The organism is Corynebacterium sp. KPL2830, from assembly GCF_040225635.1.
GTDB lineage: Bacteria > Actinomycetota > Actinomycetes > Mycobacteriales > Mycobacteriaceae > Corynebacterium.
Genome location: NZ_JBEHFR010000001.1, coordinates 57,672 through 115,064, shown reverse-complemented (window position 1 = coordinate 115,064; position 57,393 = coordinate 57,672). Strand labels below are relative to the sequence as shown.

The window sequence follows — 57,393 nt, the reverse complement described above, 5'->3', positions numbered from 1 at the left end:
TTGCTCCATTCCTCGGGGTTGGTTGAGGTGGGCATGTATTCCGATTCCGCCTGCTCGGCGGCGATGGCGGCACGCAGGTGCTGCTTGCCGATGCCCCCTTTAACGCCCCCATCGCCTTCCTCCGCGGCGCGCTGCGCACCGTGGTCCGATAAAGCCTCCTTGATGGCTAGCTTCTTAGCCCGGGCCAAGATATTGGCAATCATCGCGCCAGAGACGAAATCGCGGTAGTGCAGGACCTGGCGCTGCCCATTGCTAAAGTGCAGCTGGGCAAAAGGCCTATCGCTATAGAGCTCATCTACGGCATCGCCGATGAGCTCGTCAATATCGCCCACGTGTGGAATGGAGGGATCGAAGTGGCGGGCGAAGATCTCGCGCGCGCCGCGCTTGGTGGGGCGATTGATGCGCACCTTCATATCCAGCCTGCCCGGGCGCATGATGGCGGGGTCAATGAGCTCTTCCCTGTTGGTGGCGCCGATGATGACCACATTGCTGAGGCCCTCCACGCCATCGAGCTCCGTCAGCAGCTGGGGAACGACGGTGGTTTCCATATCAGACGAAACCCCGGATCCGCGGGTGCGGAAAATGGATTCCATCTCGTCAAAGAAGATGACCACGGGGCGATCCGCGCTGGCCTGGGCGAGCTCGCGGGCGCGCTCAAAGATAAGCCGAATGCGGCGTTCGGTTTCGCCGACGTACTTATTCAGCAGCTCTGGGCCCTTGACATTAAGGAAGTAGCTGGAGCCATTTCCCCCCATCTGGGTAGACAGGGAGTTCGCCACGGCCTTAGCAATGAGCGTCTTTCCGCAGCCGGGTGGGCCATAAAGCAATACGCCCTTGGGCGGTTGCAACCCATATTGCCGGTAGAGCTCGGGGTGGATAAAGGGCAGCTCGACGGAATCGCGGATCTGCGAAATCTGCTCATTCAAGCCACCGATGTCCTCATAGCGCACATCGGGTACTTCTTCCAGCGAAAGCTGGGAAACCTCTGCCTGGTCCACCTTTTCCACGGCCACGGAAGCCTTGGTATCCAGCAGCACGACCTCGCCCGCGCGCACGCTTTCTTGCAGCGCCTGTGCGAGCAGGACGACGCGGTTATCCCCCGCGGAATTAGCCACGACGGCGCGGCGCTGGTCCAAGCGCTCGACCACGGTGGCAAGTTCGCCGGTGCTCGTTGGGGCGCAGCCTTCGACGACCACGAAGCCATCGCCCAGCCGAACCTGTTGGCCCACCTGCAGGCTGCCCGGCTCCACGTTGGGGGAGACCTTGAGCTGCATGACGCGGCCGTTAGTATAGACCTCCGCGGTGGTGCCTACCTCGCTTTGGTGCGGCGAGTAGGCCAAAAAGACGCCGTAAGTAGAGGCTGGCTCTGCAAGCGCATTGACCTCAGCAAATAACTGCTCGAGCTCGGCGCGCGATTTCTGTAGTAGCTCCACCAGCTTTTGGTTGCGCGCAGCAAGCTGGCTGAGTTGCCGCTTATTATCCGTGGCTTCATCCATGCACACCACTTTAACGCGCGACAAGGTATGAGCGAGGCCACTTTAGTATTTAATTACACCCGTGTACTTAAAACTGTGCACCTTATTTGCGGGCGCGGCGCTGGGGGCGCGGTGGGGTGACGCCATCGGCAAGCCGCCTAGTCCAAATTAGGAATGCGGTGTGCGCGTTCATGCGGTGCTCCGGGCGGGTGGCTAAGCCTTCTACCTTCCATTCGCGCACGAGGGATTCCCACGCCTTCGGTTCGGTAAAGCATTGTAGCTCACGGATGCCCTCCATGACCTTCATCAGCTGCGGGACCGTTGCCACATAGGTCATGAACACGCCGCCAGGGATCAGCAGATCGCGCACGGTCTCCAGGTTCTCCCAAGGCTCCAGCATGTCCAAGATGATGCGGTCGACGGGGCCACCGAGGTCCTCAGCGGTGACATCACCGAGATCGCCTAGGCGCGGCGACCACCACTCGGGGCGAGCGCCAAAGTATTCCTCGACGTTATCGACCGCGTACTCCAGGTGATCATCGCGGATTTCATAGGAATAGACGTGGCCTTCGGGGCCCACGGCGCGCAGGAGGGACATCGACAAGGCGCCGGAGCCCGCACCGGCCTCAAGCACGCGGGCGCCCATGAAGATATCGCCCTCGACCAAGATTTGTGCGGCGTCCTTGGGATAAATGACGGCGGCACCGCGCGGCATCGATAAGACGTGATCCACCATGAGGTGGCGGAAGAGCAGGAAGGACGAGCCCAGGGTGGACTCGATGACGGAACCTTCATCCATCCCCATGATGTCATCGTGGTTGATTATGCCTTTATGGGAATGGAACTGGCCTCCTTCTTTCAAAATGACCGTGTAGTGGCGCCGCTTGGCGTCCGTCAGCTGCACGCGGTCGCCATAGGAAAAGGGGCCAGAATAAGCCATGCCGCAAAACTCCTCGAGGTTGTGGGTACTAACCCTTCAAGTATGCCTCAAGAGCCCGCGAGAGCCATATTTGGTCCTGCTCGCCCACCATCTCGCGCGCGGAGTGCATCGACAGCATCGGCACGCCCACATCGACGGTGTCGATACCCAGCCGCGTTGCGGTAATCGGGCCGATGGTCGAGCCGCACGGCACATCGTTATTGCCCACGAAACGCTGCACCGGAACCCCACCCTTGGCACACGCGGTCTCCCACAGAGCAATCGTCTGTGCATCTGAGGCGTAGCGCTGGTTGCCGTTGATCTTGGTCACTGGGCCCTGCCCAATGATCGGCTGGTGGGTGGGGTCGTGCTTATCCGCGTAATTGGGGTGCACCGAGTGCGCGGCATCGGCAGACACGCAGCTGGAGCGAGCGAACATCTGGAATCGCTCTTCCTCATTAGCCCCCAGCGCGCGGGCGGTGCGGGTTAGCACGTCCTGCAGGATCGGTCCGGCGGCACCATAGCGGGAACTCGAGCCCACTTCCTCGTGGTCAAAGGCCATCATGACCAAAATATCGGAGCCGTCATAGTCCTGCGCAGCGCTTTGCATGGCCTCCAGCGAGGCGTGCACCGAAGATAGGTTATCCATGCGGCCAGCCGCGATAAACTTTTCGCCCGCGCCAAAGACGGCACCCCGGGCGGCATCGGCGGTAATCAGGTTGAAGGAAGCAATATCCTGCTTGGCGATGCCCGCCTGCTCCCCCACCACCTGCAGGATCGACGCCTCTTCATCGCCGACCGTCAGCACCGGCTGCATGTGCTTTTGGCGGTCCGGCTTGAACTCATCCTTGCGGTACAAGTGAATGGCCAGCGAAGGAAGGCGCAGGACTGGACCCGTATTCACGAGGTGCTGGCGCCCATCCGTGGTCACCACCTGGCCGGCGACGGTAAGTTCACGATCAAACCACGTGTGCAGCAAGGCACCGCCGTAGATTTCCACCGCGACCTGTTGCCAACCTACAGCCGAAAAATCGGGCGTGGGCTTGAGCGCCAGCCCCGGCGAATCAGTATGCGAGCCAACGATGCGGAAACCGGAGTTCTTATCGGCGCCTTCCGGCACGTACCACGCGGCAACCGCACCGCCGCGGACCATGACGTGCCCGCCTGGTGCGGCCGACCAGTCCTCGCGCTCATCCTGAACCTGGAAGCCAGATTCTTGCAGCTGGCGCGCTACCTCATGCGCGGCGTGGTACGACGACGGCGAGGCCGCCAAGAAATCAAGGAACTTATCGGTATAACTCATGCCTTCTAGCTTGCCACGAAACGATCAGCGATAGGCTAGATACACCATGGCTACTACATCAACTCCCCGCCCCCGTCCCCTTGCCCTGTCGCCCTCGCGCGCCTCCGACTACCAGCAGTGCCCGCTGCTCTACCGTTTCCGGGCCATCGACAAGATTCCCGAGCCCAAGACCATCGCCCAAGTTAAGGGAACCCTGGTCCACGCGGTCCTAGAAGAAACGCATAAGCTCCCGCGTGAAGAGCGCACCTACCCAGCAGCGGTAAAGATGATCAAACCGAGCTGGGCCGCGATGACAGAAGAGGACGCTGAACTGCTCGAGCTCGTGCCCGAAGAAGAGACGTATGACTTCTTCGTCGCCGCCCGCGAGCTGCTCAAGGGCTATTTTCAGATGGAAAACCCGCAGGGCTTCGACTGCCAAGAAACCGAGATGTATGTCAATACGGTCCTGCCCAATGGCGTACCCGTGCGCGGGTTTATTGACCGCGTGGACCGCGCCCCCACCGGCGAGGTGCGCGTCGTGGATTATAAGACGGGAAAGAAACCAGCACCCCGGTTTTCCCAGAGCGCCCAATTCCAGATGCGCTTTTACGCCCTGGTGTACTGGCGCCTGCTGGGCATCATCCCTCACCAACTGCGGCTGATGTATCTCAAGGTGCTGGACTCGATGTTTTTAGCTCCTACCCAGGAAGAACTCGAATACTTCGAGCGCGATCTAGGCCAACTGTGGGCCAAGATTGAGGCCGATGGGCGCGCCGGGGATTTTCGCCCGAAGCGCTCCAAGCTCTGTAATTGGTGCGCGCATCAGGCGATCTGCCCCGAATTTGGCGGCACGCCGCCGGAGTACCCGGGGTGGCCGGGCTCCGCGGCGGATTAGCTCCTTTTAGAACAGTCCGGATACCGTGCCATCGGCGGCGACGTCGATATTATTGGCCGCCGGCTTCTTAGGCAGGCCCGGCATGGTCATCACGTTGCCGGTCAGCACCACAATGAACCCGGAACCGGTGCGCGGCAGCAGCTCGCGCACGTGCAGCGTGTGTCCTTCCGGGGCACCCAATGCCGTTGCTTCATCGGAGAAGGAATACTGCGTCTTGGAAATGACTACGGGCAGTTTATCCCAGCCATTGTCCTTGATGTACTGCAAGTCCTTCACGGCCTTGGAGCCGTATTCCACGCGGTCCGCGCGGTAGATCTCGCGGGCGATGGTCTCGATGGAGGCCTCGATGCCTTCTTCTGGATCGTAGAGCTGCTGCGCGCCGCCCTCGAGGTTCTCCAACAGGGTGTCGGCCAGCTTCGTCGCTCCCGCGCCGCCTTCGGCCCAGACGTTGGCCTCTTCTAGCGCCACGCCGAAGTCCTTAGCCCAATCGCGCATGAACTGGCGCTCCGCCTCGGTATCGGACCAGAAGAGGTTCAGCGCGACGACGGGCTTGATCCCAAACTTGCGCAGGTTTTCTACGTGGCGCTCAAGGTTGACGATGCCCTTCTGCAGCGCCTCGAGGTTTTCCTCGGTGAGCTTGTCCTTGGCAACGCCCCCGTTGTACTTCTGCGAGCGAATCGTCGCCACAACCACCGCGCCGGCCACGTCCAGGTCACCAAACCGGGACTTGATATCCATAAACTTCTCGCCGCCAAGATCTGCGCCGAAGCCGGCTTCAGACAGCACGATATCGCCGAACTGCAGCGCGGTCTGCGTCGCCAGCAAGGAGTTGCAGCCGTGCGCGATATTGGCGAAAGGACCACCGTGCACGAGTGCGGGAACCCCGCCGAGGGTTTGCACGAGGTTTGGGTTCAAAGCATCGCGCATCAGCGCGGTCAGCGCGCCTTCCGCATCGAGCTCGCGCGCGGTCACTGGGCGTTGGTCATAGGTAAAGCCGACGGTGATATCGCCTAGGCGCTGCTTGAGGTCTTCGAGGCTCGTCGCCAAGCACAAAATGGCCATGATTTCGGAGGCGGCCGTAATGGTAAAGCCAGTTTCTGCCGGTACGCCGTGCGCAGAGCCGCCGAGCCCAGTGACCACATTGCGCAGTGCGCGGTCGTTCACGTCGACGCAGCGCTGCCAAGTGACGCGGCGCGGGTCGATGCCCAGCTGATTGCCCTGGTGGATGTGATTGTCGATGATGGCCGCCAGCGTATTCGTTGCCGCGGCAATGGCGTGGAAGTCACCGGTGAAGTGCAGGTTGATATCCTCCATCGGCACAATCTGGGCGTAACCGCCACCCGCGGCGCCGCCCTTGATGCCCATGACCGGGCCCTGGGATGGCTCGCGCAGGGCCACGATAGCCTTCTTCCCGATCTGATCCAGCGCATCGGTCAAGCCGATAAGCACCGTGGATTTACCTTCGCCAGCAGGTGTTGGGGAGACTCCTGTCACCAGCACGAGCTTGCCGCGCTTGTCTTTGGCGTAGTCCACCTTGGTGATATCCACCTTGGCTTTCGTGGAACCAAAGGGAATTACTGCATCTTCGGGGATGCCTGCTTTGGCTGCGATCTCCCCAATCGGCTGCAGGTTATGGGCTTGTGCGATTTCAACATCGGATGGCTGCGTAGTCATGGCACCTACCCTACCGATTTCTGGCATAAGCCAAGTCGCATGGGGGTATGAAGTGTGAGACGGAACATTTCTTATGGTGGAGCTTCCACATAAAAGTGGCGCCCTCTCCGCGGAGAAGACGCCACTGGGAGTGCAAGCTAGAGGACTCGCTAAATGATTACCGCGCCGAGTGCGTAGCCAAGGAGCACGGAACCGGCGATGCTGACCACGCCAGGGATGAGGAATGGGTGGTTGAATACGGCCTTGCCGATCTTGGTCGTGCCCGTATCATCCATTTCGACTGCTGCCAGCAACGTGGGGTACGTAGGCAGGATGAACAGAGCAGAAACTGCCGGGAATGCGGCCACAGCGGTAACCGGGCTTACTCCCAACGCCAACGCGGCGGGCATGAGCGCCTTGGTGGTAGCAGCCTGCGAGTACAGCAGGGCTGCGGCGAAGAAGAGCACCACTGCCAGCAACCATGGCGAAGCTTCAATGACGTCACCAGCCAAGGCTTGAATATCGTCCAAGTAGTGGTTGATAAGGGTGGTTCCCAACCACGCGACACCCAGCACACAGATGCAGGCGGACATGCCCGATTTAAATACCGGGGTATTGAGGACGTCAGCGGCCGGGATCTTGGTCTTGAGCACGATGATCGTCGCGGCCGAAAGCATGACCGTCATAATCGCCTCATTGCGCGGCAGCGTTGGATCCGTGATGAGCCCAACTTGTTCGGAAGAAATGGTAGCCCATGCCATGACGATAACGATGGCGATAAGGAAGATAACGACGGAAGACTTAGCGCCTTCCTTGGGCTCATATTTGCTAGCACCAATCGGCTCTTTGACCAGGCCCTGCGCCTTGCGCTCTTGGTACACAGGGTCATCTTCCAGCTCCTTACCAAACTTATTGGCCAGCCAAGCTGCGGGGAAGATGGACAAAAAGGTAGCTGGAATCAACACGCCGAGCACTTGGAGGTACCCCACCCCCATAGGTTCAAGCAGACCAGCCAGGATGACAACTGCAGCAGAAATCGGCGAGGCACAAATACCCATCTGCGCGGCGACGACCGCGATAGATAGCGGGCGCGACGGGCGAACCTTTCCTTCCTTGGCCACCTCAACGATGACCGGCAGCGTGGAAAAGGAGGTGTGCCCGGTACCAGCTAAGACCGTCATCAACCAGGTCACGATGGGTGCGTAAAACGTAATCTTCTTGGGGTTTTTGCGCAGGAACTTCTCGGCCACGTGAACCAAATAGTCCATGCCGCCGGCCTTTTGCATCGCGGCGATGGCCGCGATCACCGTCATAATGATGGCGATGACGTCGAACGGAATGTCTTCCCTAGTTACGGGAACTCCCGCAACGCCCAAAAGGAGAACGCCTAGGCCACCGGCCATGCCGATGCCTATGGACCCAATTCTCGCACCTAAGATAATGGCCGCGAGAACGATGACAATATGAATAATAACCATGGATACACTCCACACGTTCTCAACTACACGTGGTGGACACACATCAGCATGCCGGTCGTGGACCACCCTTACATTTCTATTTTGCCTTGAATATGTTGTTTTATTTACGCATTCTGCCCGTTTGTGTTGCTTCCCACATGTGTTCTACCTCGCGTTATAAACCGTTCGGTATATTTCCATGCCGCTGCACTATGGAAACGGGAGACGTTAGCTCAGGCATTCACGAAAGAGACCGCACACACCATGGAGTACTTTTCCGCTTTCCACGGAAAAACAGCACGGTGTGTGCGGAATGGTGGGCACCACCATGAGGATGGGCATCGCCCACCTCATGCAGCACTCCGGCTCGCGAACTTTACTTAGTTGTCATCGAGGAAAAGCTGACCGCGAAACTCTGGGTGCATCAGGTTTTCTACCGACAGAACCTTGTTCAGCGTTGCCTCATCCAGAAGGCCCTTCTCCAGGACGAGTTCCTTGACACCCTTGCCGGTCTTGAGGGATTCCTTGGCAATCTCGTCACCGTTGTGGTGGCCAATGAATGGGTTCAAGTAGGTGACGATACCAATGGAGTTCTCCACGTACTGGCGGCACACGTCGGCGTTAGCGGTAATCCCGGTGACGCACTTTTCGCGCAGGGCATCAACCGCGTTGCCCATGATGCGGATGGACTGGAACAGCGCCTCACCGATGACCGGCTCCATCACGTTGAGCTGCAACTGGCCTGCCTCTGCAGCCATGGTCACGACGTGGTCGTTGCCGAAGATCTTGAAGCAGGTCTGGTTGACAACCTCTGGGATGACTGGGTTGACCTTACCCGGCATGATGGAGGAACCTGCCTGGCGGGCTGGCAGGTTGATCTCGCCAAGGCCAGCGCGCGGACCAGAGGACAGCAGGCGCAGGTCGTTACAGATCTTGGACAGCTTCATGGCAGCGCGCTTGATGGCGGAGTGCAAGAATACATAGGCACCGCAGTCAGAGGTAGCCTCGATAAGGTCGCTCGCAGTCTTCATCTCCAGGCCAGTGACCTCCGACAATGCGGCGGTTACCTGGTGGCGGTAGCCGGCTGGAGTGTTAACACCGGTACCGATGGCGGTTGCGCCGAGGTTGATCTGCAGCAAGCGGCTCTGTGCATCGCGCAGAACGGCCTGTTCCTCGTTCAGATTATTAGCAAAGCCCTTGAATTCGTCGCCCAAGGTCATGGGGACGGCATCCTGCAGCTGGGTACGGCCCATCTTCAGGATGTCTTGGAACTCATTACCCTTGTCCTGGAATGCGGAACGCAGGCTGTCGATGCGCACGATGAGGTCATCGATGGCAGCGTACAGGCCCAACCGGAAGCCGGTTGGGTAAGCATCGTTGGTGGACTGGGACATGTTGACATCGTCGTTGGGGTTGATGATGTCGTAGGAGCCCTTCTCCTCCCCCAAGTGCTCAAGGGCCAAGTTGGCAACGACCTCATTGGTGTTCATGTTCAACGAGGTGCCGGCACCACCCTGGAATACATCGAGCGGGAACTGGTCCATGCAGCGACCCTCATCCAAGATCTGGTCACAGGCCCACATGATGGCCTCTGCCTTCTTCTTTGGCAGCACGTGCAAGCGACGGTTGGCCATCGCGGCAGCCTTTTTGACCTTCACCATGCCGCGGATGAAGTGCGGAATGGTGTTAATGGTCACGTAGGAAATCTGGAAGTTATCCATCGCGCGGACGGTGTGGACACCAAAGTAAGCATCAGCGGGAATTTCCAAGTCACCGATCAGATCGGTTTCCGTACGAGTGTTTTTGCTCGACGTCTTTGGCTGCTTCTGCTCAGCTACCTTTTTCTGTGCAGAATGAGTGGTCTTATCCTCCTGCTTATTCTCCGCTTGCTTTGCGGCAGACTTAGTGTCTTTTTCTTCTTTCTTAGACGACTTTGCCATGATGGCGCGGCTCCTTTGCCTGTCGAGAATGATGTCCGAGTGAATAATCTCAAGCGCCAATGGTAGCCACGTTTCGCCCCAGTTGGGACGACCAAGAATTTAATACTCCCCCTAAAAGCGGGCAATGCGGAGATCGGAAGCCAAAATTGCCTCCGCACCGAGTTGGGAAAGTCGATCCATAATCTGGTTGGCTTCTTTTTGCGGAACCATCGCACGCACCGCCACCCAGTCTTGACGCGCCAACGGTGAAACCGTTGGGCCAGTCAGGCCCGGAGTAACACCAGCTGCTTTATCTAGATTTTCTTCTGCAATGTTGTAATCGATCATGAGGTAGGTGCGGGCGTGCAGAATACCTTGGATGCGGCCCAATACAACCTGCTCTTCTGGCGTCACCTCTGCATCGTGGCGTTTAATGACAACAGCTTCCGAGCTCACAATGGGCTCACCAAAGGGCGCCAAACCCTGCTGCCGCAGCGTAGTACCAGTTGACACGACATCAGCAATAACATCGGCTACGCCTAAGTGGATGGATATTTCCACCGCGCCGTCGAGGCGGATCACATCGGCGGAAATCCCCTTCTCCGCCAAGTCTTGTCGGACCAAATTCGGGTACGACGTTGCCACACGCTTGCCCTCCAGGTGAGAGATATCCCACCCCTCTCCTTGGGGTGCGGCGTAGCGGAATGTTGAGTCACCGAAGCCAAGTGAGAGGACCTCTTTAAATTGGGCGTTGGAATCGAGCGCTAAATCGCGCCCCGTAATCCCCAGATCAAGCACACCGCGGGCGACATAGATCGCGATATCCTTCGGGCGGAGGAAGAAAAACTCCACCCCATTGTCCAAATCCACCACGTTCAGCGTTTTGGAGTGGCCGCGCCCCTTATAACCGGCCTCACCAAGGATTTCTAAAGCCGCTTCTGATAGGGAACCTTTATTTGGTACTGCAATTTTGATCATGCTGTTCTCCAGGAAGTCTGCTCCACCGCAGGTGGGCAACAAGTTATAGGTATTTATAAATATCTTCAGGCCGCAGGCCGCGCTTGATCATCATGACCTGCGTCCAATAGATAAGCTGCGACATTTCTTCCGCCAGTTCCTCATCGGACAGGTATTCGGCGGCAATCCATACTTCGCCCGCCTCTTCGATGATCTTTTTGCCAATATGATGGGCGCCTTCTTCCAGCGCCTGGACGGTCCCAGAACCCTCTGGCTTCTGGTCTGCTTTGTGTAGTAGCTCAGCAAAAAGTGTCTCAAAATCCTTCACAACTACCTATTGTTCCACAGGTAAGCAGTCAATGCGAAGGGTTTTATTTCATTTCCTGGATAGCTCGGAACCACTCGTAGACATCTACATGGCGCGCGCCTGCGAGGTGGCGAGAATCGCGCAGCCGGGAAATCTCCACTACCCCCTCCGGCACTTCCACGCCTTCATCCTCGGGCAAACCGATAACGGTGCATCCCGCGGCCACGGCAGCGCGCATACCTGCCGGGGAATCCTCAAACACAAGGCACTGAGCTGGATCAAGCTGCAGGCGCCGGGCTGCTTCCAAGTACATATCCGGGGCGGGCTTGCCAGTGGGAACTTCATCGCCGCAAATAGTGTCCACGAAATGTTCGCGGCCTATTACCGCGATGGCAGCGTCCGCGACGTCGCGATCCGTGTTCGTCGTGACCATCATCGGCATGCCGTCTTGGCGAAGCGAGGTTAAAAGCTCAGGGATCCCGGGAAAGATTTCTAGGCGGCCAGCAAAAAGTGTCTTCACATAATCAAACATCTTGTGCCGATAGGCTTCGACGTCGCCTTCGCCCAAGGAAACTCCCGCATTATCAGCGCAAATGCGCAGCGTCGTAGGAAAGGTAGCCCCCACCGTATCCATGCGTTGTCTGGCTGTCAGGCGCTTGCCCAGCACTTCCGAAAGATAGTACGTCGCCTCACCCCACAAGGGCTCCGAGTTGGTCAAGGTGCCATCCATATCCCAGAAAATCGCCGCGGGACGGGACAAAGACTGGGAATCACTCACTGTGGTCATACACACTCCACCGGCTATTCCGGCATAGAACTACGGCTCAACGAGGGGGATATTCGCGCTGCGCGGTGATCAATCAACTTCACCTTAGGAATCTATCCACGGCGGGCTGGCGCCGTAAAGGGGCCTAGAAGTCCAACTCTGGGATCTGTGACAGCGCCTCATCATCGGCGCCGGTAGCCGCGGAGGCGTTGTACATCAGCTCGGCGATTTCTTCCTTTTCCTCCGGCTCCACCACCGCATCGTGTTGCTTGCGATTGAAGGTGGCGAGTTTTTGCACGGTCTTATTCAGCACCGCGGCGAGCTGGCCGCCATCAGGATCGTCCGGCAGCCCGTCCAACCCATCCAACATCTGCTCGAGGTGGCCTTTGAGTTCTGGTAGGACCGCCGCGTTAAACGGTGCCTCCCAGAATTCTTTTTCCTCGTCCTTGAGGTAATCGCCGGTGGCGAAGGACTTAAGATCAGCAATGAACTCATCAACGGTGGGTTGGAAATCTGCGCGAATGCTCATGCTGTCGATATTGCCCTAAGTTGGCTAGGCCTGCACGCCGAGCAGCGAATTAAGTGCTGTACGCACTAACTCCGCAGCACCTTCCTCGTCTTCACCCCGGTTACTGCCTGCCCAATCGTCGATGACGCGCAGCGCGGTGGGGGTATCGAGGTCATCGGCAAGCGCTTGGCGAAGCCCCGCTACCGCACCTTCCGCAGCCGACAGGGACCCAGGGCTTTCCAGGGCAGAGCGCCACATGGCCAGGCGGGTCTTGGCTTGGTCGAGCACCTCATCGGACCAGTCCCGCTCAGCGCGGTAGTGGCCGGAGAATACGCCAAGGCGGATGGCGGAGGGATCTTCGCCTTGCTCCACGAGCTTGTGGACGAAGACCAGGTTGCCCAGGGACTTGGACATTTTCACGCCGTCGAGGCCGATCATTCCCGTGTGGACGTAGAACTGCGCCATGCGGTCTACGCCCAAGGCGGCCTCTGCATGCGCGGCGGAGAATTCATGGTGCGGGAACTTCAGATCGCTGCCGCCGCCTTGGATATCAAAGGTGCTGCCCAAGTAATTGGTGGCGATAGCAGAGCACTCGATGTGCCAGCCGGGGCGTCCGGGACCGAAGGGAGACTCCCACGCCGGTTCGCCTTCGCGGTGGGCGCGCCAAATCAGGGCATCCATGGGGTGCTTCTTGCCCGGGCGGTCGGGGTCGCCGCCGCGCTCGGCAAAAAATTCCTGCATCTGTTCCATCGAGTAATTGGATTCGTAGCCAAATTCCTCGGTGGCATCGATGGAGGCATACACATCGGGGTACTCCGGGTCATCGACCACGTAAGCGGCGCCGTTATCCAATAGTTTTTGCACCATGTCCACGATCTCATCGACTGCTTCCATGGCGCCGATGAAGTGCTGCGGCGGAATGACCGATAAAAGTTCCATATCGGAGCGGAAAAGGTCGATCTGGGAGGTGCCGAGTTCGCGCCAATCAACGCCGTCGCGCTCCGCGCGCTCAAAGAGTGGGTCATCGACGTCGGTGATATTTTGCGCGTAATTGACCTTCTTGCCAGCGTCCAGGAACTGCCGGTAGATCAGGTCGAAGGTGAGGTAGGTGGCTGCGTGGCCCAAGTGGGTCGAATCATACGGGGTAATGCCGCACACGTACATGGTGGCGGTATCCCCCTTTACCTGCACGGGGGCCTTGGTTTGATTCGCGGAGTCGTAGAGATAGAGCTGCGCCGCATCGCCTGGGACGCGACTATAAGTAGGTGTTGGCCAAGAATGCATGGCACCTATCCTAACGCGAACTTATGGGGCGATTTAAATGGGCTGTAGGACCCCCAAGGCCAGCAGAATCATCACGAGGATGCCCACTGGGATGCGGTAGGCCGCGAACCATGCAAAGGAGTGGTTGCCCACGAAGTTCAACAACCACGCAATCGAGGCGTAGCCCAAGCCAAAAGCGATACCGGTGCCCACGAGCAGCTGCATGCCGGACGCGGCTTGGCCGGCTTCGGGCGCGAAGGCATCAGGAAGCGAAAAAAGCCCCGACGCCAGCACCGCCGGAATGGCCAGGAGGAAGCTAAAGCGCGTGGCCACCTCGCGGTCGAGGCCCAAGAAAAGACCACCGGAAATGGTGCCGCCCGAACGCGAAACGCCAGGGATCAGCGCCAGGCACTGGCACAGGCCCATGATGATGGCATCTTTCATCGTCAGCTCCTCAAAACCGCGCTTTTTGGAGCCCACGCGCTCGGCGGCGATGAAGACGAAGGAGAAAAGGATCAGCATCGCAGCGGTGATCCACAGGTTGCGCAGCGCCCCGCGGATGGCATCTTCAAAAACCAACCCAATAACGCCGATGGGAATGGAACCGGCGATGACCATCCAGCCCATGCGCCAGTCCTGCCCGCGCGAGGCGGGGTTGGTCCACCCGCGGAGCCATCCGGAGAGGATTTGCCAAATCATTGGGGCGAAATAGACCAGCACGGCAAGCTCGGTGCCGAGCTGGATGACGGCCGTAAAGGAAGCACCGGCATCGTTGCCCCAAAAGAGCTCGGAAACAATGCGCAGGTGCCCAGAGGAGCTTACCGGGAGAAACTCCGTAAGCCCCTGCACAATGGATAAAACGATAACTTGTGCCCAAGAAACTGCTTCGGTCGCGGTATCAGAAATCACCCGCCATACACTACCGCCGCGCACGGCTTCGGGAAATCGCAACGCGCGCTGTTAGGATAAGTATCCGTGAAATCACGATCCCGCTCCACACTCGTACTATCCAGCTTGCTAGCACTCTCCACTGCTGCGCTGGCCGCCTGCGATTCCACCGTGGGCGTAGGCGGTGATCCCGAAACCGCAGTAACGGGCAATGCCACCCCGGCTGCTTCTCCGAGCGACACCGATCCAGCCGGCACGGTCATCGACTTCGATGAAGACATCACGGATCTGGACGCGGTGAAGGATACGATTGCTGTTCGCACCGCGGACCAGGTGCGCATTGGCAGCCAGGATGACTTTGCTGCTAAGAAGGCCAAGAGCATCGATATCGATTCCACCTGCGGCGATTTAAGCTCTTCTGAATCCGGATTCGTCTTGGCCTGCCCGGATAAGGTCCTGCTCATCGATCCTTCTGCGCCGGAATCACCGGAAGAAATCAACATGGATGAGGACTTCCAGGTCACCGCCGCTACCCAGATTTCGACCGGCGAGGTCTTTGTCACCGCTGACGACTCCGCTGTGGTCGGCCGGTACAAGGATGGCACGCGGGACGGCGAGATATCCGTAGAGGCCGGCTCGGACCAGATGCTCGCCGTTCCCAACGCGGACGGCGACGACGGGATTGTGCGTATTCAACGTTCGGATTCCACCATCCAAAACATCGATTGGCCCAACGATCGCGCCGGCGGGCGGTTGCGCGCTGGCCAGGGTGTCGGCCAAATCGCGGTAGGTGACAACGGCGTCGTGCTCGCCTCCGATACCGAGGGCGACCGGATCGCGGTCTATACCTCCGATGACGTCATCCGCCTGCACCAATACGGCGTGGTAGACGGCACCCCCTGGGCGGTGGCCTGGGATGATTCGCGCGAGCTCGCGTGGGTTACCACCACCGATAACAACATCGCGCACGCCTATTCCATTGACAAGGGCGTTCCCGAATCCCGCGGCGAGATTGCCACGCTTGCCGATGCCCAAAATATGACCGCCCTATCCAATGGCACCATCGTGGTTGCCTCCGCATCCGGCCAGGGGCTGCAATTCGTGGCGGATCCACACCTGACAAAGGCAAAGGAGTCTTAATCCATGGTTTCGACCTTCGATTCGCTGCGCAAAGGCGCCTATCAGCTGGCGCTGCGCGGGATGTTTCGCCTCAGCCCCGAGCGCATCCACGGCATTATCAATTCTGGGCTGCACGGCCTGCACACGGCAGGTCCCGCCAATCGCGCGCTCGGCCGCGTCCTGCCGGTCAACGATCCAGTCTTGAAACAAGACGTGTGCGGGATTACCTTCCCGCGCCCGCTCGGCCTTGCGGCCGGTTTTGATAAGAACGCCGCGGCCGCCGATGCCTGGTCTCCCCTTGGTTTCGGCTACGCCGAACTGGGCACCGTCACGGCACAGGCGCAGCCGGGAAACCCGACTCCCCGCCTCTTCCGCCTCAAAGAAGATGCCGCCATCTTAAACCGGATGGGTTTTAATAATGAGGGTGCGGCCGCCGTGGCAGAGAACCTGCGCAAGCGCCGGTACAACGACGTCATCGGGATTAATATCGGCAAAACCAAGGTCACCCCGGCCGAACGCGCCGTGGATGATTACCGCCGCTCCGCGTCCGTCTTAGGCGGTCTGGCGGACTACCTGGTGGTTAATGTCTCCTCCCCCAATACTCCGGGGTTGCGTGACCTGCAGGCGGTCGAATCGCTGCGCCCCATCCTGCGCGCCGTGCAAGAATCCACCGATGTCCCCGTCATGGTCAAAATCGCGCCGGACCTTTCGGATGCCGATGTCGATGCCGTCGCCGATCTCGCCGTGGAACTGGGCCTTGCCGGCATCGTCGCCACCAATACCACCATCTCCCGCGAGGAGCTTAACACTCCCCGCGCGGAGGTAGAAGCCCTTGGTGCCGGTGGCATTTCCGGCCCACCGGTGGCCGAGCGCTCCTTAGAGGTACTCCGCCGCCTTAACGCGCGCGTGGGCTCGCAGCTTGTCCTTATTTCCGTCGGTGGCATTACGACCCCAGAACAGGCGTGGGAGCGGATTGCCGCAGGTGCCAACCTTCTCCAGGGCTATACCGGGCTCATCTACGGTGGTCCGGACTGGATTCGGGATATTCACAGGGGCATCGCCAAGCAGATTCGCGCCCATGGCCTAAGCAATATCTCTGAGGCAGTAGGCTCCAACCTGCCGTGGAAGGCAATAAACTAGCAGCTCATTAGATAGCACAATGCCACGTGTTTCTACACGTGGCATTGCTTATTTATAGGCCCGCTTAAGAGGTCGCCATGACGCTGCGCCGCAAAATTAAGGCACAGATGGCGGACATGCCGGCATAAAAGAGCAGCCAATACTGCTGCTGAATCAAAAGATCGTGCTGCGGCAGAAAGCGGCTAGCAATAATCAAGGCCACCGCAACCGCTAGGGCGATGATCTGCGCGCGGCTTCCGGCATGTTCCTTGCTCATCGTACTGAAGGCACCCACCATCACCGCCGCGATAATGATCGCGAGGTTGCTGTAGGTCCACACAAACGGTGCGCCCCATCCATCGCTAAAGACGGAAATCAGGGCAAAGAGGACCAGCACGAAAGCGACGACCAAAAAAGCGCCGCCCACCCGCAGCGCTGCGGGTGGGGTCACTGGATTTTTAGGAGCGGAACTCGCCATTACTTGGCCTCGTACCAACCCCAGAGGATTGCCCGGCCCAGTGCGTGGAAGTGCAAGTTGAAGCCGAGGACGGTCGGGGAAGAATCCGGATCGATATCGAGGGTTTCTACGTCTACGGCGTGGACCGCGTAGAGGTAGCGGTGCGGCGCGTGGCCGGCCGGCGGGTTGGCACCAAAGTGGGTGCGGTTGCCGGAGTCATTGCGCAGGCTGATAACACCGTCGATGCCAAGGTCCTCTGCCGCACCGGCGTTGGTGGGCAGCTCGGAGACATCGGTGGGGATATTAAAAGCGGCCCAGTGCCAGAAACCGGAAGCGGTCGGTGCGTCCGGGTCAAAGCAGGTTACCGCCAAAGACTTGGTTCCCTCCGGCAGCCCGGACCATGCCAGCTGTGGGGACACGCTTTCCGGCGCGCGGTGCTTTTCTGGGATCTCATCGCCTTCTACCAAGTCGGTAGAAGACAGCCCGAAGCTGGGGAGATCGCGCAGCGGGGCGTAGGGGTCAGGTCCGGGGAATCGAGTGTCATCTGCATAAGAAGTCATGTACCCCTTTGTACCGCAGATCACACGCGCTTGTCGATGCCCCTCCCACTCACCCCACCACCGTGTGGCTGGTGTCAGACCGTGCTCCTACCTAGGCGCTGCGGCCGCCCAAGTTACAAGGATGTATTTACCCGCCTTGTGATCGCCTGGTTTATGAGCGTTTACCTGGCGATTTGTATTCCAAAGGCCGAACACGATAAAGTTTCGGGGTGCCCAACCGAGAGGTTGCAAACACCCTGCCCGGGTGGCGGAATGGCAGACGCGCTAGCTTGAGGTGCTAGTGTCCTATTAACGGACGTGGGGGTTCAAGTCCCCCTCCGGGCACACTGTGAAGTCTCGAGACATCGTTCCTACGGTGCCTCGAGATTTTTCTATAAGTACTGCTCTTTTCTAAAAGCACGGCCGCGCCGACTACGATACGAACGCATGACCACTTTCCGGGATTGGATACGCAGCTTTGGCAGCTTCTGCGCTCAACTCGCCCACTCTGCGTGGGGCTCAATTCGCGCGTGGTCACCGCGACGCTGGATACTCATCATCGCGCTCGCGCTTGCTGGAGTTGCGCTTTTTATTTGGCTCGATATTCCCGATCTCTCCCAGATGCGGGCCGCCGCTGCCCGCCTTGGTGCGTGGTTTCCGGTCGCCTTCACGCTAGGTTATGTCATATTTACGCAATTTCCCCTGCCTCGGACCATCTGGACGGTTGCGGCTGGCATCCTTTTCGGTCCCTGGCAGGGTCTTGCCATCTCACTATTCGCGCTCACAATATCGGCCGTAATATCGCTGCTGATTGTGCGCAGCCTGCTCGGAGACTGGATTAGGCCACACCTTGCCCACCCCGCGGTTTATACCATCAATGCCCACCTGGAGCGGCGCGGTTGGCTGCCCATCGCTTCCCTGCGCATGGTCGCGGGGGTGCCCTTCAGCCTCCTCAACTACGTCGCTGCGCTTACCCCCATCAGCGTTTCGCACTTTACGGTCGCTACGTTGGTGGGCTCGATTCCCACTACGGTCATCGGCGTCTTTTTCGGCGATGCGCTTACGGGCACGGCCAGCCCTGGGATCATCGCTGCCTTTATCGTCTTTGCCCTCGCCGGCATCGGCGGGCTTGTACTCGATTCCCGCCTGCCGACTCCCGTCCAGTCAAGGTTAAGCGGTAGACTGTAACGAACTGCTCGCGATAAAGGAGGATCCTCGTGCTCGCTGTCCATGCCCGCTACCGTGGGCGTTCCGTGCGCCGCGCTGAGCTCGTACAGCGCTCGGCGGCCGCGCTATCCACCCTCGAGGGCGTCGGCGAGTTTCACGTCCTTGGTGTGGAGGATATTTGCGCCGTGGTCGATTCCGCCACCGCAGTGTGTGAGGTCGTCATGGCCTTGCTTGCCGATGGCGACTGGGCCATCGGCATCGGCATCAGCCCCGGCAACCAGGCAGACGAGGACAGCGCGCGCCACGTGGCCACCGCGGCGCTGAAAAATTCCGCCCGCATGGGGCAGGTCTACACCAAACTCAATAAGCGCGGGCGTTCCGCGGAGGCAAGCGATATCGCCGCCGCCTTCGCGCTCATTGGATACGTGCTGAATAAGCGCACCATCGAGGGCCGCGAGGCGACCTCGCTCGTACGGGCGGGGCTTAATCAAAATGAGGCCGCGGAAGAATTGGGCATTTCCAAGCAGGCGATGTCCCAAAGGCTGCAGGCTGCGGGCTGGAGCGCCGAGATGGCCGGGTGGCAATTAGCGGTCAACCTCATTGAACGCGCCAATCTAGCCTAGGCCCAGAAAACTCGGCCCGCGGCGGCTTAGACAAGGTCTGATTTGTGCAGCTCCGGCGTGGTCACAAAATCCACCAGCCGCTCGACCGCCCCGATAAGGCTCGAGTCCAAATCCCGGAAAGAATGGACCGCGTTATAAACGTGGCGCCACCCATCGGAGGGATCGGACCACCCCACGCGGCGGCAGATTCCGGTCTTCCAGTCTTCACTGCGCGGTACCTCCGGCCATGCTTGCAGGCCTACACGTTGTGGTTTTACTGCCGCCCAAATATCCACAAAGGGATGGCCTGTGACTAGAACGTGCTCCCCCACTGACTCAGTCATTCGAGTTTCTTTCGACCCTTTGACCAAGCGGTCCGCGAGCACGCCGACCCGGCGGCTGGGGCCAGGCTGAAATTCGGCGAGCCTTTCTTCGAGGTTGTCCAAGCCTTCTAGGTATTCCACAACCACGCCTTCGACGCGCAGATCGTGCCCCCACACCTTTTCCACGATGGCGGCATCGTGGACGCCTTCGACCCAAATGCGCGATGGCGCTGCCACCTTGGCCTCCACGTTTTCTACCCGCCTAGAGCCCGAATTCGATTTGCGGGGTGCTTGCTTGGGCACATACCGAGTGAGCGTCACCGGCTGGCCTTCTACTAAGAATCCGCCCTTGATGAGGTTAAATACTCGCTCGACACCGTGGCGGTCTTCTAGCCGCACGACCTCACCAAAGACGGTCTTATCCACGCCTAAAACGGCGCCCACGAAATCATCACCGCGCACTTCCACCACCATGCCCGGCTCTGCCGGCACTTCTGGATACTGGGTGGGCTTGCTGCGCCGGTGCCCAGCAAAAATATCTCCGCCATAAGGATCTAAACTCATGGCCCGATAGTCTATCTACTACACTTGCTCGCCATGGATATGCGCGCCGAAGTGTGGTCCCCTCTCCAAAACTCCGCCATCTGGCTCGCTGCATGGTTGTGGGGACATGAGACAACAGATGAGCTGCTCGATGCATTGACGGAACTGGGCGGGCGCCCCGAATGCCTCGGTGAAACCCCCTTCATCGACTTGCTCGCCCTGCTACGCGCCGAAACGCAAGAGCTCACCTCTCAGCCAGGCGCGGGCGGGGAGCCCCTCCTCCGGCTCATTTTATCCGGGCCGGGTGAAGCGCCGGCGCTTCCCGCGGGCTCAGAGTCTGCCCGTGCGGCCGCGCAAAGTTCAGCGGGCGCCATTGTGGTGCGCACCAATGATCCGGAAGTCTCGCTCGTTCTCATCCCCCATCCCCGTCGAGCCCACACGGCATGGCAGGTGATCCGCGAGGACCAGCCGCTGCCCTCGCCGGCCTGGCTGAGCCCCGGCGAGGCGGACGCATTGTTGACTAAGGCAACGGATGAATCCGCCGATCTCATTACGGCCACCGGCTACCAGTCCACCGCTCTTAATAATCCCCGGCTCACGGTGGGTACCTTGAGCGATTTCTATGACACGCCCGGCCTGCCACCGGCCACCCCGCCACGGGCTGCAAAGCTCTTTGTGCGCGCGGACCGCGTTGCCGCGATCATCGAAACCGTCACGGATAGGATCAACGATCACAGCCTCGATCCGGAGCTTCTCCGCTTATGGCGCCATATCCGGCAGGCGCGAATGACGGGAGTGGCTTATTCTGCAGCGGAATTCGCCCGCTAGAGCAGGCTCGCCGGCCCCTTAGTGAGCGCGGATATCGCAGCAGCCGGCAGCGCAGGGCGCGCCGTTGGTGGTACACCCCTGGACGGTGACATTCCCGCTGGTCTCCCACGGTTGCCCTTGTTCGAGTTCTTCCACCAGATCCACGATCATGCCGGCAAAACGCTGGGAGGGGCCAGCGGTACGGGCGCGTTCGACCTGTACGCCCATCTCATCGGCAGCGGCTTGCAGCTCAGAATCCAAGTCCCAGATGACCTCCATGTGATCGGAGATAAAACCGATGGGGCACACCACCACGGCGTCTACGCCGTCGTGGTCATGGATTGCGGTGGTGTGGTCCACGATGTCTGGTTCCAGCCACGGCGTCTTCGGGTTGCCGGAACGCGATTGCCAGACCAGGTCATAATCCGAGATTCCGGCGCGCTCGGCCACCAATCGGGAGGCTTCGGCTACTTGCCGGGAGTAGAGGTTTTTGTCCCCATCGGCGCCACCGACATTATCGTGTGCATTCGGCACGGAGTGGGCTGTAAACAGCATACGCGCGCTGCCCATTTTCTCTGCGGGGATACGCCGCCAGGCCTCGGCGACGGCATCGACCATCTCCGCGATGAACTTGGGGTGATCATAAAATTGTCGAATCTTGGTGAACTCGATTTCTGCCAGACCCTTATCTTCAAGGTGTTGCCGCATCGCAGCAATGTCTTCATCGTATTGCCTGCACGCCGAGTAGCCGCCCCAAGCGGAGGTGGCGAAGACGGCCACCGAGCGGATCCCCTCTTCCGCCATTTTCTCTGCGGTAGTTGTGGCAAAGGGGTGCCAGTTTCGATTGCCAAAATAAACCGGTAGATTATGTCCGCGTTTTTTCAGCTCGCCTTCGACGTTATGGATAATTTCCCGGTTCAGGCCGTTGATCGGGCTTACTCCGTCAAAGTGGAAATAATGCTCGCCCACTACTTCTAAGCGCTCGCGCGGAATTCCGCGGCCCCGCGTAACGTTCTCTAAAAACGGAACGACCTCCTCGTTTCCTTCCGGGCCACCGAAAGAAAGAACGAGGAGGGCGTCGAATTTTTGGGCAGGATGCTGTGCGTCAATCATGCCCTAAATAGTAGCAACCACAAGGCTAAGAATTAGAGAAGGCGCACAACATCCGGGGTCGCACCAGCCCAGCGCACAGGGGAGACCTGTACGTTCTGCCCAGACTGCGGTGCCTCAATCATTTGGTCATTGCCCAAGTAGATCGCCACGTGCTGGCTGCCGCCGGCACCGTAGAAGATGAGGTCGCCGCGTTGCATGTTATCGCGCGAAACCTTATTGCCCATCTGGTACTGCGCGCCGGTGTAGTGCGGAAGGTCCAGGCCCGCTGCGGCGAACGCGTACTTAGTCAATCCAGAGCAATCAAACCCGCTCCGGCCGTAGTCGCCAAAGCTATCGGCGATGCCGCCGTCCCGGAGGCCGCCAGTTGGGCCATTGTTGTCGCCACCGCCCCACACGTATGGGGTGCCGATGACAGATTCTGCGCGAGCGATCACAGCCTCAATCTGGCTGCTATTGCCCGGAGCAGGGGTGGATGGCGCTCCGGACCCTTGACCGGTGGCGGAAGGATCAGTGCTTGCCGATGGCGCCGTATTCGGGCTGCCAATCCCCAACAAGTCTGCAGATCCCTCCATTAGTGCTCGCACATCGTCTTGGTCGACGGATGCGGCGAGCTCCCCGGCGACGTCCATAACGTCCGATGCCGAGGATCCGGTGCCAAAGTCCACCGTGTTAAAGGACGGGGTTGCCCCCTGGTTAAGCGCAGTGCCGAACTCCGCCTTCGGGGGCGCCGGATCCGCCTGCTCGTCCGAACCGACGTCGTTATTAGTCGCTTCAGGTAGCGGAGCCTCGTCGGGAACGATTTCGTCGGTAAAGTTTTGAGACTTGTCTTTATTCAAGTCTTTCGACTTGACGGGAGCATCGGCAAACGCATCCCCATTTACCTTAAATTCAAGGTTATTATCTTGATTTTGCACCTTTGGAAGGTCGCCTTGTTGGGATACCTCCACCGCCTGCTGCTGGTGAGCAAAAGACGCCTCGGCGAAGTTACGGGTGGCATTCATTTGAGCTTCCCGCTGGGCCAAGTTACGGCGGTGCTCTACCATTGCCGATTCGGCTGCGCGCTTATCGGCATAAGCTTGGTCAAGCTCTGCCGCATCGTCCGCAAGCTCAGGATCGGCCGAAAGCTGGGCGATGCGCTCTGTCGCGGCCGCCGCTTGCTCCTCCGCCTGGTCGAGCAGCTGCTGCAGCTGATCTACGTCCCGCTGCTGAGCATCAACGTTTGATACAGCGCGGGCAATGGAGTCATCTGCACCGGCGCTTGGAACTTCTTCAACCGCGCCGGCTTGGGCGGGATCGGGGTGCTCATCTGCTCCTGCGGGAGCGATGGACGTAAGGGGCGATAGCGCTGCGGCACCTGCGACTGCAGCTATAGTTGCGCGAACATGTCGGATGCGCGGTAGACGAATGGTGGCCACTGGAATTCTCCTTGTTTGGACCACCTTCCTATTAAAGATTGGGACACCATGAACCGCACTTGGGCATAGGAATGCCCGAGACACTGAAGCTTGCGCATTTTCGCACAGCAGCAAGCTCAGAGTCTTCGTTGCGATATTCCGAATCCGATAGCCGCACACCCAAAGGCTTATGGGTATGCGTTATCGCCCTGGCAGCCCTTAGCTCCAGGAGGTAAGCGGCACATGAGCCCGAAAAGTAAAGACTTCACCTAGGGATTGCGCACGTCTATTAAAGCTCTATGCACTGATGCTTGAGCTCAGTAGCCTCACGACTCAATGCCCAACAATCGCTACTATTTCCCCATACCAGCGACATGTATGGTGCACTTTCTCCACGTGTCCTACGCGGTTTACTGTGAGCGTGAGCGCTCTAGCGCTGCAGGGAGCATCTACTACTCTCCCATTGCAGTTCCAATCTAGGATTGGCGCATCTTCATAGAGCTCCAGTTGTGGCGTGCGGTGAATTTGGGTTGCTAAAAGAGTCCAAGCCCCTTCGCACGCTGCGCTTGGCACAGTGAGAACTGCCCTATGATCCTTGGCGCAACTCGCCGCGGCGCAGTGGATGTACAGCTTTATTCGCGTACTCTTCCGTGCGAGGGCAAGCGGCCACAAACCATGAACAGGCCACACGATGCTGGCCCTAGTGTGATTCCGGTTCCCTCATTCTCCCATTCTGCACGTACCCGACTGCGCTCCTCGCGAACCTCGTGCCTGGATTCCGCTTCTCTGGGAATCCAATATCGAAGGGCTCGACAAAGAACAACACCCGCATACCCACACAACGGAGCTCTAGCGAACTCGTCTCACCACTTTTAAGGAAGGTGGGTTGATGTTTATTTTTCGAACATTGTCATCGCTCAAGTGAAAGATTTTCTACTCTCCCGTTCGAGAGTTCGCTCCGTGGTTCATTGACTTCCAAGAACCGCCAATTCCTCGATTCCCGCGAGGCGTGCTTCCCCACATACCCGTGCGAATCTTCAATTGACCGTCAAGGCTAAGCCCATGAACTCAAGAAGATATTCATGTCCCTTGAGTCGACACTCGAACCATACGTCACGACACGCCCTTTTCGCACACATTCCACTTAATTACGTGGAGTCAAGTTAAACCACATGACGCAACAGTCGTACCTAACCTGCAATAATTTTGTTACCATCCCGTTATTGTGATGTTCATCACTTTGGTTTTCGTATTTCGAGGGTCTTGCGCCCCGAGCTGTAACCAATTCGGAGCCATTTCACAGCTCTAGAACCACTCCCCCAACTCAAGTCAACCACTAAGCCTTTACTTTGACCCCTCCCCCGCTCCCCTGACCTTTTAGGCAACCACAGTTTTCTTCATCCGCAGCGACCCGGAGTCGCCCGAGGGGCGCCCGTAAGGAGGCTGATGAATCACGCCAATTCCTGAACATCATTTTCTATAAACCTCAGGGTGGGCACCGCAAGTCCCTTCGGTGCGGTACGCCACGACGCTCATGCGGCCGCAAAATTTAGCTCGATTCGGCGGATGGTTCTGGGGCGCGCCGAGCGCTGAAAAAATGGAATTTTTCTTCTACTTTTTCGAACAAACATAGCTAGAAGTTGGATACGTTTGGACGCCTTGATACGTCCACCCTCCCCGGACCCGCGCCCTCCTGAATGGCAGCTACTTACCCCCGAAGTTCGCGGTGAAGGGAGGCACGCCAATAACTTAAACCGCCGAAAAGTAGGGCGAGTATGGCGACGACGGCGACGACTGCGATCATCGGAAAGCTGCTTTGCTCAAGCCCTGCATAGTACTGCTGCACAAGATCGACTTGGTTAAGTCCCGGTTTTAATTGCGCCTGGGAAGATTCAATATCCGCACGGCTATAGTTCTCGCTAACCGAGGAGACATGGCGCGGGGTCTGCACGATGACAGTGTGCAGATCGGTAGCATCATGGAGCTCTTGTGCAATGTCGCGCGCGTCGGCGGCCTTGGAGACAAAGACATCGACCACGGCAACCCCGTCACCCTCACGCAGTTGCTCTGCGACGTGTGCGTTCAGCTGAGTATCCGATTCCAGGGAGGGTGCGGAATAAGCCACGCCATCCTGCTTGAGCTGCTGAGCCAGCCGCGGGACGTCCACATCACCCGGAACCATTCAATCCTCTTCCCTCTATTTCCCTGTTACGGAGGCTCGTGCACCCGAAATCGGGGGTTATGCACTGCGCATATTCCTCAGTCGTTCTTCATTAAAGATAATGGTTACCGCCGCCGCCCACACAGTAAACGCGCCGAGTGCGACTAAAAGCTTTAAACAGAACGCTTGTCCCGTTACAATTGAAGCAACGGAAGGTTTTTACCTCTACAATAAATAGGTGAACCATCGCGTTCTTTGCCGTCTTTGGCACTGCGGGCCCCATGGCTTCGTCTCGACCACTATGTGGTCGCGCACCTTTTGCTTATCCCGCAACTCCAGTAGGCGGCGAGTACAAAACAGAACAGACTGTTTATCAACAAGGAATGGAGCTCCCTGTGACTGAAAGCTTGAACTCCTTCGACGCCAAGAAGACCCTTGATGTCAACGGTAAGTCTTACGACTACTTTGACATCAACACGGTTCCTGGCATGGAGAAGTTGCCGTACTCCCTCAAGGTGCTGGCAGAAAACCTGCTGCGCAATGAGGACGGCAAGAATGTAAACGAGGACCACATCAAGGCCCTCGCCAATTGGGACCCAAAGTCCGAACCGGATACTGAAATCCAGTTCACCCCAGCCCGCGTCCTCATGCAGGACTTCACCGGTGTTCCCTGTGTCGTCGACCTCGCAACCATGCGTGAGGCCGTTTCCGCTCTTGGCGGTACGCCAGACCAGGTTAACCCGCTAAACCCGGCCGAGATGGTTATTGACCACTCCGTCATCGTTGAGGCCTTTGGCTCCACCGACGCTCTTGAGAAGAACGTTGAAATCGAGTACCAGCGCAACGAAGAGCGCTACCAGTTCCTGCGTTGGGGTGCTGAGAACTTCTCCAACTTCCGCGTTGTTCCTCCGGGAACCGGTATTGTCCACCAGGTCAACATTGAGTACCTGTCCCGCGTTGTCTTTAACAACGAGGGCTTGGCATACCCGGATACCTGTATCGGTACCGACTCCCACACCACCATGGAAAACGGCCTGGGCATCCTGGGCTGGGGTGTTGGCGGCATCGAGGCAGAGGCTGCCATGCTTGGCCAGCCGGTATCGATGCTCATCCCGAAGGTCGTCGGCTTCAAGCTCACCGGCGAAATCCCGACCGGCGTTACCGCAACCGACGTCGTCTTGACCATTACGGAGATGCTGCGTGAGCACGGCGTTGTCCAGAAGTTCGTAGAGTTCTACGGCAACGGCGTCAAGTCCGTCCCGCTGGCTAACCGCGCCACCATCGGCAACATGTCGCCAGAGTTCGGTTCCACCGCGGCCATCTTCCCCATCGACGAAGAGACCACCAAGTACCTCGAGCTCACCGGTCGCCCGCAAGAGCAGATCGACCGCGTCGAGCAGTACGCCAAGGCCCAGGGCATGTGGCTGGCAGAGGACACTCCGGAACCGGAGTACTCCGAGTACATCGAACTCGACCTGTCCACCGTTGAGCCGTCCATTGCCGGCCCGAAGCGCCCGCAGGACCGCATCCTTCTTTCGGAGGCCAAGGAGCAGTTCCGTAAGGATCTGTCCAACTACACCACCGACGAAGTATGCGTGGATGACTCCTCCGTTGAGGCTAAGCGCATGTCCGGTGAAGGCGGCGCGCCTGGCGATGAGGACGTCACCGGTGGCTTGAACAAGTCGCGCGAGGGCCACGGCGAATCCGCCGCCATTGGCGCGAAGGGACGCCACTCCAACCCGATCACCGTCGAACCTGACAACGGCGGCGAGTACACCCTTGACCACGGCATGGTGGCAATCGCCTCCATCACCTCGTGCACCAACACCTCTAACCCATCCGTCATGGTGGGTGCTGGTTTGATTGCGCGTAAGGCCGCTGAAAAGGGCTTGCGCTCCAAGCCATGGGTCAAGACCATTTGTGCACCTGGTTCCCAGGTTGTCGATGGCTACTTCCAGCGTGCAGACCTCTGGAAGGACCTCGAGGCTATGGGCTTCTACCTGTCCGGCTTCGGCTGCACCACCTGCATTGGTAACTCCGGCCCGCTGCCAGAGGAAGTTTCTGCAGCCATCAACGAGAACGACTTGGCAGCTACCGCAGTCCTGTCCGGTAACCGCAACTTCGAGGGTCGTATCTCCCCGGACGTCAAGATGAACTACTTGGCATCCCCAATCATGGTTATCGCCTACGCTATCGCCGGCACCATGGACTTCGACTTTGACAACCAGCCGCTGGGTCAGGACGAAGACGGCAACGATGTCTTCCTGAAGGACATCTGGCCTACCCCGCAGGAGATCGAGGACACCATCCAGTCCGCCATCTCCCGCGAGATGTACGAGGCCGACTACGCCGACGTCTTCAAGGGCGACGACGCATGGCGCAACCTGGATGTTCCAGAGGGCGAGACCTTCGAGTGGGATGAGGACTCCACCTACATCCGCAAGGCTCCGTACTTCGAGGGCATGCCAACCGAACCGGCCCCAGTTGAGGACATCAAGGGCGCTCGCGTTCTTGCGAAGCTGGGCGATTCCGTCACCACCGACCACATCTCCCCTGCTTCTGCCATCAAGCCGGGCACCCCGGCTGCGCAGTACTTGGACGAGAACGGCGTGTCCCGCTCTGACTACAACTCCTTGGGTTCCCGCCGCGGTAACCACGAGGTCATGATGCGCGGTACCTTCGCCAACATCCGCCTGGCTAACCAGCTGGTGGATGAGACCGGTGGTTACACCCGCGACTTCACCCAAGAGGGCGCACCGCAGGCATACATCTACGATGCATGCGAGAACTACAAGGAAGCCGGCATCCCACTGGTCGTCATCGCTGGTAAGGAATACGGCACCGGTTCTTCCCGTGACTGGGCTGCAAAGGGCACCAACCTCCTGGGTGTTAAGGCAGTCATCACCGAGTCCTTCGAGCGCATCCACCGCTCGAACCTCATCGGTATGGGCGTTATCCCGCTGCAGTTCCCTGAGGGCGAGTCCCACGAGTCCCTGGGTCTGGACGGTACAGAAACCTTCGACATCGAAGGCATCACCGAGTTCAACGACGGTTCCATCCCGAAGACCGTTCACGTCACTGCTACCAAGCAGGACTCCGACGACGCCGTCGAGTTCGACGCTAACGTGCGTATCGACACCCCGGGTGAGGCAGAGTACTTCCGCCACGGCGGTATCCTGCAGTACGTGCTGCGCCAGATGGTGAAGAACTAAGCCACTTAATGCGACGGAAAAGTACTAAGCTTTTTGGACTTAGTGCTCGTCGCTGAGCTTGATGACGCGGGGTCGCACCGCTCTCTCCCGTAGAGGGCTCTGCGGCCCCGCGTTTTTTCATTGTCGTTCTATGTTCGTTTCAGAACATACTTAACTTGAAGCATTAATCATTCCTAAAAGGAGACGACCTCACCATGCCAATCGTGAGTGAATCTGAGTTAAATCGGCGCAGGCACGAAATTCTCGTCGGGGCTCGCCGGTGCTTTGCCGAACATGGCTATGAGGGCGCGACTGTCCGCCTCTTAGAACAAGCCACCGGGAAATCACGCGGCGCCATATTCCACCACTTTGGGGACAAGGAGTCCTTATTCCTCTCTTTAGCCCGCGAAGATGCCGCACGCCAGGCAGAAGTGGTGGCCAATAACGGCCTCGTCGAGGTTATGCGGGAGATGTTGCGTCACCCAGAACGCCACGATTGGCTTGCCACGCGTCTGGAGATCACTTCCCTCTTGCGCACGGACCCATCGTTTGCTGCTCGGTGGAAAGAACACCAGTCCATTCGTGACGAGGCTATCCGCGCCCGCCTCGCTTCCAACGCGGAACAAGGCCGCCTGCGAGACGATGTCGATATAGATACCCTGGTGAGCTATTTGGAAACCTTCATGGATGGGTTTATTAATAGGCTCGCCTTAGGGGATACGGATGGCCTGGAGCGTGTCCTCGATCTGGTGGAGCAATCCATTCGAAGTTCTAGGTCTCCACAGCGCTAACCGAGCCCATTACGTTGCTCTTGTGGGCAGCCAGTGCTAAAAGCAAGTGCGGGCCTGACCCCGGAAAGTGGACACGTCGGGGGTTAGGCCCGCAATTCTTTGAACGAAAGCGCAAGGAAGGCAAGCATCACAACGCCGCAGTCGTAGCACTCGCCCGCAGACGAATCAACGTCCTCTACGCCATGATGCGCAACCACGAGTATTACCGCGACCCCGCCCCAGCAAAGGAAACCGCAGCAGCCTAACCCCTAACAACGAAACAAGCCGACTGGAAAAATCCCAGTCGGCTACCAATCGCGCGCAAAACAACACACCTAAAACTCCCGAGTTGAGGATCCACCCCGTCAACCCCATCCGCGAGACTGACAAACTTTATAGGAACACCCCCGCTTTCGTCACTCCGCTTTTCTCACTGGGAGGCGAAGGCGCCAGCTGAACGCAGACTCGGTTAGTCGGTGCCCTCTGCCAAGACGCCGGCAGTGGAAAGCTCCACTTCCTGGACGCTGACATACTGCGCTATCTCTGCAACGAACCCTGGATCGTGGCACGTAAGGACGATTGCCGTTCCTGAGTCCAGCGTCTTATGAATCAGTTGATGCATCAACGCTCGATCCGTTAGGGACAGCAAGCTATCCGGCTCATCCATGAGCAAGATGGCGTGGCCCATCCCCACCACATGTGCCGTTTGGGCAAGCCTCAGCCGGGAATCAGATAGATCCAATGGGTGCTCATCGGCATCAAGTTCCAGCAGCTCCCGTAACGCGGGATCGGGAACAAAATCCCCCAAAGTGGAATATATTACCTGGTCATAAGGAGATTGTAGGACCAATCCCAGAGGCTCTGCTGGGCGCTGTGCCCCATCAAGGCCGGCGGCGGCGCGCAGGAGTGACGTTTTTCCGGTTCCGTTTGCCCCGCGCAACCAAGTCACGCCGCCGCCGCAAATGGGGATGGTTACCGGTCCGACGCTAAAGGTATTGCCGGAAGGCTTCGCCGATTGCCACCAGCGCTTCTTTTCCTGTCCTCGGCGCGCAGTAAGCGGCCCGAGGTATTCTTGCGCCCCATAATCCGAAATCGATTGCAGGTGTATAGGGGCAGGTTGTGGGATCTCTCCTACGACCTCCCCGCCCAATTCGGGCCAGTGCATGGATGACACGGCAAGAACGCAGGTATTGCTCAGCGAATGCAATAGCTGCACCATCATCGCCAACGATGTGGGGTCAAGCCCCGCGCTCGGCTCGCACATGATGAGCACCTCGGGCTCGCGGATCGCAACGCAAGCAGCGGCGAGCCTCCGCGTCTGACCGCCAGAAAGCTGGGTGGGGTTCTTCTCCGCGTAATCGCTAAGCCCCACCGCCGCGAGCATTTCCTCTCCGCGTACCTGCATGCGGGCTGGGTCCTCACCCTGGTTTTCTAATCCTAGGACCACTTCTTCGATGCAGGTATCGCGCAGGTAGCTCATCTGCGCGGAGGAGTCAGTACCAATGATGGCGGATGATGAGAATTTTTCGCCCAGCTCTTGCGCCACGTTTTCGGCGATGGCATCCGAAGGAACAAGTACTTGGACGATGCGTCCCTTACTCGGCTGAATATCGTCTATATCCATACAAAGACCATGACTCCTATGGTTCCAATGGAAACGATGTAGCGCAGCACGCGGGACAAGATTGAATCCGGCACCGGCCGCAAAAGGGTCCTGGTCCCCTCTTCATCAAAACCCACGGCTGCAAGGGCGTGGCCGCGCTCGGTGCCTTGGATCAGGAGGCGCGAAATCACCGGGATGACTACCCGCGAGATAGTATTACGCCACGTCACCTTGATTCCCGCCAGCTGGTTGGCATCACGAACGGTCCGCCATGCCTGCGCACCCTGCGGTAAGGACTGTAATGATGCACCAACGATGTAGGCAATTTTGTGCCCCGCGCGCGAGACTTGTAGCCATTTCGCAATATCGGATATCCGCAGCACGGACATCGCCACGATGAAGCACACCATGAGCGCGAAAAAGCGCAGGGCAAGTGTGACGGCGATGAGCAGGCCATCGCTTGTGACGAGCGGAATCAGTTGGTTATCGCCATAGGGGGCGTGGATCACCAACATCGATAAGGCCACCGGAGCACAGAGCGCTGCAGAGGCCAAGACGATCGCAAGGGATCTCGTGGCCCACACGCCATAGGCAAGCATTGCGCCAGCTACCACTGCAGAGGCTAGTGGGCTATTGAGAGCGAGGATAAGTAGCCAACCGCACGCAGCAATAGTGAGGACCGTCGACGGGTGAAGGCGATACATTAGCGAGGCTGCAGGGATTCCCGGGTGCGCTTAGGCAAGGATTTCACGGCAGCCCACACGATGAGGAAGACAACGGCCTTGTCCAGTGGGTCGGAGATAAGTGATTGCATCGTGACGGACGCAATCAAGGAGTTGCCGAGTTCGCGGAAGAGGGACGTGAGCGCGCCGGTACCGACACCCGCCGTACCGCCGTATACGAATGCGGCCACGGGTGCGGCGAGCATGCCGCAGATGATGCCGATGATGGCACCGCTGACGATGACCTTCCAGATCTTAGTAAACGCGCCCTTTTGGATGGCCCAACCGGAAAGGAAGCCGGTAGCAGCGGAAACTGCGGCGAATGGGAGTGCCATCGGGTTGAGCAATCCCCAGACCACTGAAGACAGCGTACCGGTAGCAAGCCCAGCAATGGGGCCTGCCAGTGCCGCCACCAGGATGGTTCCCACGGAGTCGATATACAGTGGAATACCGCTCGAACCGATGATTTGGCCCACCACGATGTTGAGAACCAACGCGATGGGAATAATGGCGATGGTACGAGCCGGCAGGGACGGCACGGTGCCGGCGAGCAGCAAGGCCGCACCGATGAGGTAGCCGGCCAGGGTGATCAAGGCTTCGGCGGAGCCCGCTACGGACTCCCAATCAGTTGGGCGGAAAAGCACCAAGTAGATCCACGTGGCGACGACGAGCGCGGCGCCCGCGATGACCATCCCCCGGCGGGCAGGGGTAAGAGAAAGCTGAGGCATAGAGGTATTCCTAATCCATCAATGTGAAAAAGAGATTGGGGCACACTGCTCTTGTAGTCCCAGCCTATGTCACCTCAGCGTAGGAAAAATGTGGCGTATGCGCTGCGGATTAGGGTAAAAGATTTATTCGCCTAGAGCAACACGCGCGCTCAATGCGCGCAGCGCCCTGTCGAACTCGCGGTGAGCAGCTGGAATGTCCGCGCTGGTCACCAAAGAGGCGTTGGCCGGCCGATCCCAGTGATTGCGGAGGTCGGCGACGCTGGTACCGCGCATCAGCGCAGAATCCGCTTCCACGTCTATGGTCGTATCCACAGCCTCAAACGGCACCTTCTTAAGCGCAATGATGCAGGTCAGAAGGTCATGGATCTGGGCATGGTAGCCTTCTTCTTGCGCTTGATGGAACTCGAAGTAGAACCGCAGGATCTCCGGCAATTTTTCCGCCATCGGGTGTGTACCAAGAATCCCCTGAATTTCTGCCAAGCGCTCTGGGGTGATGAGAAATTGCTCGGTGACCTCGAGCGAGCAGAGAGCGCTGGGTGGTGCTGCTGAGGCTGAAAAGTGACGTGCTGCCGCGTGGGGATCTACCCAGAAATTCCACTCCGCGGTCGGGGTCGTATTGCCGCGGTAATTAACCGCACCGCCCATGATGGTAATCGAGCCGCATCCCGCAACGGCATCGCCATGCTCCCGCTCGAAGTCTGCCAAGTTAGTTACTGGCCCGGTGACAATGAGGTATAGCCCCGGGTTGCGGACAATGGCGCTCGACCACAACTCCTGCCAGTGAATATCGCCGAAATCGTGATCGGGCGCGGAAAGATAACCCAAGCCGGACTCACCGTGGGTTTCAGGTGTCGTGGTCAGCTCTACTTCGAGCGGAGCCGACCGCCCAGGCGCGACGGGGACCTCCGGCAACCCACAAAGGTCCAAAATCCACCGTGCATTGGCGGCTGTCTGCTGGACCGCGACGTTTCCAGCAGTCGTGCTCACGCCCACTAATTCGATCTCGCCCGCGTGATGCAGCCCCGCTAAGTACATTAGGGCGAGGCAGTCATCAATCCCTGGATCGCAGTCGAGCAAGACGGCTGGGCGCGAAACACTCATTGATAGTCTGGCTGACTATTACTTAATGGAGCTTACTGGCTTGTCGCCGTCAACGAACACGACTGGAGACGTTGGAAGCTCCTCGCGGCCCAGTACCTCTACGATGACGTCTGCCACCAGGTCACGAGACGAGGTCTGACCTTCTTGCAGCATCTTGTCCTCAACAAATTCCAGCCCCTGCGCAGGCTCCTCCGTCAGGCCAGCGGGCTTGAGGATGATGTGCGGGATAGAGCTATCGGCCAAGCGGTTGTCCACTTCCTTCTTGGACTCCACGTAGGCGTACCACTTTTCATCGGCTGGATCGGTCGTCGCAACCTGGGAGCCGACATAAGAAATCATGACGAACTGAGGAACGTCTTTGCCCAGCTTTTCTAGGGCCTCGATGGCGGCCAATGCGCCGTCGCGGTCGACGGCCCACGTCAGTTCCGCGCCGCCACGGCCGCCGTTTCCGGCACCCCATACAACTGCGTCATAATCTGCGAATAGTTCGGCCCATTGGTCAACGGACTGCTCGGTAATATCTGCAATAACCGGCGTAGCGTTGGCCTGCTCGATATCGGCCTTTTGCTCTGGGTTACGGATAAGCGAGTGAACCTCGTGGCCAGCTTCCGCTAATTTTGGAGCCGCCAGCAGGCCAACCTTGCCGTGTCCACCGATGTACAAAACCTTTTTCTTAGTATCAGTCATAGCGCCCCATGGTAACAGCGCGATTTTTATGCTGCAGCGGTTCTTTTCAGCGGTGCCAGAACATGCCGCGACCGCGGTGCGAGCGTTACACACCGAACCAGATAGAATACTGACTATGTATGCCATTATGACCGTTACCGGTGCCGATAGCACAGGAATCATTGCAGCAGTAACCACGACCCTTGCTGATCTCAGCATCAACGTCGTTGACGTCTCGCAGACCTTGATGGGTGACTACTTCACCATGATCCTCCGCGTTGAATTCGATGCGGATGCCGTATCCATCCAGACCATCAAGGAGCGGATGCGCCCGGTTGCGGAGGAAAAGCAGCAATCCATCCGCATTCAGTCCGAAGACCTCTTTACCGCCATGAACGAGATTTAACATGAGCACGCGTTTTAATACCACCAATATCTTGGACACCATTGAGATGATCGAAAACTATCGTCTCGATATCCGTACCGTGACGATGGGCATTTCCCTGCTGGGATGCACGCGCTCGACCATGGAGGCAACCTGCCAGGCCATCTATGACCGCGTAACGCAGCAAGCGGGCCGCTTGGTTGAGGTATGCGAGGGCATCGAAGGTGAGCTCGGCATCCCGATCGTCAACAAGCGCATCTCCGTCACCCCCATTTCCCTCGTTGTCGCAGGCTTGGATGGCACCCCCGTCGATGCCGCGCGGGCGCTGGATAAGGCCGCGAAGGAGGTGGGCGTTAACTTCGTCGGCGGCTACTCCGCGCTGGTGGAAAAGGGTGCGACAAGCGCAGAGCAAAAGCTCATTTCCTCCATCCCCGAAGCCTTGGCCGAGACGGACGTGGTGTGTTCCTCGGTCAATATCGCCAGCTCCCGCGCCGGCATCAATATGGATGCGACGAAGCAGATGGGCGAGGTCATCAAGGAAGCCGCTGAGCTGACCAAGGATGATTCCGCAATCGCCTGCGCCAAGCTCGTCGTCTTTGCCAACTCCGTGGGCGATAACCCGTTTATGGCCGGTGCCTTCCACGGCATCGAGGAGCCTGACTGCGTCGTCTCCGTTGGCGTCTCCGGCCCCGGAGTGGTGGACCGCGCCCTCGGCTCCTTGGAAGGCGCAAGCCTGGATCAGGTAGCTGAGGAAGTGAAGAAAGCCGCCTTCAAGATCACCCGCGCCGGGCAGCTCGTGGGCAATATGGCCTCCGAGCGCCTCGGCGTTCCCTTCGGCATCATTGACCTTTCCTTGGCCCCCACGGCAGAACTCGGCGATTCCGTGGCACATATCCTCGAGCACATGGGCCTCGATCAGGTGGGCACGCACGGCACGACGGCGGCATTGGCGCTGCTTAACGATGCCGTCAAGAAGGGCGGCATGATGGCATGCTCGCGCGTGGGCGGTTTGTCCGGTTCCTTCATCCCCGTCTCTGAGGACAGGGGCATGATCGATGCCGTAAAGTCCGGCTCCATTTCCATGGACAAGTTGGAGGCCATGACCGCCATCTGCTCGGTAGGCTTTGACATGATCGCACTCCCCGGCGATACCTCTGCGGCCACGATTTCCGGCATGATTGCGGATGAAGCCGCAATCGGCGTGATGAACCATAAGACCACCGCCGTGCGCGTCATTCCGGTACCTGGTGCCAAGGTGGGCGACGAGGTCAGCTTCGGTGGGCTTTTGGGCTACGCACCGATCATCCCGGTCAATCAGGTGGGCAATTCGCAGTTCATCAACCGCGGCGGCTTCATCCCTGCACCGGTACACGGTTTCCGCAACTAGGTGTCGAGTACTCCACACCTAGGGGGAAGCGCGCCTAGGACAAGCGCGCCAAGCTCCTCTTAGGACTCGGAGTCTTCATTCTCCTCGCCCGGCTTTTCGGATTCTTCCCACCGGGCGAGGTTTGCTTTGAAGTGCTGAAAAGAATCTTCTAACTGGCGCAATTCCACCTCGCCGCCGACCTGGCGGCCGGCATCGGAGTAGATGGCCTCCGCTGCTTCATCTAGGACATTGCGGCGCTCCACGGTGCGCAGCAGCGCGACCACCTTGGCCAGGTTATTGAGCAGGCTGAGGTAGATTTCGGCGTTATCGGCCGCATCGCGGCGGATTTGGGTGAACATCGCCTCAATGATCTGTTCGTAGCTAAAGGTTTGATAGTCCAAGCGGAACTCGCCATCGATATGCATAATCCCTTGCGGCAAGCGCTTGTCCCCAATGACCACCAAGATTTGCGTGAAGCGGTCAATGATGTCGATGACCGTATAAGGGTCATTGACGCCGGTACTTAAAGCGCGGGCGGCAATCTCCGCGAGGTGCCGAGCCGTAAACCGCGGGTCGTGCGCGGAGGCATCCTCGCGGTGCTGCGTGACCACGATGTGCTTTTCAATGTTTTCCGGCATGTGCGGCACGCCGTGGGCGATGACCTCTCCTTCAAGCACAAGATCGCCGGGGGCCACACCTAAGTGAACCGCGCAATCTTCTTCGGCCGCCGCTTGGGCAATGGACTCGTAGTCCACGAATTTCAGGTAGCCCGTTTGAGAGCTGCGGGTTGCGTCAGCGGATTCATAGAAATCCGAACCTGGTGCCTTGGCAACCTTCTCCTCCTCGCCGCGTTCAATGAGGCGGCGCATGTGCTCTTCCACGTCTTGGGCCACCACGTGCACCACGTGAGACATGCTGATGGACTGCGCGATGTGGACGATGAAATAAATCAAAAAGACCACGCATATCAGTGCCAAGGCAATGTCGACTGCAACATTGAGCGAGGGAACGTGTTCTTGCTTGCCTTCACCACCGGCGCGCACGGCACGTAGAGATAGCAGCGAATAGGTAAAGGTCGCGAGGTAGATCCCCAGGGTGGACTGGATGGAACGGTCCTTGAGGAACTCGTGCAACAGACGCGGGCCCATCACCGTCACCACGCCGGAAAGCGCGGTCAGGGTGATAAAGAACAGGGTCCCGGCCAGGGACAGCGTGGCGGTGGCTACTGCGGTGAGCAGGCCCTGGGCGCTCTCCGCGCTACCGTCATAGAGCTGAGAGAGTGCCAGGTCGAAGTTGCGGTCGATCGCCAGCATGCCCTCGGCCGCCACGACGGCCACCGCTACCGCTACCGCGGGAATGACCCAAAACTTATCCCGCCAAGCGGGCATTCTCTCGATCAGCGTCTTCATCAGGCTTAAGCCAGCTCGACGATTTCCATGTACTCATCGGACCACAGGTCTTCATCGCCATCAGGCATGATGATCACCCTCTCAGGGTCGAGCGCCTTCACCGCGCCCGGATCGTGGGTTACCAAGACGACGGCGCCCGTGTACGTATTGAGCGCGTCGAGCACCTGCTCGCGGGAGATGGGGTCGAGGTTATTGGTCGGCTCATCGAGAAGCAGCACGTTCGCGCGGCTGGAGACCAACGTAGCCAGCGACAGGCGGGTTTTCTCACCGCCAGACAGCGTTCCAGCGGGCTGTTGCAGTTTATCGCCGGAAAACATAAACGCTCCCAGCAGCCCGCGCAGCTCTTGCTGGTCCGCATCGGGGCAGGCCTCGATGGTGTTTTCCCATACGCTCTTATCCGGGTGGATATTGTCGTGCTCCTGCGCAAAGTAACCAATGCGCAAACCGTGGCCACTGACGATGCCACCCTCGCCATCGGTGCGCTCCTCCCCCGCCAAGAGCTTGAGCAAGGTCGTCTTACCGGCACCGTTATATCCCAGGACAACGACGCGGGAGCCCTTATCGATGGCCAGATCCACGCCCGCGAACACCTCCAACGAACCGTACATCTTGGTTAGTCCCTTGGCGTTCATGGGCGTCTTGCCGCACGGGGCGGGCTCAGGGAATTTAATATTGGCTACCTTATCCGCAACGCGCACCTCATCGAGGTCATTCATCATGCGCTCGGCGCGGTTTAGCATCTGCTTCGCCGCTGCGGCCTTGGTAGCCTTAGCACCCAATTTGGCGGCCTGCTTTTGCAGCGCGGAGGCCTTCTTTTCGGCATTCGCGCGCTCGCGGCGCCGGCGTGCCTCATCGGTTGCGCGGGCATCGAGGTACTTCTTATAGCCCATGTTGTAGACATCCGCCTCGCCGCGCACCGCATCAAGGAACCAGACCTTATTACACACGGCCTCGAGCAACTCGACGTCGTGGGAAATCATGACCAACCCGCCCTCGTGCTTGGATAAGAACTGGCGGAGCCAGACGATGGAATCCGCATCCAGGTGGTTGGTCGGCTCATCGAGGAGCAACGTGGTCTGGGATTTACCCGAGCCTTCGCTGGCTGCAAAAAGGATCTGTGCCAGCTCCACGCGGCGGCGTTGGCCACCCGATAGCGTCTTGAGTTTTTGGTCCAAAACGCGCTGAGGCAGGCCTAGGTTATCGCAGATTTGAGCGCACTCGGAGTCGGCCTCGTAGCCGCCCAAGGAATCGAATTGTTCTTCCAGGCGGGAGTATTTACGGATAGCTTTGTCGCGGAAATTCTCATCCGTGGCCGTTTCCATCAGCTCTTGCTGCTTGGCCATCCGCCGCTTAATATCATCCAGTCCACGGGCGGAAAGCACGCGCTCGCGCGCGGTTTGCTCGATATTGCCTTCGCGCGAATCCTGCGGAAGGTAACCAATCGGACCCGAACGAGAGACAATACCGCCATAAGGCTCGGTCTCACCTGCCAGGATGCGCATGGTCGTGGTCTTTCCCGCACCATTACGGCCCACTAGCCCGATGCGGTCGCCGGGCTGGACGCGGAGATGCTGTCCGGGGGCATCGAGAAGCGTGCGGGCGCCTACGCGTACCTCAAAATCATTGGTCACAATCACGACAAGTCAGTCTAGCAACCAAAGGCCAAGGCACTAATTCACGCAAAAAAGCGGCGGTAAAACTACCGCCGCCTTTTAGACATTCCGTGGTGATTAAACCGCAAACCCCAGAGCCTGGAGCTGCTCACGGCCTTCTTCGGAAATCATGTGTGGGCCCCAGGGTGGCATCCAGACCCAGTTGATACGCACGCCATCGGCAAGCTTCTTGCCGGTAACAATGTCCTCAACCTGTTCCGCAATGACGTCGGTCAAAGGGCAGGCCGGCGAGGTCAACGTCATGTTGATCATGGCGAGCTCTTTGCCGTCCTCTTCTTCCAGCCACAGGTCATAGACCAAGCCCAAGTCAACGACGTTGATGCCGAGCTCCGGGTCGATGACATCGCGCATGAACTCGGTGATATCAAAGGCCTTCGACAGCTGTTCTTCCGTCTGCTCTGGCCGCTCACCGCCTGCGCTGAAGGACGAATTTTCGTTCTGGTAAGGATCTACGGGATCGGTCATTTACTTCTCCACTTCATTGAGCGCGTCTGCGGTGGCGGCCTGAAAAGCCTTCCACCCTAGCAGCGCGCATTTAACTCGTGCCGGGTATTGAGAAACACCTGCAAAGGCAACACCATCGCCGATGATGTCCTCATCGCCCTCGTCCTGGCCACGCGAGGTGACCATCTTTTCAAACTCGGCAAGCTTCTTATTGGCTTCCTCCAAAGGCAAGCCGACGATCTCTTCCGCCATGACGGACGTCGATGCCTGCGAGATGGAACAGCCTTCGGCGTCGTAGGACACATCCTCGACGGTCTTGCCGTCCGCGGAAAGGTTGACGCGCAACGTGAGCTCATCGCCGCACGAGGGGTTCACGTGGTGAACCTCCGCTTGGAACGGCTCGCGCAACCCCGCGTGTTGCGGATTTTTATAGTGATCCAAGATCACGTCTTGGTACATCGAATCTAGATTCATTAGGCAACTCCAAAGAAATCGCGGGCGGCCTTAATGGCTTCTACCAACTTATCTACTTCGGCTTCCGTGTTGTACAGGTAAAAGCTAGCGCGCGCGGTCGACTGCGCACCGCAAGCGCGGTGCAGCGGCCATGCGCAGTGGTGGCCAACGCGAATGGATACGCCTTGGTCATCAAGAACCTGACCCAGATCATGCGGGTGAACGCCCTCCACGGTAAAGGAGATGGCCGCGCCGCGGTTCTCAGCCGTTTCTGGGCCGATGATGCGCAGCCCTGGAATCTCGCGGAGCTGTTCCAAGGCATAAGCGGTGAGCTTCTGCTCGTGGGCATGGATATTGTCCATCCCCACCTCCTCGAGGAACTTCACCGCGGCGCCGAGGCCGACGACCTGGCTGGTCATCTGCGTTCCCGCCTCAAATCGCGTGGGCGGTTCCGCGAAGGTGGTTCCTTCCATCTTCACTACCTCGATCATGGAGCCACCCGTGAGGAACGGGGGAAGCTTGCGCAGCAATTCGTCCTTGCCGTAGAGCACGCCCACGCCATTCGGGCCACACATCTTGTGGCCCGAGAATGCGGCGAAATCCACATCCAGGGCGTGGAAATCCACCGGCATGTGCGGGACGGACTGGCAGGCATCGAGTACCACCATGGCATCGACCGCACGGGCCCGGCGCACCATTTCCTCGACATCGGTTACCGCGCCAGTGACGTTGGACTGATGGGTAAACGCAACGACCTTTACGGATTCATCGAGCTCGAGTGAATCCAGGTCAATGCGGCCATCGTCAGTCAACGAGTACCACTTCAAGGTGGCACCGGTGCGCTCGCAGAGCTCTTGCCAAGGCACGAGGTTGGCGTGGTGCTCAAGCTCCGTGATGACGACGGTATCGCCCTCTCCTACGTACAGCTCGCCCGCGCGCTCATCGGAAAGCGTATAGGCAACCTCATTGAGCGCCTCGGTAGCGTTTTTGGCAAAGGCAATCTCATCGCGGTCCGCGCCAACAAAGGCCGCGATTGCCTGCCGGGCCGATTCATAGGCGTTATCCGCCTCCTCGGCCAACTGGTAGGAGCCGCGGTGGACTGGCGCGTTGGTATGGAGAACGAACTCCTCCTCTGCCTTCCACACCGGCAGTGGGCGCTGGGAGGTAGCCCCCGAATCCAGGTACACCAGCGGCTTATCGCCGCGCACGGTGCGCTGCAGGATCGGGAACTGCTCCCTAATTGCGTTTACATCAAATCCAGACATAAAACTTCTTCGATTCATCGAGGATGAACCAGCGCTGGGCTGGTCTTTACTGCAGGAACTGGTCGTAGCCGTCAGACTCGAGCTGGTCTGCCAACTCGGCCCCGCCGGTCTTCACAACCTGGCCGTTAGCGAATACGTGCACGAAATCAGGCTGCACGTAGTTCAGGATGCGCTTGTAGTGGGTAATCATCAAGATGCCGCCATTGGTGTCATCCTGGTAGCGGTTGATGCCATCAGAGACGATGCGCAGCGCGTCAACGTCCAAGCCGGAGTCGGTCTCATCCATGACCGCGAACTTGGGCTTTAGGATGTCCAGCTGCATGACCTCGTGGCGCTTCTTCTCGCCACCGGAAAAGCCCTCGTTGACGGAGCGGGAGATGAAGGACTTATCAATCTTCAGGTTCTCGCGAGCCTCAGTAAGTTCCTTATTCCACTCGCGCAGCTTGGGGGCCTCGCCGCGGATGGAGGTCACGGCGGAGCGCATGAACTGCGATACCTTTACGCCCGGCACCTCGGTTGGGTACTGCATGGCCAAAAATAGGCCGGCGCGAGCGCGCTCGTCGACGGGCATGTCGAGGAGGTTTTCGCCATCGAGAAGCACCTCGCCCTCGGTGACCTCGTACTTCGGGTGACCAGCAATGGTGTAGGACAAGGTGGACTTGCCGGAGCCGTTCGGACCCATGATGGCGTGGATCTCGCCGGAGTTAATGGTGAGGTTGACGCCCTTGAGGATTTCCTTGGGCTCGCCGTTTTCTTCGTTCGGCAGAACCTGGGCGTGGAGATTTTTAATTTCCAGAGTAGACATAGTGTGTGGGTTTCCTTCTGTAAGTGCGTTAAGCGGAGATCTTTTCCAGTTCTTCGGAAATGCGGTTTTCCAGTTCCTCGAACAGGGATTGCACCGGGATGCGGTGGATGACCTCATTGAAGAAGCCACGAATGATGAGGCGACGAGCCTCTGCCTCCGGAATGCCGCGCGACATCAGGTAGAACAGCTCGATATCGTCAAAGCGTCCAACCGTTGCGGCGTGGCCGGCGCCGGTGATTTCACCGGTCTCAATCTCCAGGTTCGGGATAGCGTCAGCGCGCGCACCGTCCGTAAGGATGAGGTTATTATTCGTCTCATAAGTATCGGTGCCCTGTGCGTTGGAGCGGATAAGCACGTCTCCTACCCAGCAGGTACGAGCTTCGTTCTTCTTCTCACCCTGCAATGCGCCCTTGTACAGGACATTGGACCGGCAATTCGGAACCGAGTGATCCACGAGCATGCGGTTTTCGAAGTACTGACCAGAATCGGCGAAGTACACACCCAGCAACTCGGCGTCGCCGCCGGGAGCGGTGAAGTTCACGCGCGGGACAATGCGCACGACCTCGCCGCCGAAGATGGCGGAGTTATGGCGCAGCACGGCATCGCGTCCCACCTGTGCTACCTGGTTAGACAGGTGCACCGCGTCGTTTTCCCAGTCGACATCCACGATGACGGTCAGGTGCGCGCCATCGCCGAGGATGAACTCCACGTTATCCGCGTGGGTGCCGGAACCAACGTACTTCAGCACAACGGTGGCTTCTGCATGGTGGCCAACTTCGATGGAAGTGGCACCGAATGAGGTCACGTCGTCGCCCTTGCCCGTATAGGTAATGGTGATGGGATCTTCCACCTGCACCTCAGGGTCAACGGTTACCACTTGACCCTCCGGCATGGAGGTCCATGCCTGGGCAGCCACGCGGTCAGAAGGCTTGCCCACGCGGCCAAGGCGCTCATCGTCGCGGCTTACAGTCTCCGCAGAAACGCCTGGATGCTCGCTTACCTTGACGTCCTGGGCAACCGCTTGAGCAAATTCCCCGTTGTGCAGGCCCCGCAGCATGCGCAGGGAAACAAAGCGCCAGACCTCATCGCGGCCGTGCGGTACCGGGAAATCCTCCACGTTGGTAGAGGTAAAGACGTCACCCTTGGTGATCTTATCCGGATTGAATTCGTTCGAAGCGACCATTTCTTTAGCCGACCGATCCTTCCATTTGCAGTTCGATGAGGCGGTTGAGCTCGAGGGCGTACTCCATCGGCAGCTCCTTAGCAATCGGCTCAACGAAGCCACGCACGATCATTGCCATTGCTTCTTCTTCCGCAATGCCGCGGGACATGAGGTAGAACAGCTGCTCTTCAGAAACCTGTGAAACGGTTGCCTCGTGGCCCAACGTGACGTACTCGTTGCGGATGTCGTTATACGGGTATGTGTCCGAACGTGAGATATTGTCCACGAGCAGGGCGTCGCATTCCACGTTGGACGTGGAGTGGTGCGCATTCTGGTTAACCTGCACCAAGCCGCGGTAAGCAGCGCGGCCGCCGGCGCGGGCAACGGACTTGGAGACGATATTGGAGGAGGTGTAGGGCGCCATGTGCGTCATCTTCGCACCGGTGTCCTGGAACTGTCCCTCGCCAGCGAAGGCGACGGAAAGTACCTCACCCTTAGCGTGCGGTCCGGTCATCCACACGGCCGGGTACTTCATGGTGACCTTGGAGCCGATGTTGCCATCGACCCATTCCATGGTGCCGCCTTCTTCCACCTTGGTGCGCTTGGTCACCAGGTTGTAGACGTTGCTGGACCAGTTCTGGATCGTCGTATAGCGGCAGCGGCCGCCCTTCTTCACGATGATCTCCACCACCGCGGAGTGCAGGGAATCAGACTTGTAGATGGGCGCGGTGCAGCCTTCCACGTAGTGAACGTAGGCATCCTCATCCACGATGATGAGGGTGCGCTCGAACTGGCCCATGTTCTCGGTATTAATACGGAAGTAGGCCTGCAGCGGGATGTCAACGTGCACGCCCTTCGGCACGTAAATGAAGGAGCCGCCGGACCACACTGCGGAGTTGAGCGCGGAGAACTTATTGTCACCGGCAGGAATAACGGTGCCGAAGTGTTCCTTAAAAAGCTCCGGGTAATCGCGCAGCGCGGTATCAGTATCGACGAAGATAACGCCCTGGCTTTCCAGGTCCTCGCGAATCTGGTGGTAGACAACCTCAGACTCGTACTGTGCGGCCACGCCGGCAACCAAGCGCTGCTTTTCCGCTTCAGGGATGCCCAGCTTATCGTAGGTGGCCTTAATATCATCCGGGAGGTCGTCCCAGGTCTGCGCCTGCTCTTCGGTGGACTTGACGTAGTACTTGATCTGGTCAAAGTCGATGCCGGAGAGATCCGCTCCCCAAGAGGGAATAGGCTTCTTATCAAAGATATTCAGAGCCTTGAGACGCTGGTTCAGCATCCACTCGGGCTCGCCCTTCTTTGCGGAAATATCGCGGACAACGTCCTCGTTCAGGCCACGGGCGGCAGAAGCGCCGGCCGAGTCAGAGTCGTGCCAGCCGTACTCATACGCACCAATAGAATCGATGATCTCATCATCGGTCATCTTATTGTCAGGTGCCGATTGTGCCTGGGTCATGACTCGCTCCTTTCAGTATTAGTTTTGACAGGTGTCAAGGGGATATTCGTGGTACAAATTCCGTGGCCATCTGCGATAGACGCCAAAGGTTGTACGTGTTTGCCTAAGAGGGCGGAAAAGACTTCCTGCTCTGCCTCGCACAGTTCGGGATGCTCCGCCGCCACATGGGCAACCGGGCAGTGGTGTTGGCAGATTTGCACTCCCTGGCCAGCGCGGTCCACGGTTGCGGCGTACCCGTGCTGATCCAGGGTTTCAGCCAGTTTGCGCGCTACTTCCTCAACCGATTCTTCCGCGTCCACGAAGGGACGCACATCGGCGATGATGCGCTCAAACCGAGCCTTAGCGAAGTTCTTTACAGCCTCTGAACCGCCCGCAGAGCGCAGCGCGGTCAACGCTTCAGAAGCTAATTCATCATAGGCGTGGCCAAATTGCGCACGCCCACGATCCGTCAGGCGGAAGTGCTTTGCCGGTCGCCCACGACCCGCTCCGGAATGCATCCACGAACGAGAAACTGGACGGCGCTCGACAACTTCCGTTAGTTCTTCTTCCACCAGAATGTCTAAATGCCGGCGGATCCCGGCGGTCGAAAGACCAAGGCGCTCACCCAGGTAAGAGGCGGTTACAGGGCCATCTTTAAGCAATAGCAGCAGTACCTGGCGGCGGGTATCACCATCCGTGGACCGCGATTCTTTAACCGCCACATGCGCCGCTGCCGCGCGCTGTGAGTTACCCATGCCCTAAAACCTCCCTTCCTTAGGTCAGTTGCCTGCAGCCACCGCGCTCCGTCGCGCCGAAATTGCCGTCGCTACGCAAGCGCCATAACTGCGCTTTCATCATTAGACAACACTAGTGTTCCTTAATTCATTCCGGAATGCCACCATTGCAGTTACCGGGCGTGGCGGCGGGGGTGAATTTCCCACCCCGCGGTCCTCGCGTAAGGTCTAAAGCCATGAAAGGGAAACTACGGGGAGTACTCGATAGCGTTAAGGCAGAATTGCCACGCTTGGGTACCGCAGGTTCTCGTTCCGCGCAGCTGCACGCTGAAGGAACAGGCGCGCAAGCCGGTGATACTCGCTACGATTTCATCACCCAAGCGCCAGAGGTTCTCCAGCACACCACGGTCTCCCAAAAGCGCACCTTTTTCATCTTGCGGTGGGCCGGAACCGTCGGATCCCTCCTCATTGCCTTTGGCGCTTTGGGAGCAGGCGCGCTGCCTGTAGTGGGCAACCCTTATGACAATGTGCCCTTTGGCTCGCTCATGTCACGCATGCTGCAGACCTCGTCTGCCCTTGTCATGGTGGGCGTGGGTCTTTTAGTTACTGCCTGGATTTTCCTAGCCCCATTCGTGGGCACCCCGCTGCGCCAGGCGCGACCCGGCGAGCCTGCCAGCGGTCGCTCCCGCCGGCTCGTGTCCCCGCGCCAGTTGTGGATCACGTGGGCTGGGTGGGTCATCCCCCTCATCTTCACCGCTCCCTTATTTACCCAAGACATCTATTCTTATTTGGCCAATGGCTCCATCGTGACCCAAGGGATGGATCCCTATTCCGCCGGCCCGGTGCAGCTCTTGGGTGCTGGCAACGAACTCGCGCGTTCCGTTCCGTTTATCTGGGCAAATTCACCGTCGCCCTATGGGCCAGTTGCCCTGGGGCTGGCGGCCATAGTCAGCATCGCCACCGGAAATTCCATTGTCTTAGGCGTCATCGCCCACCGCCTACTTTCCATCGTAGGAATCATCGTGGCCGGCTGGGCCATCACGCAGCTTGCTCAGCGATGCCGCGTCTCCCCTGCCTCCGCACTATGGCTCGGCATCTTGAACCCGCTGACCATCCTTCACCTCGTCGGCGGTATTCATAATGAATCCATCATGCTTGGATTGTCGTTGTTGGGCATGGAGTTTGGATTAAGGGGCATCGATAAGCTGGGGCAGGATAAAAGAGGGGCCTACTTAGCGCTGATAGCCTCGGGAATTTTCCTATCCAGCGCCGGAATGGTCAAGGTCACCGGCTTTATTGGGCTCGGCTTTATCGGCATGGCTTATGCCCGCCACTTGCACGTGCAGGCGCGCGTGCCGCGCTGGAAGGCCTTATTCACGGCCATCGCCGTGCAGGCTGCGGTGCTCATAGCCACCATTGCGCTCATCAGCCTCATCACGGGCATTAACCTCGGATGGATTACCGGGCAAGGCGGCGCCGCCACGATTCGCTCCTGGCTTTCCCTATCCACGGCTGTGGGAGTGGGCGCCGGTTTCCTCGGGATGTTCTTAGGGCTTGGGGACCATACAGACGCCATATTGACCATCACCCGCAGTTTCGGCGTCTTGGTCGCCGTCGCCTTCATGGCCCGCATGCTGTATGCCACCCTGCGCGGATATATCCATCCCGTCGGCGGCTTGGGAATTTCTACCCTGGTGCTCGTCATTTTCTTCCCAGTGGTCCACCCCTGGTACATCCTGTGGGCCGTTTTGCCGTTGGCGGCGTGGGCGAACCGGCACATCTTCCGGTTTAGCGTCGTTGCCTATACCGGTGCGATGAGCTTTTTCGTACTCCCGCGCGGCTTGGGCCTACCTGCGGGAACGGTGCTTTCCATTTATATCGCCGCTTCCTGCGCATTCGCCGTAGTGGCCGGAGTGTGGTGGGTTGCTATGCGCCGAAATGGAATCCGTGTCTTAAACTAGGCACCCGTGAATGTAATTCCAGCCGATAGCCCCGCCCTGTCCTTGGAAGGTGTGGTAAAGAAATTTGGCCCCACGGCAGCCGTCAACGGGCTCAGCCTGAGCGTTGCACATGGCGAAATATTCTGCCTGCTTGGGCCCAATGGTGCTGGCAAATCCACCACCATCGAAATGTCTGAAGGCTTTATCCACCCCACCGCCGGTTCCATTAAGGTCTTGGGCCTTGACCCCAGCACCGCACCAGATAAGGTGCGCGAAAAAGTGGGAATCATGCTGCAAGGCGGCGGATCCTACTCAGGTATCCGCGTGCTAGAGATGTTGGAATTGACGGCTCGCTATAACGCCAATCCACTGCCACCGGAATGGCTGCTAGAAACCTTGGGCCTGCAAGGCGTTGCACGCACGTCCTACCGGCGGCTTTCCGGCGGGCAACAACAGCGGCTATCGCTCGCACTCGCGGTCATCGGCAGGCCAGAGCTGGTTTTCCTCGATGAACCCACCGCGGGCATGGACGCCCAATCCCGTCTCGCCGTGTGGGATCTCATCCGCGCCCTCAAGCGCGACGGGGCCACCGTTATATTGACCACCCACCTGATGGATGAGGCTGAATCGCTGGCAGATCACATCGCCATCATGGATCACGGCGCGCTCGTGGCGCAGGGAACCCCGGCAGAACTTACCTCCCAGGGCGAGGGCGCCGGTTTTAGTTTTAGCGCCAACTCCGCAGTTGACTTGGACGCCTTGCAGCGAATTGGGATCCCCACGACCGCCTCGCGGCCGCTGCACTACAGGGTGAGCCAGCCCAGTTCGCCGGAACTGATTTCCGCCCTCGCCGCCGAGCTCGCCCGGCAAGGCGTGCTTTTGCGAAGCCTGGAATCCCACCACCGGAACCTCGAGGAAGTATTCCTCGATCTCACAGGCAGGCACTTGCGCAGTTGATGAAGCCCTGTGTCCTGTCTTCATCCTAGAATCACCAGTAACTACAACCACCACTTTGAATTTTCAAGGAGTAGGCCCCCGATTATGAGCGCAACGTTTTCCCCCGGCACCTTCCGCCCGGCACCCAAGCGGGCGAGTGCCGGCGCCATCATCCTTGCCCAAGGCGGCATGGAGGCCAAGCTCATGCTGCGCCACGGCGAGCAACAATTGCTCAGCATCATTATCCCGCTCGCCATCCTGATTGGGACCGCACACTTGGAATCCACCACCGGCCATGGTCTGCACGAGGTTTTTCCCATGGTGCTTGCGGTGGCGGCGACATCGGCTGGCTTTACCGGGCAAGCCATTTCCCTGGCCTTTGACCGCCGCTACGGGGCCTTAAAGCGCACCGGCGCCTCCGGCGTACCGGCATGGGCGATTATCGGCGGCAAAATCATCGGCGTGTTGACGATGGTGGTATTCCAGATTCTCGTGCTCGGTGCCACGGCCTTTGCCTTGGGCCTGCGCATCAGTGCGCCCGGCATTCTGCTCATGATCGTCTCGCTCATATTTGGCGTCGCTGCCTTTACCGCCATGGGTTTGGTGCTTGGCGGGACCCTCAGCTCTGAGGCCGTACTCGCACTGGCTAACCTCATTTGGTTCATCCTGCTGGCGATCGTCGGCTGGGCCCTGTACTCCCAGGGCTTGGGCGATAATGGCCTGCTCAATATCGTTCCTACGGTGGCGCTAGCGGGCGCGCTTGCCGATGCCTCCAATTCCATCTTCCCCGGCATCGAGCTCATTTCCTTGACCGCGTGGCTGGCAGTGGCGTCGTATGCGGCCGTTCGTTGGTTCCGCTTCGACGGCTAAATGTGAGTTATACCCAGTTCCCCGCGAAATAGAGCCAAAGGTTTCGGCTCGCTACACACCCCCTAGTAAGATGCAGCTTGTGAATTACTGGACCAGAACTAAACGCTTTTTTAAAGAAGCCGTCCCTACCGTGGAGCAACAGCGCCTCATCGCGCTGATCCTGATCTTCTGCCAAGGCGGCATCACCGTATCTGGTTCCATCGTCCGCGTCACTGGCTCCGGCCTGGGCTGCCCCACCTGGCCCCAATGCCAGCCTGGTTCCTTGGTGCCGGTCGAAGGCGCAGCCCCGGCAATCCACCAGATCATTGAATTTGGTAACCGCCTACTCACCTTCGTCGATTCCGCCGCCGCCGGCGCGGCAGTCATCGCCATGTATATGGCGTGCCGCCGTCCTGAGCTCAGGGTCTATGCCTGGCTCAACGTGGCCGGCATCGTCCTGCAGGCCGTCATCGGCGGCATCTCCGTGCACTTGGATCTGCGCTGGTGGTCCGTGGCGCTTCACTTCCTGCCCTCCATGGTGCTGGTGTGGCTTGCCTGCATGTTGTACGCCCGCATCAAAGAACCCGATGATGGCACCGCACAGCCGCGCTTCCCGCAAGCGATTCGCATCATCGCCGTCGTTGCGACCATCGCCCTCTCGATCGTCCTGATTACTGGCACCATGGTGACCGGTTCTGGCGTCCACTCCGGCGACTCCGGAGTGGGAATGGATGGTCGCTTGGATGTAGATACCGAGTCCATGGCCATCGCCCACGCCATGTGCATGTACGTCTACCTCATCTTTACCGCCATTACCGTCTTCCTGCTGTACAAGCACCGCACCCCGCAGGAGACCAAGAAGGCCGGGTGGGTCCTTGTCGTCTGCATCCTCATCCAGTGGGCGGTGGGCGTCTTGCAGTTCTACCTGGGCGTGCCGCGGTGGACGGTCCCCTTCCACATCGGTATGTCCGCCGTGGTCACCGGCTTTACCGCCCTGCTCTGGGCACACGGGCGCCACCGCGTCGGCGGCACGCCAGACCTCATCTCAGGCTCTCCCGCCGGCGACGATAAATACGCCGTTCGCCAGCACGCATTAAAAGAGGAACGCGCCGCCGTCTAGGACCTAGGCAGCACCATTTTTCTGCAGCTACTGGGCTTTGTGGGATAGCATGGCCCTATGCATGCTATCCAGATCACAGAAACGGGCGGGCCGGAAGTCTTGCGCTACGCCGAGGTTCCTGCGCCCACGCCCACTGAGGACGAAGTCTTAGTCGATGTCACCGTGGCGGGCGTGAACTATATCGATACCTACTACCGCGAGGGTATCTATCACGCCCAGACGCCTTTTATCCCTGGCTTTGAGGGAACGGGGCGCGTCGTCCATGATCCCAAGGGAGAAATTGCGGAGGGCACCCTGGTGGCATGGCACCACGCCTTTGGTTCCTATGCCGAGCAGGTCTGCGTCCCCCGGAATGGCCTTGTCGCCGTACCGGATGATTTTCCCACCGAGATCGCTGCCTCCATGCTGCTACAGGGCATGACCGCCCACTTCCTTTCCCACGGCGTGTATGAGCTTGGCAAAGGCGCCACGTGCCTCATCACTGCTGGTGCGGGCGGTGTGGGCCAGCTCTTGACCCAGATGGCGTCCTCTTTGGGCGCAACGGTCTACACGGTCGTCTCCACCGATGAAAAGGAAGAGATCTCGTACAAGTGCGGCGCCGACCACGTCTTCCGTTACAGCGATGGCCTGGGCGAGCAGGTTCGCCGGTTTAACGGCGGCCGCGGCGTCGATGTGGTCTATGACGGCGTGGGGCAATCCACCTTCTTCGAATCGCTCGAGGCCGTTCGTCCGCGCGGCACTGTCGCACTCTTTGGTGCTGCTTCCGGCCCGGTTGAGCCCATCGATCCCCAGCTGCTCAATAAGCATGGCTCTATCTTCTTGACCCGGCCTTCGCTCGGCGCGTGGACGGCGCAAGAGGGCGAATTCCAGATGCGCGCGCAAGCGGTCGTCCAGGCTGTCATGGACGGAGACCTCAAGTTCAACGTATCGGCCTCCTATCCCCTGGAGGAAGCAGAGCAGGCCCACCGCGATCTACAATCGCGCAGCACCACCGGTTCTATTGTCCTGCGGGTAAAGCAGGACTAAAGCAGAAAGAAGCGCGAGCTACAAAGGCTCACGCTTGACCGTGCTGCTGGAATCTAAAACAGGGTGGCGGACCAACCGAGCATCCGGCCGATTGGTTCCCAACCCAAGACGGCATCGATAGACAGGCCAATAAAGAGTACCGATAGGTAATTATTTGAATAGATAAACAGGCGCATGGGTTTTACCTTTGCGCCTTTCTTTACGCCTTGGTGCAGGCGGATGGCTAGCCATAAGAAGACCGCGCCAGAAGTTACGGCGGCGATGAGGTAAATCCACGATGCCGCAGGAACGATAAGCAGCGTGACGATGACCGTGCCGACGGAATACCACACAATCTGGCGGGTTACCTCTTGTTCCGTTGCCACTACCGGCAGCATCGGCACTCCAGCCTTGCGGTAATCTTCCTTATACTTCATGGCCAAGGCCCAAGTGTGTGGCGGGGTCCAGAAAAAGATAATAAGGAATAGGACTATTGCCTGCCACCAGCGGTCGGGCTCGCCTGCTGGCGCGTTATCGCGGATGACTGCCCAACCCACCATGGCCGGCATGCACCCCGCTAAACCGCCCCACACGATGTTTTGGGCATTGCGCATCTTCAAAAACTTGGTGTAGACGAAGACGTAGAAAAAGTTCGTGAGGATGACGAAGAACGCGGCCAACCAAGAATTTGCGAGGATGCCCAGCCAAAGCACCGACACCACGAGCATGATCCAGGCAAAGATCGCCGCATTCCGCTTCGAAATCGTGGCGCGCACTAGCGGCCGCGCGCGGGTGCGTTGCATCTTTTGGTCAATTTCATAATCGACCACATTATTAAAGGTATGGGCGGCCGCAGCGCCCATCCATCCGCCGAAAATGGTGGAAATGATGAGCCAGATATTTTCAGAAACCGCCTCAACGCCCCGTTGTGCTTGGAGCATCGCCGGAATTGCGGCCACGAGGAGGAGTTCAATAATCCTCGGCTTCGTTAGCGCAAAATAGGCCTTGATGGTCTCCAAGGAATTCCTCCACTATCTGAACAGACGTTGATCTACAGCACACACGCTACACAGTGCGGTATGCCCACGGTGTAGTGGTCGCACACCCCGGCACAAAAGTTCCGGAGAATTAATTCACACTATGGCTCACATTTAAAATGCGCTACACATGGATCGTATCAATGCAGCGGAAATGCAGAGAGTAACTAATGCTATGCCATACACCGCTTAGCCATGCCAGCTTACCGGTTCCCCGCAGCTTTCAATAATTCCGCACCACCGTCAAAAAAGTAACTAGACTGTGTGGGAGTTCAGTAATTAACGCCTAGAGTTAAGCGAGGCCTTATACCGTGTCGAAAGATAATTTGTCCCCAGACCTGCAAGCTATGGTCGAGCGCCGTTATCCGGACGACTGGGCAGAGACCGATACTCGCGCGGTCGACACCGTGCGCGTGCTTGCTGCCGATGCCGTCCAGAATTGCGGCTCCGGGCACCCAGGCACGGCGATGTCGCTGGCTCCCCTCGCCTACACTCTCTACCAGCGCGTTATCAATCACGACCCCAATGACGTGAATTGGGCAGGCCGCGACCGCTTCGTATTGTCTGTCGGCCACTCTTCCCTGACCCTTTACATCCAGCTCTTCTTGGGTGGATTCGGTTTGGAGATGAAAGATCTCGAGCAGCTGCGCACCTGGGGTTCCCTTACCCCTGGCCACCCTGAGGTGCACCACACCGATGGCGTGGAAATTACCACCGGCCCGCTCGGCCAGGGTCTGGCATCATCGGTAGGCATGGCGATGGCCGCCCGCAAAGAGCGCGGCCTCTTCGATCCTGAGGCACCGGCCGGCCAATCCCCCTTTGATCACTATGTCTATGCCATTGCCTCCGACGGCGACCTGCAGGAAGGCGTTACCGCTGAGGCATCGTCTTTGGCTGGCACCCAGAAGCTGGGCAACCTGATTGTCTTCTGGGATGACAACCGCATTTCCATCGAGGATGACACCAATATCGCCTTCAACGAAGACGTCGCTGCGCGCTATGAGGCATACGGCTGGCACGTCCAGACCGTTGAGTCCGGCGAGGACGTCGTTGCCATTGAGGAGGCAGTGCGCAATGCCCAGCAGGAAACGGAGCGCCCCTCCTTCATCCGCGTGAAGACGGTCATTGGCTACCCCGCCCCCACCAAGATGAACACCGGCGGCGTCCACGGTGCCGCGCTTGGCGATGACGAAGTTGCCGCCACCAAGGAAGTCCTCGGCTTCGACCCAGAAAAGACCTTCCACATTGATGATGAGGTCTTGGCCCACACCCGCAAGCTGCGCGAGCGCGGCGCCGAAAAGCACGCGCAGTGGCAAAAGAAGTTCGACGCGTGGGCGGCGGACAACGCCGAGAATAAGGCGCTCTTTGACCGCATGAGCGCCCGCGAATTGCCAGAGAACTTCGATGCCAAGCTCCCCGTATGGGAGCCAGGTGACGCGATTGCCACCCGTAAAGCCTCTGAGGCGACCATCCAGGCGCTGGCCGCCGCCTTGCCGGAAATGTGGGGCGGATCGGCCGACCTGGCGGGGTCCAATAACACCGTGATTAAGGACGCGGATTCCTTCGGCCCTGAAAACATCACCACCAATAAGTGGTCCGCGCAGCCTTATGGCCGCAACCTCCATTTTGGCATCCGCGAGCACGCAATGTCCGCCATCATGAACGGCATTGCCCTTCACGGAAATACCCGCGTATATGGCGGTACATTCCTGATCTTCTCCGAGTATCAGTACCCGGCAGTGCGCCTCGGCTCGCTGATGTCTACCGATACCTACTACGTGTGGACGCACGATTCCATTGGCTTGGGCGAAGACGGCCCTACCCACCAGCCGGTAGAGACCCTATCGGCCTTGCGCGCCATTCCGAATTTGTCCGTCATCCGGCCTGCCGATGCCAATGAAACCGCGCAAGCTTGGGCTGCGGCGATGGAATACAAGGCAGCGCCAAAGGGCCTTGCGCTCAGCCGCCAGAACCTCCCCATCTTGGAAGGCACCAAGGAAAAGGCACGCGATGGCGTTCGCCGCGGCGCCTACACCTTGGTCGCAGGCTCCAAGGACGAGCCCGATGTCATCTTGCTGGCCACCGGCTCGGAGGTACAGCTAGCCGTCGAGGCCGCCCAGCAGCTCGAAAGCGAGGGTACCGCCGCTCGCGTGGTATCCGCGCCGTGCCTGGAGTGGTTCGACGAGCAGGACGCAGAGTACCGCGAATCGGTTCTGCCCAGCAGCGTGAGGGCCCGTGTTTCCGTCGAAGCCGGCCTCGCTCAGTCCTGGCACAAGTACACCGGTACTTTCGGCCGCAACGTCTCCCTAGAGCACTACGGGGCCTCCGCTCCCGGCGATGAGCTCTTCGAAAAGTTTGGCTTTACCTCTGCTGCGGTTGCCGATGCCGCACGCGAGAGCATCGCCGAAGCCCAAAGCTAAGCCCCACCTCACCGACGCTAAAAGGAATGACTATGAACAACATTTCTGAACTTGCCCAATTGGGCACCTCCACGTGGCTCGATGATCTCTCGCGCCAGCGCTTGGAATCCGGAAACTTGAAGGAGATTATTTCCTCCAAATCCATCGTGGGCGTAACCACCAACCCGGCCATCTTCGCCACCGCCATGACCAGCGGCACGGCCTATGACGAAGACCTGGCGGCCTTGAAGGAGAAAAACGCTTCGGCCGATGAAGCCGTCTACTCCCTGGCGATTACGGACGTGCAAAACGCCTGTGACCTTTTTGCCGATATCTATGCTGAGACCGATGGCCAGGATGGCCGCGTATCCATCGAGGTGGATCCGCGCATCTCCGACGATGCCGCAGCAACCCTCAAGCAGGCCCGCGAACTGTGGGACCAGGTGGACCACCCCAATGCGATGATCAAGATCCCGGCTACCAAGGGCTCCCTCCCCGCTATCGAGGATGCCTTGGCAGAGGGAATCAGCGTCAACGTCACCTTGATCTTCTCGGTCTCCCGCTACCGCGAGATCATCGCCGCATTCCGGGCCGGGCTCAAGCGCGCGGCTGATAACGGCAAGGACGTCACCAAGATTCACTCGGTCGCATCCTTCTTCGTTTCCCGCCTGGATACGGAAGTTGATAAGCGCTTGGAAGCTATCGGTTCCGATGAGGCCCTGTCCCTCCGCGGCAAGGCAGGTGTCGCTAATGCCCAGCGTGCCTACGCTCTCTTCCAGGAGGAGTTGATCGGTGACAATGGCCTCCCAGAAGGCGCGCCCGTGCAGCGTCCGCTGTGGGCTTCCACCGGCGTGAAAAACCCTGAGTACCCAGCAACGCTGTACGTGACCGAACTGGCTGGCCCGCACACGGTAAACACCATGCCGGAAAAGACTATTGATGCGGTCCTGCAGGAGGGTGGTTTCCACGGCGATACCCTCTCCACTGCCGGCGAAGAAGCCGAGAAGGTCTTCTCCCAGCTCGAATCGGTGGGCATCGACCTAGAAGATGTCTTTGCTGTCCTCGAGCGCGAGGGCGTCGATAAGTTCGTCGCCGCGTGGAATGACCTCCTTGATTCCCTCAAACAACGACTCGCGTAAACTACGACCGTGGTCCTAGCCCCGCCGGATAGCCGGCGGGGCATTATGCCGCCACTAGTTGAAAGACTACTTAGCTTTTCCCTCCAGGAAGGATAATCCGTGACGGACTCAGCCGCTTGGGTCAATCCCTTGCGTAATGCCGCCGATAAACGATTGCCACGCATCGCGGGCCCCGCGGGCATGGTCATCTTTGGTGTGACCGGCGATTTAGCTTTCAAAAAGCTCCTGCCGGCCATCTATGACCTTGCCAGCCGCGGTCTCTTGCCCGCTGGCTTCACGCTCGTAGGCTATGGCCGCAGGGACTGGGATAACGCAGACTTCTGCGATTATTTCCGCAGCGCGGTAGAAGCCGGTGCTCGCACTGACTTTAACCACGACGTGTGGGAGCACTTATCCCAAGGAATCGAGTTCGTGCAAGGTTCCTTCGATGATGAAGGCTTCGACCGTCTTTCTGCGCGATTGGCCGAGCTGGATAAGGCCCGCGGCACGGGAAGCAACTGGGCATACTACCTTTCGGTGCCGCCGGAATTCTTCTCCGATATCTGCCACCAATTGGAACGCGTGGGGATGGCCAATTCCATGGAGGATTCGTGGCGCCGCGTGATCATCGAAAAGCCCTTTGGCCACGACCAGGAATCCGCGCGCGAGCTCAATGAAATCGTCAACGCGGTCTTCCCAGAATCGGCCGTCTTCCGCATCGATCACTACCTGGGCAAAGAAACCGTGCAAAACATCATGGCGCTGCGGTTTGCCAACCAGATTTTTGAGCCGATGTGGAATGCACACTATATCGACCACGTGCAAATCACCATGGCCGAAGATATCGGCCTTGGCGGGCGCGCTGGCTATTATGACGGAATCGGTGCGGCGCGGGACGTCATTCAAAACCACCTCCTGCAGCTGCTCGCCCTCGTGGCAATGGAAGAGCCTTCTTCCTTCGAGCCGGAGGCGCTGCGCGCTGAAAAGGTCAAGGTCCTGCGCGCCACGCAGCCGGTCCATCCGCTCAATAAAACCACCGCCCGTGGCCAGTACACCGCCGGTTGGCAGGGCTCGGAATACGTGAAGGGCTTGCGCGAAGAGGAGGGTTTCGATCCCGCCTCCACAACCGAGACCTATGCGGCGTGCACGTTGGAGGTCAATTCGCGGCGTTGGGGAGGCGTGCCTTTCTACCTGCGCACGGGCAAGCGGCTGGGGCGTCGAGTCACCGAGATCGCCTTAGTCTTCAAGGCCGCGCCGAACCAGCCCTTTGTCGATGGCGAAACCGATGCCCTTGGCCAAAACGCCGTGGTCATCCGCGTTCAGCCCGATGAGGGCGTGACCATGCGCTTTGGTTCGAAGGTGCCGGGGTCCACCATGGAAGTCCGCGATGTGAACATGGACTTCGCCTACGCCGAGGCCTTTACCGAGGAGTCCC

Annotated in this window: 51 protein-coding genes, 1 tRNA gene and 1 pseudogene (2 of these 53 running past the window's edge); 20 read left to right on the top strand and 33 right to left on the bottom strand. The window is 58.9% G+C overall.

Going from position 1 to position 57,393, the window contains the following annotated elements:
* The 3 genes from arc to ABRP87_RS00520 all read right to left on the bottom strand — a co-directional run.
* On the bottom strand, positions 1 to 1,496 hold the 5' portion of the coding sequence (gene arc, locus ABRP87_RS00530; RefSeq protein WP_023022344.1) for a proteasome ATPase. The gene continues 85 nt to the left of window position 1, outside the view; the window shows 1,496 of its 1,581 coding nt (coding positions 1-1,496); its start codon is at positions 1,494 to 1,496; the stop codon falls past the left edge of the window.
* An 82-nt stretch (positions 1,497 to 1,578) separates the two neighbouring features.
* Positions 1,579 to 2,415 carry a tRNA (adenine-N1)-methyltransferase gene (locus tag ABRP87_RS00525; RefSeq protein ID WP_239268120.1) on the bottom strand — a complete coding sequence of 279 codons (837 nt, stop codon included), beginning with the start codon at positions 2,413 to 2,415 and terminating at the stop codon, positions 1,579 to 1,581.
* 28 nt (positions 2,416 to 2,443) lie between these two features.
* Entirely contained in the window at positions 2,444 to 3,697 is a 1,254-nt protein-coding gene (locus tag ABRP87_RS00520) for a M18 family aminopeptidase (RefSeq protein WP_239268122.1), read from the bottom strand.
* A gap of 46 nt (positions 3,698 to 3,743) precedes the next feature.
* On the opposite strand from ABRP87_RS00520, the gene ABRP87_RS00515 reads away from it, so the two are divergent.
* Entirely contained in the window at positions 3,744 to 4,571 is an 828-nt protein-coding gene (locus ABRP87_RS00515) for a RecB family exonuclease (RefSeq protein WP_023022351.1), read from the top strand.
* A 6-nt stretch (positions 4,572 to 4,577) separates the two neighbouring features.
* Here ABRP87_RS00515 and ABRP87_RS00510 read toward each other — a convergent pair whose 3' ends face one another.
* The 9 genes from ABRP87_RS00510 to ABRP87_RS00470 all read right to left on the bottom strand — a co-directional run bounded on the left by ABRP87_RS00510 (position 4,578) and on the right by ABRP87_RS00470 (position 14,310).
* Positions 4,578 to 6,245, bottom strand: coding sequence for a formate--tetrahydrofolate ligase (locus tag ABRP87_RS00510; RefSeq protein WP_349867052.1), 1,668 nt, complete (start codon positions 6,243 to 6,245; stop codon positions 4,578 to 4,580).
* A gap of 149 nt (positions 6,246 to 6,394) precedes the next feature.
* Positions 6,395 to 7,702: an anaerobic C4-dicarboxylate transporter gene (locus tag ABRP87_RS00505; protein ID WP_239268126.1), complete on the bottom strand. Its 1,308-nt coding sequence runs from the start codon at positions 7,700 to 7,702 to the stop codon at positions 6,395 to 6,397.
* 359 nt (positions 7,703 to 8,061) lie between these two features.
* Positions 8,062 to 9,621 carry an aspartate ammonia-lyase gene (gene aspA / locus ABRP87_RS00500; protein ID WP_023022356.1) on the bottom strand — a complete coding sequence of 520 codons (1,560 nt, stop codon included), beginning with the start codon at positions 9,619 to 9,621 and terminating at the stop codon, positions 8,062 to 8,064.
* 111 nt (positions 9,622 to 9,732) lie between these two features.
* A complete protein-coding gene (hisG, locus tag ABRP87_RS00495) occupies positions 9,733 to 10,578 on the bottom strand; it encodes an ATP phosphoribosyltransferase (protein ID WP_023022358.1) in 846 nt (281 codons plus the stop codon).
* Positions 10,579 to 10,621: 43 nt separating this feature from the next.
* Positions 10,622 to 10,885: a phosphoribosyl-ATP diphosphatase gene (locus tag ABRP87_RS00490; RefSeq protein ID WP_349867050.1), complete on the bottom strand. Its 264-nt coding sequence runs from the start codon at positions 10,883 to 10,885 to the stop codon at positions 10,622 to 10,624.
* Positions 10,886 to 10,928: 43 nt separating this feature from the next.
* A complete protein-coding gene (locus ABRP87_RS00485; RefSeq protein ID WP_023022362.1) occupies positions 10,929 to 11,651 on the bottom strand; it encodes an HAD family hydrolase in 723 nt (240 codons plus the stop codon).
* Between the two features lie 124 nt (positions 11,652 to 11,775).
* Complete coding sequence (locus ABRP87_RS00480; RefSeq protein WP_023022364.1) at positions 11,776 to 12,159, bottom strand: hypothetical protein; 384 nt, start codon at positions 12,157 to 12,159, stop codon at positions 11,776 to 11,778.
* A 24-nt stretch (positions 12,160 to 12,183) separates the two neighbouring features.
* Positions 12,184 to 13,422 (bottom strand): cysteine--1-D-myo-inosityl 2-amino-2-deoxy-alpha-D-glucopyranoside ligase, encoded by a 1,239-nt coding sequence (gene mshC / locus ABRP87_RS00475; protein ID WP_239268130.1) that lies wholly within the window; start codon positions 13,420 to 13,422, stop codon positions 12,184 to 12,186.
* A 33-nt stretch (positions 13,423 to 13,455) separates the two neighbouring features.
* Positions 13,456 to 14,310, bottom strand: a complete 855-nt coding sequence (locus ABRP87_RS00470) for an undecaprenyl-diphosphate phosphatase (RefSeq protein ID WP_051138371.1) — start codon at positions 14,308 to 14,310, stop codon at positions 13,456 to 13,458.
* A 66-nt stretch (positions 14,311 to 14,376) separates the two neighbouring features.
* Between ABRP87_RS00470 and ABRP87_RS00465 the strand changes: the two genes are divergently transcribed.
* Together ABRP87_RS00465 and ABRP87_RS00460 are read left to right on the top strand one after the other, a co-directional pair.
* Positions 14,377 to 15,429, top strand: coding sequence for an NHL repeat-containing protein (locus tag ABRP87_RS00465; protein ID WP_349867047.1), 1,053 nt, complete (start codon positions 14,377 to 14,379; stop codon positions 15,427 to 15,429).
* 3 nt (positions 15,430 to 15,432) lie between these two features.
* On the top strand, positions 15,433 to 16,548 hold the full coding sequence (locus ABRP87_RS00460) for a quinone-dependent dihydroorotate dehydrogenase (protein ID WP_349867045.1): 1,116 nt from the start codon (positions 15,433 to 15,435) through the stop codon (positions 16,546 to 16,548).
* A gap of 64 nt (positions 16,549 to 16,612) precedes the next feature.
* Here ABRP87_RS00460 and ABRP87_RS00455 read toward each other — a convergent pair whose 3' ends face one another.
* Both ABRP87_RS00455 and ABRP87_RS00450 read right to left on the bottom strand, forming a co-directional pair.
* On the bottom strand, positions 16,613 to 17,005 hold the full coding sequence (locus tag ABRP87_RS00455; RefSeq protein ID WP_023022374.1) for a hypothetical protein: 393 nt from the start codon (positions 17,003 to 17,005) through the stop codon (positions 16,613 to 16,615).
* On the bottom strand, positions 17,005 to 17,544 hold the full coding sequence (locus tag ABRP87_RS00450) for a YbhB/YbcL family Raf kinase inhibitor-like protein (protein ID WP_023022376.1): 540 nt from the start codon (positions 17,542 to 17,544) through the stop codon (positions 17,005 to 17,007). The genes ABRP87_RS00455 and ABRP87_RS00450 overlap by 1 nt, the downstream gene beginning before the upstream one ends.
* 238 nt (positions 17,545 to 17,782) lie before the next feature.
* Here ABRP87_RS00450 and ABRP87_RS00445 point away from each other — a divergent pair.
* The 3 genes from ABRP87_RS00445 (at position 17,783) to ABRP87_RS00435 (ending at position 19,313) form a co-directional block, all read left to right on the top strand.
* Positions 17,783 to 17,868: transfer RNA gene (locus ABRP87_RS00445), tRNA-Leu, on the top strand.
* Positions 17,869 to 17,970: 102 nt separating this feature from the next.
* Positions 17,971 to 18,711, top strand: a complete 741-nt coding sequence (locus ABRP87_RS00440; RefSeq protein WP_349867043.1) for a TVP38/TMEM64 family protein — start codon at positions 17,971 to 17,973, stop codon at positions 18,709 to 18,711.
* Between the two features lie 29 nt (positions 18,712 to 18,740).
* Positions 18,741 to 19,313 (top strand): hypothetical protein, encoded by a 573-nt coding sequence (locus ABRP87_RS00435; protein WP_005282991.1) that lies wholly within the window; start codon positions 18,741 to 18,743, stop codon positions 19,311 to 19,313.
* Positions 19,314 to 19,339: 26 nt separating this feature from the next.
* Here ABRP87_RS00435 and ABRP87_RS00430 read toward each other — a convergent pair whose 3' ends face one another.
* Positions 19,340 to 20,179 (bottom strand): DUF3097 domain-containing protein, encoded by an 840-nt coding sequence (locus tag ABRP87_RS00430; RefSeq protein ID WP_349867041.1) that lies wholly within the window; start codon positions 20,177 to 20,179, stop codon positions 19,340 to 19,342.
* Positions 20,180 to 20,212: 33 nt separating this feature from the next.
* On the opposite strand from ABRP87_RS00430, the gene ABRP87_RS00425 reads away from it, so the two are divergent.
* Positions 20,213 to 20,986 carry an Rv1486c family protein gene (locus ABRP87_RS00425; protein ID WP_349867039.1) on the top strand — a complete coding sequence of 258 codons (774 nt, stop codon included), beginning with the start codon at positions 20,213 to 20,215 and terminating at the stop codon, positions 20,984 to 20,986.
* Positions 20,987 to 21,004: 18 nt separating this feature from the next.
* Here ABRP87_RS00425 and ABRP87_RS00420 read toward each other — a convergent pair whose 3' ends face one another.
* The 3 genes from ABRP87_RS00420 to ABRP87_RS00410 form a co-directional block, all read right to left on the bottom strand.
* Positions 21,005 to 22,078, bottom strand: a complete 1,074-nt coding sequence (locus ABRP87_RS00420; protein ID WP_349867037.1) for a ferrochelatase — start codon at positions 22,076 to 22,078, stop codon at positions 21,005 to 21,007.
* A 32-nt stretch (positions 22,079 to 22,110) separates the two neighbouring features.
* Entirely contained in the window at positions 22,111 to 23,493 is a 1,383-nt protein-coding gene (locus ABRP87_RS00415) for an NlpC/P60 family protein (RefSeq protein ID WP_349867035.1), read from the bottom strand.
* Between the two features lie 1,687 nt (positions 23,494 to 25,180).
* Positions 25,181 to 25,654, bottom strand: a complete 474-nt coding sequence (locus tag ABRP87_RS00410) for an Rv1476 family membrane protein (protein ID WP_023022390.1) — start codon at positions 25,652 to 25,654, stop codon at positions 25,181 to 25,183.
* 374 nt (positions 25,655 to 26,028) lie between these two features.
* On the opposite strand from ABRP87_RS00410, the gene can reads away from it, so the two are divergent.
* From can to ABRP87_RS00395, 3 genes and pseudogenes are all read left to right on the top strand, one after another.
* The gene (gene can / locus ABRP87_RS00405; protein WP_349867033.1) at positions 26,029 to 28,845 is read left to right on the top strand and encodes an aconitate hydratase; all 2,817 of its coding nucleotides are present in this window, start codon (positions 26,029 to 26,031) and stop codon (positions 28,843 to 28,845) included.
* 194 nt (positions 28,846 to 29,039) lie between these two features.
* A complete protein-coding gene (locus ABRP87_RS00400; RefSeq protein WP_239268152.1) occupies positions 29,040 to 29,615 on the top strand; it encodes a TetR/AcrR family transcriptional regulator in 576 nt (191 codons plus the stop codon).
* A 107-nt stretch (positions 29,616 to 29,722) separates the two neighbouring features.
* Positions 29,723 to 29,860 (top strand): annotated as a pseudogene (locus ABRP87_RS00395) (IS110 family transposase); the annotation flags it as partial.
* 203 nt (positions 29,861 to 30,063) lie between these two features.
* On the opposite strand, the gene ABRP87_RS00390 reads toward ABRP87_RS00395, so the two are convergent.
* From ABRP87_RS00390 to ABRP87_RS00370, 5 genes are all read right to left on the bottom strand, one after another.
* Positions 30,064 to 31,218, bottom strand: a complete 1,155-nt coding sequence (locus tag ABRP87_RS00390; RefSeq protein WP_349867030.1) for an ATP-binding cassette domain-containing protein — start codon at positions 31,216 to 31,218, stop codon at positions 30,064 to 30,066.
* Positions 31,209 to 31,901 (bottom strand): energy-coupling factor transporter transmembrane component T family protein, encoded by a 693-nt coding sequence (locus ABRP87_RS00385; RefSeq protein WP_349867028.1) that lies wholly within the window; start codon positions 31,899 to 31,901, stop codon positions 31,209 to 31,211. Before ABRP87_RS00385 ends, ABRP87_RS00390 begins: the two co-directional genes overlap by 10 nt.
* Entirely contained in the window at positions 31,901 to 32,647 is a 747-nt protein-coding gene (locus ABRP87_RS00380) for an ECF transporter S component (protein WP_005283022.1), read from the bottom strand. Before ABRP87_RS00380 ends, ABRP87_RS00385 begins: the two co-directional genes overlap by 1 nt.
* Positions 32,648 to 32,770: 123 nt before the next feature.
* The gene (locus ABRP87_RS00375) at positions 32,771 to 33,748 is read right to left on the bottom strand and encodes a nucleoside hydrolase (protein ID WP_349867026.1); all 978 of its coding nucleotides are present in this window, start codon (positions 33,746 to 33,748) and stop codon (positions 32,771 to 32,773) included.
* Between the two features lie 18 nt (positions 33,749 to 33,766).
* Positions 33,767 to 34,435, bottom strand: coding sequence for an SDR family oxidoreductase (locus tag ABRP87_RS00370; RefSeq protein ID WP_349867025.1), 669 nt, complete (start codon positions 34,433 to 34,435; stop codon positions 33,767 to 33,769).
* A 115-nt stretch (positions 34,436 to 34,550) separates the two neighbouring features.
* On the opposite strand from ABRP87_RS00370, the gene ABRP87_RS00365 reads away from it, so the two are divergent.
* Entirely contained in the window at positions 34,551 to 34,820 is a 270-nt protein-coding gene (locus ABRP87_RS00365) for an ACT domain-containing protein (protein ID WP_023022407.1), read from the top strand.
* 1 nt (position 34,821) lies between these two features.
* Positions 34,822 to 36,186, top strand: coding sequence for a PFL family protein (locus tag ABRP87_RS00360; protein WP_349867023.1), 1,365 nt, complete (start codon positions 34,822 to 34,824; stop codon positions 36,184 to 36,186).
* A 59-nt stretch (positions 36,187 to 36,245) separates the two neighbouring features.
* Here ABRP87_RS00360 and ABRP87_RS00355 read toward each other — a convergent pair whose 3' ends face one another.
* The 9 genes from ABRP87_RS00355 to ABRP87_RS00315 all read right to left on the bottom strand — a co-directional run bounded on the left by ABRP87_RS00355 (position 36,246) and on the right by ABRP87_RS00315 (position 45,575).
* A complete protein-coding gene (locus ABRP87_RS00355) occupies positions 36,246 to 37,574 on the bottom strand; it encodes a DUF2254 domain-containing protein (protein WP_349867021.1) in 1,329 nt (442 codons plus the stop codon).
* A gap of 5 nt (positions 37,575 to 37,579) precedes the next feature.
* Positions 37,580 to 39,211, bottom strand: a complete 1,632-nt coding sequence (locus tag ABRP87_RS00350; protein WP_349867019.1) for an ABC-F family ATP-binding cassette domain-containing protein — start codon at positions 39,209 to 39,211, stop codon at positions 37,580 to 37,582.
* 93 nt (positions 39,212 to 39,304) lie between these two features.
* Positions 39,305 to 39,712: a metal-sulfur cluster assembly factor gene (locus ABRP87_RS00345; protein ID WP_005279145.1), complete on the bottom strand. Its 408-nt coding sequence runs from the start codon at positions 39,710 to 39,712 to the stop codon at positions 39,305 to 39,307.
* Positions 39,713 to 40,165, bottom strand: coding sequence for a Fe-S cluster assembly sulfur transfer protein SufU (gene sufU, locus ABRP87_RS00340; RefSeq protein ID WP_005279143.1), 453 nt, complete (start codon positions 40,163 to 40,165; stop codon positions 39,713 to 39,715).
* Positions 40,165 to 41,409, bottom strand: coding sequence for a cysteine desulfurase (locus ABRP87_RS00335; protein WP_349867018.1), 1,245 nt, complete (start codon positions 41,407 to 41,409; stop codon positions 40,165 to 40,167). The genes sufU and ABRP87_RS00335 overlap by 1 nt, the downstream gene beginning before the upstream one ends.
* A gap of 46 nt (positions 41,410 to 41,455) precedes the next feature.
* Positions 41,456 to 42,214 carry a Fe-S cluster assembly ATPase SufC gene (gene sufC / locus ABRP87_RS00330; protein WP_005279139.1) on the bottom strand — a complete coding sequence of 253 codons (759 nt, stop codon included), beginning with the start codon at positions 42,212 to 42,214 and terminating at the stop codon, positions 41,456 to 41,458.
* 28 nt (positions 42,215 to 42,242) lie between these two features.
* Positions 42,243 to 43,397: a Fe-S cluster assembly protein SufD gene (gene sufD / locus ABRP87_RS00325; RefSeq protein ID WP_349867016.1), complete on the bottom strand. Its 1,155-nt coding sequence runs from the start codon at positions 43,395 to 43,397 to the stop codon at positions 42,243 to 42,245.
* Between the two features lie 4 nt (positions 43,398 to 43,401).
* Entirely contained in the window at positions 43,402 to 44,841 is a 1,440-nt protein-coding gene (gene sufB, locus ABRP87_RS00320; RefSeq protein WP_005283048.1) for a Fe-S cluster assembly protein SufB, read from the bottom strand.
* Complete coding sequence (locus ABRP87_RS00315) at positions 44,838 to 45,575, bottom strand: helix-turn-helix transcriptional regulator (RefSeq protein WP_349867015.1); 738 nt, start codon at positions 45,573 to 45,575, stop codon at positions 44,838 to 44,840. Before ABRP87_RS00315 ends, sufB begins: the two co-directional genes overlap by 4 nt.
* A 215-nt stretch (positions 45,576 to 45,790) precedes the next feature.
* Here ABRP87_RS00315 and mptB point away from each other — a divergent pair, with 215 nt between their 5' ends.
* From mptB to ABRP87_RS00290, 5 genes are all read left to right on the top strand, one after another.
* Positions 45,791 to 47,515 (top strand): polyprenol phosphomannose-dependent alpha 1,6 mannosyltransferase MptB, encoded by a 1,725-nt coding sequence (gene mptB, locus ABRP87_RS00310; RefSeq protein ID WP_349867014.1) that lies wholly within the window; start codon positions 45,791 to 45,793, stop codon positions 47,513 to 47,515.
* 6 nt (positions 47,516 to 47,521) lie between these two features.
* Positions 47,522 to 48,451, top strand: a complete 930-nt coding sequence (locus tag ABRP87_RS00305; RefSeq protein WP_284869667.1) for an ABC transporter ATP-binding protein — start codon at positions 47,522 to 47,524, stop codon at positions 48,449 to 48,451.
* 84 nt (positions 48,452 to 48,535) lie between these two features.
* Entirely contained in the window at positions 48,536 to 49,300 is a 765-nt protein-coding gene (locus ABRP87_RS00300) for an ABC transporter permease (protein WP_349867012.1), read from the top strand.
* A 70-nt stretch (positions 49,301 to 49,370) separates the two neighbouring features.
* Positions 49,371 to 50,399 carry a COX15/CtaA family protein gene (locus ABRP87_RS00295; RefSeq protein WP_349867010.1) on the top strand — a complete coding sequence of 343 codons (1,029 nt, stop codon included), beginning with the start codon at positions 49,371 to 49,373 and terminating at the stop codon, positions 50,397 to 50,399.
* 57 nt (positions 50,400 to 50,456) lie between these two features.
* Entirely contained in the window at positions 50,457 to 51,425 is a 969-nt protein-coding gene (locus ABRP87_RS00290) for a quinone oxidoreductase family protein (RefSeq protein ID WP_349867008.1), read from the top strand.
* Between the two features lie 53 nt (positions 51,426 to 51,478).
* On the opposite strand, the gene ABRP87_RS00285 is transcribed toward ABRP87_RS00290, so the two are convergent.
* The gene (locus ABRP87_RS00285) at positions 51,479 to 52,423 is read right to left on the bottom strand and encodes a heme o synthase (protein ID WP_239268188.1); all 945 of its coding nucleotides are present in this window, start codon (positions 52,421 to 52,423) and stop codon (positions 51,479 to 51,481) included.
* A 365-nt stretch (positions 52,424 to 52,788) separates the two neighbouring features.
* Between ABRP87_RS00285 and tkt the strand changes: the two genes are divergently transcribed.
* The 3 genes from tkt to zwf form a co-directional block, all read left to right on the top strand.
* On the top strand, positions 52,789 to 54,861 hold the full coding sequence (tkt, locus tag ABRP87_RS00280; protein WP_349867126.1) for a transketolase: 2,073 nt from the start codon (positions 52,789 to 52,791) through the stop codon (positions 54,859 to 54,861).
* A 32-nt stretch (positions 54,862 to 54,893) separates the two neighbouring features.
* Entirely contained in the window at positions 54,894 to 55,979 is a 1,086-nt protein-coding gene (gene tal, locus ABRP87_RS00275) for a transaldolase (RefSeq protein ID WP_349867006.1), read from the top strand.
* Positions 55,980 to 56,078: 99 nt separating this feature from the next.
* Positions 56,079 to 57,393, top strand: the 5' portion of a protein-coding gene (zwf, locus tag ABRP87_RS00270; RefSeq protein ID WP_349867004.1) for a glucose-6-phosphate dehydrogenase. 218 nt of this gene lie beyond the right edge of the window; 1,315 of the gene's 1,533 nt are visible here — the first part of the coding sequence; it begins with the start codon at positions 56,079 to 56,081; its stop codon lies beyond the right edge, outside the window.

What these genes read in the sequence shown, in the direction of transcription:
- ABRP87_RS00525 (WP_239268120.1), bottom strand. Translation starts at nt 2,415, where the DNA reads ATGGCTTATTCTGGCCCCTTTTCCTATGGCGACCGCGTGCAGCTGACG.
- ABRP87_RS00520 (WP_239268122.1), bottom strand. Translation starts at nt 3,697, where the DNA reads ATGAGTTATACCGATAAGTTCCTTGATTTCTTGGCGGCCTCGCCGTCG.
- ABRP87_RS00515 (WP_023022351.1), top strand. Translation starts at nt 3,744, where the DNA reads ATGGCTACTACATCAACTCCCCGCCCCCGTCCCCTTGCCCTGTCGCCC.
- ABRP87_RS00510 (WP_349867052.1), bottom strand. Translation starts at nt 6,245, where the DNA reads ATGACTACGCAGCCATCCGATGTTGAAATCGCACAAGCCCATAACCTG.
- ABRP87_RS00505 (WP_239268126.1), bottom strand. Translation starts at nt 7,702, where the DNA reads ATGGTTATTATTCATATTGTCATCGTTCTCGCGGCCATTATCTTAGGT.
- aspA (WP_023022356.1), bottom strand. Translation starts at nt 9,621, where the DNA reads ATGGCAAAGTCGTCTAAGAAAGAAGAAAAAGACACTAAGTCTGCCGCA.
- hisG (WP_023022358.1), bottom strand. Translation starts at nt 10,578, where the DNA reads ATGATCAAAATTGCAGTACCAAATAAAGGTTCCCTATCAGAAGCGGCT.
- ABRP87_RS00485 (WP_023022362.1), bottom strand. Translation starts at nt 11,651, where the DNA reads ATGACCACAGTGAGTGATTCCCAGTCTTTGTCCCGTCCCGCGGCGATT.
- ABRP87_RS00480 (WP_023022364.1), bottom strand. Translation starts at nt 12,159, where the DNA reads ATGAGCATTCGCGCAGATTTCCAACCCACCGTTGATGAGTTCATTGCT.
- mshC (WP_239268130.1), bottom strand. Translation starts at nt 13,422, where the DNA reads ATGCATTCTTGGCCAACACCTACTTATAGTCGCGTCCCAGGCGATGCG.
- ABRP87_RS00460 (WP_349867045.1), top strand. Translation starts at nt 15,433, where the DNA reads ATGGTTTCGACCTTCGATTCGCTGCGCAAAGGCGCCTATCAGCTGGCG.
- ABRP87_RS00455 (WP_023022374.1), bottom strand. Translation starts at nt 17,005, where the DNA reads ATGGCGAGTTCCGCTCCTAAAAATCCAGTGACCCCACCCGCAGCGCTG.
- ABRP87_RS00450 (WP_023022376.1), bottom strand. Translation starts at nt 17,544, where the DNA reads ATGACTTCTTATGCAGATGACACTCGATTCCCCGGACCTGACCCCTAC.
- ABRP87_RS00440 (WP_349867043.1), top strand. Translation starts at nt 17,971, where the DNA reads ATGACCACTTTCCGGGATTGGATACGCAGCTTTGGCAGCTTCTGCGCT.
- ABRP87_RS00430 (WP_349867041.1), bottom strand. Translation starts at nt 20,179, where the DNA reads ATGAGTTTAGATCCTTATGGCGGAGATATTTTTGCTGGGCACCGGCGC.
- ABRP87_RS00425 (WP_349867039.1), top strand. Translation starts at nt 20,213, where the DNA reads ATGGATATGCGCGCCGAAGTGTGGTCCCCTCTCCAAAACTCCGCCATC.
- ABRP87_RS00420 (WP_349867037.1), bottom strand. Translation starts at nt 22,078, where the DNA reads ATGATTGACGCACAGCATCCTGCCCAAAAATTCGACGCCCTCCTCGTT.
- ABRP87_RS00410 (WP_023022390.1), bottom strand. Translation starts at nt 25,654, where the DNA reads ATGGTTCCGGGTGATGTGGACGTCCCGCGGCTGGCTCAGCAGCTCAAG.
- ABRP87_RS00400 (WP_239268152.1), top strand. Translation starts at nt 29,040, where the DNA reads ATGCCAATCGTGAGTGAATCTGAGTTAAATCGGCGCAGGCACGAAATT.
- ABRP87_RS00390 (WP_349867030.1), bottom strand. Translation starts at nt 31,218, where the DNA reads ATGGATATAGACGATATTCAGCCGAGTAAGGGACGCATCGTCCAAGTA.
- ABRP87_RS00385 (WP_349867028.1), bottom strand. Translation starts at nt 31,901, where the DNA reads ATGTATCGCCTTCACCCGTCGACGGTCCTCACTATTGCTGCGTGCGGT.
- ABRP87_RS00380 (WP_005283022.1), bottom strand. Translation starts at nt 32,647, where the DNA reads ATGCCTCAGCTTTCTCTTACCCCTGCCCGCCGGGGGATGGTCATCGCG.
- ABRP87_RS00375 (WP_349867026.1), bottom strand. Translation starts at nt 33,748, where the DNA reads ATGAGTGTTTCGCGCCCAGCCGTCTTGCTCGACTGCGATCCAGGGATT.
- ABRP87_RS00370 (WP_349867025.1), bottom strand. Translation starts at nt 34,435, where the DNA reads ATGACTGATACTAAGAAAAAGGTTTTGTACATCGGTGGACACGGCAAG.
- ABRP87_RS00365 (WP_023022407.1), top strand. Translation starts at nt 34,551, where the DNA reads ATGTATGCCATTATGACCGTTACCGGTGCCGATAGCACAGGAATCATT.
- ABRP87_RS00360 (WP_349867023.1), top strand. Translation starts at nt 34,822, where the DNA reads ATGAGCACGCGTTTTAATACCACCAATATCTTGGACACCATTGAGATG.
- ABRP87_RS00355 (WP_349867021.1), bottom strand. Translation starts at nt 37,574, where the DNA reads ATGAAGACGCTGATCGAGAGAATGCCCGCTTGGCGGGATAAGTTTTGG.
- ABRP87_RS00345 (WP_005279145.1), bottom strand. Translation starts at nt 39,712, where the DNA reads ATGACCGATCCCGTAGATCCTTACCAGAACGAAAATTCGTCCTTCAGC.
- sufU (WP_005279143.1), bottom strand. Translation starts at nt 40,165, where the DNA reads ATGAATCTAGATTCGATGTACCAAGACGTGATCTTGGATCACTATAAA.
- ABRP87_RS00335 (WP_349867018.1), bottom strand. Translation starts at nt 41,409, where the DNA reads ATGTCTGGATTTGATGTAAACGCAATTAGGGAGCAGTTCCCGATCCTG.
- sufC (WP_005279139.1), bottom strand. Translation starts at nt 42,214, where the DNA reads ATGTCTACTCTGGAAATTAAAAATCTCCACGCCCAGGTTCTGCCGAAC.
- sufD (WP_349867016.1), bottom strand. Translation starts at nt 43,397, where the DNA reads ATGGTCGCTTCGAACGAATTCAATCCGGATAAGATCACCAAGGGTGAC.
- sufB (WP_005283048.1), bottom strand. Translation starts at nt 44,841, where the DNA reads ATGACCCAGGCACAATCGGCACCTGACAATAAGATGACCGATGATGAG.
- ABRP87_RS00315 (WP_349867015.1), bottom strand. Translation starts at nt 45,575, where the DNA reads ATGGGTAACTCACAGCGCGCGGCAGCGGCGCATGTGGCGGTTAAAGAA.
- mptB (WP_349867014.1), top strand. Translation starts at nt 45,791, where the DNA reads ATGAAAGGGAAACTACGGGGAGTACTCGATAGCGTTAAGGCAGAATTG.
- ABRP87_RS00300 (WP_349867012.1), top strand. Translation starts at nt 48,536, where the DNA reads ATGAGCGCAACGTTTTCCCCCGGCACCTTCCGCCCGGCACCCAAGCGG.
- ABRP87_RS00295 (WP_349867010.1), top strand. Translation starts at nt 49,371, where the DNA reads ATGCAGCTTGTGAATTACTGGACCAGAACTAAACGCTTTTTTAAAGAA.
- ABRP87_RS00290 (WP_349867008.1), top strand. Translation starts at nt 50,457, where the DNA reads ATGCATGCTATCCAGATCACAGAAACGGGCGGGCCGGAAGTCTTGCGC.
- tkt (WP_349867126.1), top strand. Translation starts at nt 52,789, where the DNA reads ATGGTCGAGCGCCGTTATCCGGACGACTGGGCAGAGACCGATACTCGC.
- tal (WP_349867006.1), top strand. Translation starts at nt 54,894, where the DNA reads ATGAACAACATTTCTGAACTTGCCCAATTGGGCACCTCCACGTGGCTC.